The 55,723-nt window shown below is 65.3% G+C and carries 56 protein-coding genes, 1 tRNA gene, 1 pseudogene and 1 riboswitch (2 of these 59 only partly in view); of the genes and pseudogenes, 34 read left to right on the plus strand and 24 right to left on the minus strand.

The features are described 5' to 3' along the window. Both OU994_RS03015 and mscL read right to left on the minus strand, forming a co-directional pair. Positions 1-367, minus strand: partial view of a Do family serine endopeptidase gene (locus OU994_RS03015; RefSeq protein ID WP_281609585.1) — the 5' end (the start) only. The gene continues 797 nt to the left of window position 1, outside the view; the window shows 367 of its 1,164 coding nt (coding positions 1-367); the start codon lies at positions 365-367; its stop codon lies beyond the left edge, outside the window. Between the two features lie 36 nt (positions 368-403). Next, a complete protein-coding gene (mscL, locus tag OU994_RS03020) occupies positions 404-829 on the minus strand; it encodes a large conductance mechanosensitive channel protein MscL (protein WP_131148213.1) in 426 nt (141 codons plus the stop codon). A gap of 228 nt (positions 830-1,057) precedes the next feature. Between mscL and petA the strand changes: the two genes are divergently transcribed. The 9 genes from petA to OU994_RS03065 all read left to right on the plus strand — a co-directional run bounded on the left by petA (position 1,058) and on the right by OU994_RS03065 (position 10,748). Beyond that, positions 1,058-1,666, plus strand: a complete 609-nt coding sequence (petA, locus tag OU994_RS03025; protein ID WP_281609586.1) for a ubiquinol-cytochrome c reductase iron-sulfur subunit — start codon at positions 1,058-1,060, stop codon at positions 1,664-1,666. A gap of 1 nt (position 1,667) precedes the next feature. Further along, positions 1,668-3,080, plus strand: coding sequence for a cytochrome bc complex cytochrome b subunit (locus OU994_RS03030; protein ID WP_281609587.1), 1,413 nt, complete (start codon positions 1,668-1,670; stop codon positions 3,078-3,080). Positions 3,081-3,107: 27 nt separating this feature from the next. Continuing rightward, positions 3,108-3,887, plus strand: a complete 780-nt coding sequence (locus OU994_RS03035) for a cytochrome c1 (RefSeq protein ID WP_281611568.1) — start codon at positions 3,108-3,110, stop codon at positions 3,885-3,887. A 129-nt stretch (positions 3,888-4,016) separates the two neighbouring features. Continuing rightward, a complete protein-coding gene (locus tag OU994_RS03040; RefSeq protein WP_090436157.1) occupies positions 4,017-4,628 on the plus strand; it encodes a glutathione S-transferase N-terminal domain-containing protein in 612 nt (203 codons plus the stop codon). A 106-nt stretch (positions 4,629-4,734) separates the two neighbouring features. Beyond that, positions 4,735-5,226 carry a ClpXP protease specificity-enhancing factor gene (locus OU994_RS03045; RefSeq protein WP_131148210.1) on the plus strand — a complete coding sequence of 164 codons (492 nt, stop codon included), beginning with the start codon at positions 4,735-4,737 and terminating at the stop codon, positions 5,224-5,226. Positions 5,227-5,254: 28 nt separating this feature from the next. Next, positions 5,255-5,330 (plus strand) — tRNA-Thr (locus tag OU994_RS03050). Positions 5,331-5,685: 355 nt separating this feature from the next. Then, a complete protein-coding gene (locus OU994_RS03055) occupies positions 5,686-8,760 on the plus strand; it encodes a ligand-binding sensor domain-containing diguanylate cyclase (RefSeq protein ID WP_281609588.1) in 3,075 nt (1,024 codons plus the stop codon). Between the two features lie 145 nt (positions 8,761-8,905). Further along, complete coding sequence (locus OU994_RS03060) at positions 8,906-10,333, plus strand: hypothetical protein (RefSeq protein WP_281609589.1); 1,428 nt, start codon at positions 8,906-8,908, stop codon at positions 10,331-10,333. A gap of 85 nt (positions 10,334-10,418) precedes the next feature. Then, a complete protein-coding gene (locus OU994_RS03065) occupies positions 10,419-10,748 on the plus strand; it encodes a hypothetical protein (RefSeq protein ID WP_281609590.1) in 330 nt (109 codons plus the stop codon). Between the two features lie 27 nt (positions 10,749-10,775). Here OU994_RS03065 and OU994_RS03070 read toward each other — a convergent pair whose 3' ends face one another. The 8 genes from OU994_RS03070 to OU994_RS03105 all read right to left on the minus strand — a co-directional run bounded on the left by OU994_RS03070 (position 10,776) and on the right by OU994_RS03105 (position 16,311). Then, positions 10,776-12,629 carry a hypothetical protein gene (locus tag OU994_RS03070; RefSeq protein ID WP_281609591.1) on the minus strand — a complete coding sequence of 618 codons (1,854 nt, stop codon included), beginning with the start codon at positions 12,627-12,629 and terminating at the stop codon, positions 10,776-10,778. Next, entirely contained in the window at positions 12,626-12,778 is a 153-nt protein-coding gene (locus OU994_RS03075) for a hypothetical protein (protein WP_165497801.1), read from the minus strand. The genes OU994_RS03070 and OU994_RS03075 overlap by 4 nt, the downstream gene beginning before the upstream one ends. Continuing rightward, positions 12,775-13,023 (minus strand): hypothetical protein, encoded by a 249-nt coding sequence (locus OU994_RS03080; RefSeq protein WP_281609592.1) that lies wholly within the window; start codon positions 13,021-13,023, stop codon positions 12,775-12,777. The genes OU994_RS03075 and OU994_RS03080 overlap by 4 nt, the downstream gene beginning before the upstream one ends. 246 nt (positions 13,024-13,269) lie before the next feature. After that, positions 13,270-14,325, minus strand: a complete 1,056-nt coding sequence (locus tag OU994_RS03085) for an NAD(P)H-dependent glycerol-3-phosphate dehydrogenase (protein ID WP_281609593.1) — start codon at positions 14,323-14,325, stop codon at positions 13,270-13,272. Between the two features lie 122 nt (positions 14,326-14,447). Beyond that, positions 14,448-14,888, minus strand: coding sequence for an SH3 domain-containing protein (locus OU994_RS03090; protein WP_281609594.1), 441 nt, complete (start codon positions 14,886-14,888; stop codon positions 14,448-14,450). Between the two features lie 111 nt (positions 14,889-14,999). Next, positions 15,000-15,476: a protein-export chaperone SecB gene (secB, locus tag OU994_RS03095; RefSeq protein WP_131148189.1), complete on the minus strand. Its 477-nt coding sequence runs from the start codon at positions 15,474-15,476 to the stop codon at positions 15,000-15,002. Between the two features lie 156 nt (positions 15,477-15,632). Next, positions 15,633-15,893, minus strand: a complete 261-nt coding sequence (grxC, locus tag OU994_RS03100; RefSeq protein ID WP_131148188.1) for a glutaredoxin 3 — start codon at positions 15,891-15,893, stop codon at positions 15,633-15,635. Positions 15,894-15,909: 16 nt separating this feature from the next. Further along, positions 15,910-16,311: a rhodanese-like domain-containing protein gene (locus tag OU994_RS03105; RefSeq protein ID WP_281609595.1), complete on the minus strand. Its 402-nt coding sequence runs from the start codon at positions 16,309-16,311 to the stop codon at positions 15,910-15,912. A 103-nt stretch (positions 16,312-16,414) separates the two neighbouring features. Between OU994_RS03105 and gpmA the strand changes: the two genes are divergently transcribed. The 16 genes and pseudogenes from gpmA (at position 16,415) to OU994_RS03185 (ending at position 32,478) form a co-directional block, all read left to right on the plus strand. Next, the gene (gpmA, locus tag OU994_RS03110) at positions 16,415-17,161 is read left to right on the plus strand and encodes a 2,3-diphosphoglycerate-dependent phosphoglycerate mutase (RefSeq protein ID WP_131148186.1); all 747 of its coding nucleotides are present in this window, start codon (positions 16,415-16,417) and stop codon (positions 17,159-17,161) included. A 6-nt stretch (positions 17,162-17,167) separates the two neighbouring features. Further along, complete coding sequence (locus tag OU994_RS03115) at positions 17,168-18,745, plus strand: peptidoglycan DD-metalloendopeptidase family protein (protein ID WP_281609596.1); 1,578 nt, start codon at positions 17,168-17,170, stop codon at positions 18,743-18,745. A gap of 118 nt (positions 18,746-18,863) precedes the next feature. Further along, positions 18,864-20,411: a S41 family peptidase gene (locus OU994_RS03120; protein WP_281609597.1), complete on the plus strand. Its 1,548-nt coding sequence runs from the start codon at positions 18,864-18,866 to the stop codon at positions 20,409-20,411. 6 nt (positions 20,412-20,417) lie between these two features. Beyond that, positions 20,418-21,163, plus strand: a pseudogene (locus tag OU994_RS03125) (ThiF family adenylyltransferase). Between the two features lie 300 nt (positions 21,164-21,463). Beyond that, positions 21,464-21,907, plus strand: a complete 444-nt coding sequence (gene gspG, locus OU994_RS03130; RefSeq protein ID WP_131148182.1) for a type II secretion system major pseudopilin GspG — start codon at positions 21,464-21,466, stop codon at positions 21,905-21,907. A 15-nt stretch (positions 21,908-21,922) separates the two neighbouring features. Continuing rightward, on the plus strand, positions 21,923-22,381 hold the full coding sequence (gspH, locus tag OU994_RS03135; RefSeq protein WP_281609598.1) for a type II secretion system minor pseudopilin GspH: 459 nt from the start codon (positions 21,923-21,925) through the stop codon (positions 22,379-22,381). After that, complete coding sequence (gspI, locus tag OU994_RS03140; RefSeq protein WP_373922536.1) at positions 22,353-22,766, plus strand: type II secretion system minor pseudopilin GspI; 414 nt, start codon at positions 22,353-22,355, stop codon at positions 22,764-22,766. Before gspH ends, gspI begins: the two co-directional genes overlap by 29 nt. Next, positions 22,763-23,407, plus strand: a complete 645-nt coding sequence (locus tag OU994_RS03145) for a type II secretion system protein J (protein ID WP_281609600.1) — start codon at positions 22,763-22,765, stop codon at positions 23,405-23,407. The genes gspI and OU994_RS03145 overlap by 4 nt, the downstream gene beginning before the upstream one ends. After that, complete coding sequence (gene gspK, locus OU994_RS03150) at positions 23,404-24,327, plus strand: type II secretion system minor pseudopilin GspK (protein ID WP_281609601.1); 924 nt, start codon at positions 23,404-23,406, stop codon at positions 24,325-24,327. Before OU994_RS03145 ends, gspK begins: the two co-directional genes overlap by 4 nt. A gap of 15 nt (positions 24,328-24,342) precedes the next feature. Continuing rightward, positions 24,343-25,572 carry a type II secretion system protein GspL gene (gene gspL, locus OU994_RS03155; RefSeq protein WP_281609602.1) on the plus strand — a complete coding sequence of 410 codons (1,230 nt, stop codon included), beginning with the start codon at positions 24,343-24,345 and terminating at the stop codon, positions 25,570-25,572. Positions 25,573-25,703: 131 nt separating this feature from the next. Further along, the gene (gspM, locus tag OU994_RS03160) at positions 25,704-26,204 is read left to right on the plus strand and encodes a type II secretion system protein GspM (RefSeq protein WP_281609603.1); all 501 of its coding nucleotides are present in this window, start codon (positions 25,704-25,706) and stop codon (positions 26,202-26,204) included. Next, entirely contained in the window at positions 26,201-26,974 is a 774-nt protein-coding gene (gene gspN / locus OU994_RS03165) for a type II secretion system protein N (RefSeq protein ID WP_281609604.1), read from the plus strand. Before gspM ends, gspN begins: the two co-directional genes overlap by 4 nt. Continuing rightward, positions 26,974-29,154, plus strand: a complete 2,181-nt coding sequence (gspD, locus tag OU994_RS03170; RefSeq protein ID WP_281609605.1) for a type II secretion system secretin GspD — start codon at positions 26,974-26,976, stop codon at positions 29,152-29,154. The genes gspN and gspD overlap by 1 nt, the downstream gene beginning before the upstream one ends. A gap of 27 nt (positions 29,155-29,181) precedes the next feature. Next, positions 29,182-30,612, plus strand: coding sequence for a type II secretion system ATPase GspE (gene gspE, locus OU994_RS03175; RefSeq protein ID WP_281609606.1), 1,431 nt, complete (start codon positions 29,182-29,184; stop codon positions 30,610-30,612). A 17-nt stretch (positions 30,613-30,629) separates the two neighbouring features. Next, complete coding sequence (gspF, locus tag OU994_RS03180) at positions 30,630-31,850, plus strand: type II secretion system inner membrane protein GspF (RefSeq protein ID WP_281609607.1); 1,221 nt, start codon at positions 30,630-30,632, stop codon at positions 31,848-31,850. A gap of 31 nt (positions 31,851-31,881) precedes the next feature. Further along, complete coding sequence (locus tag OU994_RS03185) at positions 31,882-32,478, plus strand: type II secretion system protein N (protein WP_281609608.1); 597 nt, start codon at positions 31,882-31,884, stop codon at positions 32,476-32,478. Positions 32,479-32,662: 184 nt separating this feature from the next. On the opposite strand, the gene OU994_RS03190 is transcribed toward OU994_RS03185, so the two are convergent. The 9 genes from OU994_RS03190 to OU994_RS03230 all read right to left on the minus strand — a co-directional run bounded on the left by OU994_RS03190 (position 32,663) and on the right by OU994_RS03230 (position 40,838). Beyond that, complete coding sequence (locus OU994_RS03190; RefSeq protein WP_131148171.1) at positions 32,663-32,866, minus strand: hypothetical protein; 204 nt, start codon at positions 32,864-32,866, stop codon at positions 32,663-32,665. A gap of 17 nt (positions 32,867-32,883) precedes the next feature. Beyond that, a complete protein-coding gene (gene hslU, locus OU994_RS03195) occupies positions 32,884-34,227 on the minus strand; it encodes an ATP-dependent protease ATPase subunit HslU (protein ID WP_131148170.1) in 1,344 nt (447 codons plus the stop codon). A gap of 53 nt (positions 34,228-34,280) precedes the next feature. Then, complete coding sequence (gene hslV / locus OU994_RS03200; RefSeq protein ID WP_131148169.1) at positions 34,281-34,817, minus strand: ATP-dependent protease subunit HslV; 537 nt, start codon at positions 34,815-34,817, stop codon at positions 34,281-34,283. Between the two features lie 74 nt (positions 34,818-34,891). Further along, a complete protein-coding gene (locus tag OU994_RS03205; RefSeq protein WP_281609609.1) occupies positions 34,892-36,202 on the minus strand; it encodes an STAS domain-containing protein in 1,311 nt (436 codons plus the stop codon). Between the two features lie 93 nt (positions 36,203-36,295). Continuing rightward, on the minus strand, positions 36,296-36,736 hold the full coding sequence (dksA, locus tag OU994_RS03210) for an RNA polymerase-binding protein DksA (protein ID WP_131148167.1): 441 nt from the start codon (positions 36,734-36,736) through the stop codon (positions 36,296-36,298). Positions 36,737-36,831: 95 nt separating this feature from the next. Then, positions 36,832-37,890 carry a GTP-binding protein gene (locus tag OU994_RS03215; RefSeq protein WP_281609610.1) on the minus strand — a complete coding sequence of 353 codons (1,059 nt, stop codon included), beginning with the start codon at positions 37,888-37,890 and terminating at the stop codon, positions 36,832-36,834. Positions 37,891-37,979: 89 nt separating this feature from the next. Then, on the minus strand, positions 37,980-38,939 hold the full coding sequence (locus OU994_RS03220; protein WP_281609611.1) for a tyrosine recombinase XerC: 960 nt from the start codon (positions 38,937-38,939) through the stop codon (positions 37,980-37,982). Between the two features lie 2 nt (positions 38,940-38,941). Continuing rightward, positions 38,942-39,613: a DUF484 family protein gene (locus OU994_RS03225; RefSeq protein ID WP_281609612.1), complete on the minus strand. Its 672-nt coding sequence runs from the start codon at positions 39,611-39,613 to the stop codon at positions 38,942-38,944. 169 nt (positions 39,614-39,782) lie between these two features. Continuing rightward, positions 39,783-40,838, minus strand: a complete 1,056-nt coding sequence (locus OU994_RS03230; protein ID WP_281609613.1) for a porin — start codon at positions 40,836-40,838, stop codon at positions 39,783-39,785. Between the two features lie 432 nt (positions 40,839-41,270). Here OU994_RS03230 and OU994_RS03235 point away from each other — a divergent pair, with 432 nt between their 5' ends. After that, a complete protein-coding gene (locus OU994_RS03235) occupies positions 41,271-42,743 on the plus strand; it encodes a hypothetical protein (protein WP_281609614.1) in 1,473 nt (490 codons plus the stop codon). Positions 42,744-42,770: 27 nt separating this feature from the next. Here the strand turns inward: OU994_RS03235 and dapF are convergent, their stop codons facing one another. The 3 genes from dapF to OU994_RS03250 are packed head-to-tail and all read right to left on the minus strand — an operon-like array spanning position 42,771 to position 45,378. Further along, a complete protein-coding gene (gene dapF / locus OU994_RS03240) occupies positions 42,771-43,634 on the minus strand; it encodes a diaminopimelate epimerase (protein WP_281609615.1) in 864 nt (287 codons plus the stop codon). After that, complete coding sequence (locus OU994_RS03245; protein ID WP_281609616.1) at positions 43,631-44,527, minus strand: lipid A biosynthesis acyltransferase; 897 nt, start codon at positions 44,525-44,527, stop codon at positions 43,631-43,633. The genes dapF and OU994_RS03245 overlap by 4 nt, the downstream gene beginning before the upstream one ends. Continuing rightward, positions 44,524-45,378, minus strand: a complete 855-nt coding sequence (locus OU994_RS03250; RefSeq protein ID WP_281609617.1) for a lysophospholipid acyltransferase family protein — start codon at positions 45,376-45,378, stop codon at positions 44,524-44,526. The genes OU994_RS03245 and OU994_RS03250 overlap by 4 nt, the downstream gene beginning before the upstream one ends. A gap of 192 nt (positions 45,379-45,570) precedes the next feature. On the opposite strand from OU994_RS03250, the gene metK reads away from it, so the two are divergent. From metK to metF, 4 genes are all read left to right on the plus strand, one after another. Beyond that, entirely contained in the window at positions 45,571-46,740 is a 1,170-nt protein-coding gene (metK, locus tag OU994_RS03255; protein WP_281609618.1) for a methionine adenosyltransferase, read from the plus strand. Positions 46,741-46,941: 201 nt separating this feature from the next. After that, positions 46,942-47,015: riboswitch (S-adenosyl-L-homocysteine riboswitch) on the plus strand. Positions 47,016-47,041: 26 nt separating this feature from the next. Beyond that, the gene (gene ahcY, locus OU994_RS03260) at positions 47,042-48,457 is read left to right on the plus strand and encodes an adenosylhomocysteinase (RefSeq protein WP_131148157.1); all 1,416 of its coding nucleotides are present in this window, start codon (positions 47,042-47,044) and stop codon (positions 48,455-48,457) included. 153 nt (positions 48,458-48,610) lie between these two features. Next, positions 48,611-48,961, plus strand: a complete 351-nt coding sequence (locus OU994_RS03265; RefSeq protein WP_131148156.1) for a phage holin family protein — start codon at positions 48,611-48,613, stop codon at positions 48,959-48,961. Further along, positions 48,954-49,784: a methylenetetrahydrofolate reductase [NAD(P)H] gene (metF, locus tag OU994_RS03270; RefSeq protein ID WP_281609619.1), complete on the plus strand. Its 831-nt coding sequence runs from the start codon at positions 48,954-48,956 to the stop codon at positions 49,782-49,784. The genes OU994_RS03265 and metF overlap by 8 nt, the downstream gene beginning before the upstream one ends. Before the next feature lie 179 nt (positions 49,785-49,963). Here metF and OU994_RS03275 read toward each other — a convergent pair whose 3' ends face one another. Further along, entirely contained in the window at positions 49,964-50,485 is a 522-nt protein-coding gene (locus OU994_RS03275) for a 5-formyltetrahydrofolate cyclo-ligase (protein ID WP_281609620.1), read from the minus strand. A gap of 106 nt (positions 50,486-50,591) precedes the next feature. On the opposite strand from OU994_RS03275, the gene OU994_RS03280 reads away from it, so the two are divergent. Genes OU994_RS03280 through OU994_RS03295 form a run of 4 tightly spaced genes read left to right on the plus strand, consistent with a single transcriptional unit; the run spans position 50,592 to position 55,339 of the window. After that, entirely contained in the window at positions 50,592-52,595 is a 2,004-nt protein-coding gene (locus tag OU994_RS03280) for a lytic transglycosylase domain-containing protein (protein WP_281609621.1), read from the plus strand. A gap of 52 nt (positions 52,596-52,647) precedes the next feature. Further along, a complete protein-coding gene (locus OU994_RS03285) occupies positions 52,648-53,361 on the plus strand; it encodes a glutathione S-transferase family protein (RefSeq protein WP_281609622.1) in 714 nt (237 codons plus the stop codon). Further along, complete coding sequence (locus OU994_RS03290) at positions 53,358-54,659, plus strand: multifunctional CCA addition/repair protein (RefSeq protein ID WP_281609623.1); 1,302 nt, start codon at positions 53,358-53,360, stop codon at positions 54,657-54,659. Before OU994_RS03285 ends, OU994_RS03290 begins: the two co-directional genes overlap by 4 nt. Continuing rightward, positions 54,659-55,339 (plus strand): GNAT family N-acetyltransferase, encoded by a 681-nt coding sequence (locus OU994_RS03295; RefSeq protein WP_281609624.1) that lies wholly within the window; start codon positions 54,659-54,661, stop codon positions 55,337-55,339. The genes OU994_RS03290 and OU994_RS03295 overlap by 1 nt, the downstream gene beginning before the upstream one ends. An 18-nt stretch (positions 55,340-55,357) precedes the next feature. On the opposite strand, the gene OU994_RS03300 is transcribed toward OU994_RS03295, so the two are convergent. Then, on the minus strand, positions 55,358-55,723 hold the end of the coding sequence (locus OU994_RS03300; RefSeq protein ID WP_281609625.1) for a CehA/McbA family metallohydrolase. The gene runs 1,062 nt beyond the window's last position; only the last 366 of its 1,428 coding nucleotides appear in the window; its start codon lies beyond the right edge, outside the window; the stop codon is at positions 55,358-55,360.

Genomic DNA, 55,723 nt, shown 5'->3' on the forward strand with positions numbered 1-55,723 from the left:
CCGGGCTGACGATCACGCCGGAGCCCAGGCTGTTCGGATCATCCTCTTCTTCCTCGTTGTCGTTGCCGCGGTCGCCGAAGAAGCGCTTGAAGTACGGGTCGCGCAGCAGCGGGTGCTTGTCCGGCATCGCCTTCGAGGTGAGGATGTTGACGACGGCCGGCATGGCGCGGCCGGCGGCGGTGCGGAAGGAGTTCGGCGTGGGGGCCGGCGCGGCGATGGTGGCCGAAGCCGGCTGGGCCGCTGTGCCCAGCTGTTGCACCGTGCCCGAACGCGCGATGGGCCAGTCCGGCCGCATCGCGGAATAAACGAAATACAGTGCCAGCACGATGGTCACCGCTTGCGCAAACAATAACCACAGTCGTTGCATGGCGTTCCTACAGGATGGCGGCTCGCAGCCGCTCGGTTATTTTTTCAGGGCGTCGCGGATTTCCCGCAGCAGCAGCACATCTTCCGCCGGTGGTGCCGGCTCGGACGGCTTGCTGGGTTCCTCCAGCCGCTGGCGGGCCTTATGCACCAGCCGCACCATCTGGAAGATCACGAACGCCAGGATGAGGAAGTTTAACAGGATGGTGAGGAAATTCCCGTAGGCGAGGACCGCGCCCAGCTTCTTGGCCTCGGCCAGCGGCAGGCTCGGGTCCTGGTTGTTCAGCGCGACATAGTAATTGGCGAAATCCAGCCCGCCGATCAGCTTGCCGATGGGCGGCATGATGATGTCCTGCACGAGGGAATCGACGATCTTGCTGAACGCGGCGCCGATGATCACGCCCACCGCCAGGTCGATCACGTTACCCCGCATCGCAAACTGTTTGAATTCCTGCATCATGCCCATGGCGATCCTCCTCTGGTGGTAGTCGTTTATCCCTGGATCATACTGTCTTTTCAATACCCTGCCCAAGCATACTGGAGCGGCGTTTACGGTGCGCCGCAACATGGGCACCATTTTTACTATTGCAACCTTTTCGCTTTGATGAGTGTTTATGTTCACTTATAATTTTGTGTTGCTATAGGTCTGTTGTCGCTTTACAAATATTCGAATTTTCATAAGATTGGGGTTTGTATGAGCATTGAGAAGCAGGTCGATCCCAGCCGGCGAGGTCTGTTAGTGGCCACCTGTGCTGCGGGTGGCGTAATCGGCGTCGGCACCGCGGGCGCCTTGGTCAGCACGTTTCAACCTTCCGAGCGAGCCAAGGCCGCGGGCGCGCCGGTCGAAGTCGATATCTCTTCCCTGGCCCCCGGTGAAATGGTCACCGTCGAATGGCGCGGCAAGCCGGTATGGATCCTGCGGCGCACCCCTGAAATGCTCGCTTCGCTGAAGAAGACCGATGGCCAGGTCGCCGACCCCGGCTCGGAGCGCAATCCCGACGAATTCACTCCTTCCTATTGCATCAACGAGGCGCGCGCGCGCAAGGCCGAATACCTCGTTGCCATCGGCATCTGCACCCACCTGGGCTGCTCGCCGTCCACCAAGTTCACCCCTGGCCCGCAACCCTCGCTGCCCGACGACTGGGCGGGCGGCTTCATCTGCCCCTGCCACGGCTCCACCTTCGACCTGGCCGGCCGCGTGTTCAAGAACAAGCCGGCGCCGGACAACCTGGTGGTGCCGCGCCACATGTACCTGAGCGATACCCGCATCCTGATCGGCAAAGACGAGAAAGGCGAGGCATAACATGGGCGCGTTCAAGGAAACCAAGCTGCCGGCCGATGCGCCGGCGGCACAGAAGGCGCTGGGCTGGATCGACGACCGCTTCCCCCTGACCAAGCTGTGGAACGACCAGTGGGGCCGCTACTACGCGCCGAAGAGTTTCAACTACTGGTACATCTTCGGTTCCCTGGCGATGTTCGTGCTGGTACTGCAGATCGTGACGGGCATCTTCCTGACGATGCACTACAAGCCCGATGCGAACCTGGCATTCAACTCGGTCGAATACATCATGCGCGAGGTACCGTGGGGCTGGCTGGTGCGCTACATGCACTCCACCGGCGCCTCGGCATTCTTCATCGTCGTGTACCTGCACATGACGCGCGCCCTGCTGTACGGTTCGTACCGCAAGCCGCGCGAGCTGATCTGGCTGTTCGGCTTTGCGATCTTCCTGTGCCTGATGGCCGAGGCCTTCTTCGGCTACCTGCTGCCGTGGGGCCAGATGTCGTACTGGGGCGCGCAGGTGATCGTCAACCTGTTCGGCGCGATTCCGCTGATCGGCCCGGACCTGTCGCTGTGGATCCGCGGCGACTACGTGGTGTCCGACGCCACGCTGAACCGCTTCTTCGCCTTCCACGTGATCGCCATTCCGCTGGTGCTGCTGGGCCTGGTGGCGGCGCACCTGATCGCACTCCACGAAGTCGGCTCGTCGAACCCGGACGGCATCGAAGTGAAGGAAAACCTGGGGCCGGACGGCCACCCGGTCGATTCGATCCCTTCGCACCCGTACTACACCGTGCATGACCTGTTCGGCGTGTCGGTGTTCCTGCTGATCTTCTCGGCCGTGGTGTTCTTCGCGCCGGAAATGGGCGGCTACTTCCTCGAGTACAACAACTTCCTGCCGGGCGACCCGCTGAAGACGCCGCTGCACATCGCGCCGACCTGGTACTTCACGCCGTTCTATTCGGTGCTGCGTGCCACCACCGCCGACTTCATGTGGGTACTGATGGCAGCGGTGGCGGCCTATGTGTGCTTCCTGTGGCTCAAGTCGCGCCTGGCGTTCCGCACCAAGGTGGTCATCGCCGTGATCGCCATCGTGGCGATCATCGGCATGCTGCCGCAAGTGCTGGACGCGAAATTCTGGGGTGTCGTGTTCTTCGGCGGCTCCGTCATGATCCTGGCGTTCCTGCCGTGGCTGGACCACTCGCCGGTGAAGTCGATGCGCTACCGCCCGACCTGGCATAAATACCTGTTTGCGCTGCTGGCCGTCGCCTTCGTGGCGCTGGGTTACCTGGGCACGCAGGCACCGTCGGTCATCGGCACGATCGTGTCGCAGGTCGCCACGCTGTATTACTTCGCGTTCTTCCTGCTGATGCCATGGTGGAGCACGATGGGCACCTTCAAGAAGGTCCCCGATCGCGTCGTCTTCCATGCACATTGAACCGGCCATTGGCAAAGGACACGAATGATGAATTTCACCAAGAAGTTTCTCGCCTCGTCGTTATTCTCGCTGGCGACGCTGCTGCCGGCCCTGGCCATCGGGGCCGAGGGTGGCCATCCGCTGGACCGGGCGCCGGACCGATCGACGAACATGGCGGCACTGCAGAACGGCGCCAAGCTGTTCGTCAATTACTGCCTGAACTGCCACAACGCGTCGTCGATGCGGTACAACCGGCTGCGCGATATCGGCCTGTCGGAAGACCAGATCCGCAACAACCTGCTGTTTACCGGCGAAAAAGTGGGCGAATTGATGACCACCGCCATGCCTGCGAAGGATGCCAAGGCGTGGTTCGGCGTGGTGCCGCCCGATCTTTCCGTGATTTCGCGGGCGAAATCCGGCCCGGCAGGGTCCGGCGGCGACTACCTGTACACCTACCTGCGCACCTTCTACAAGGACGATACCCGGCCGACCGGTTTCAATAACCTGGTGATCCCGAACGTGGCGATGCCGCACGTGCTGTGGCAACTGCAGGGAGTCCAGGTCGCGAAATGGGTGGATGAAAAGGATCCGCACGATCCCGCCAAGACCATCCACAAGTTCGCCGGCTTCCAGCAACTCACGCCCGGCACCATGAGCCAGCTCGAGTTCGACACCGCCGTGGCCGACCTGGTCGGTTACATGGAATGGATGGCGGAACCGGCCGCGCAAACGCGCAAGCGGCTGGGCGTGGCCGTGCTGCTGTTCCTGTCGGTCTTTGCCTTCCTGGCCTGGCGGTTAAATGCCGCGTATTGGAAAGAAGTCAAATAAAAATTTGATTTCTGCTTGCCGATTTTGGTAAGGTCTCGTTTTTGCTCCGCGCGCCCACCATGCCGCGCGGCCAACTGGGGTGAACCGTTCGCGGTCTCGCCCCCTTTGTTTTCTTAAGGAACTACCAACATGATGGTTCTCTACTCGGGCACCACCTGCCCATTTTCCCAGCGCTGCCGCCTGGTCCTGTTTGAAAAAGGCATGGATTTCGAAGTGCGCGACGTCGACCTGTTCAACAAGCCGGAAGACATCTCGACGATGAACCCCTATGGCCAGGTACCGATCCTCGTCGAACGTGAGTTGATCCTGTATGAATCGAACATCATCAACGAGTATATCGACGAGCGCTTCCCGCACCCGCAGCTGATGCCGGCCGACCCGCTGATGCGCGCGCGTGCCCGCCTGATGCTGTTCAACTTCGAGAAGGAACTGTTCGTCCACGTGCACACGCTGGAAAGCGAGCGCAACAAGACGAACGACAAGAGCCACGACAAGGCCCGCGCTGAAATTCGCGACCGCCTGACCACGCTGGCACCGCTGTTCCTGAAGAACAAGTACATGCTGGGCGACGAGTTCTCGATGCTCGACGTGGCCGTGGCCCCGCTGCTGTGGCGCCTGGATCACTACGGCATCGAACTGTCGAAGACGGCCGCGCCGCTGATGAAGTATGCCGAACGCATCTTCTCGCGCCCGGCCTATATCGAAGCGCTGACGCCGTCCGAGAAAGTGATGCGCCGGTAACAGGCGGATTCGCGGCATCGTCGCGGCCAGGCCGCTGTCGGTCCCGCAAGCTCATGCAATACCGGTGCCGGCCAGTCGGCGCGGCACCGGCTTTCCAAGAATAGTCATGGCAGAAATCTCAACCAAGCCCTACATGCTGCGCGCCATCTATGAATGGTGCACGGACAGCGGCTACACGCCTTACCTGGCGGTGAAGGTCGATTCCGCGACCACGGTGCCGATGGAGTACGTGAAGAAGGGTGAAATCGTGCTGAACATCAGCTACGGCGCCACGTCGGGCCTGAAGATGGACAACGACAGCATCCGCTTCCACGCCCGCTTCGGCGGCGTGTCGCGCGAGATCTTCATCCCCGTAAATAATGTGATGGCGATCTACGCCAACGAGAACGGCCAGGGCATGGCGTTCGAGCCCGTGCTCGGCCAGTCCGCCACGGCGCCCGCACCCGCGGCCGAGCCGCCCGCACCGGCGCTGTCGTCGGTACCGTCGCCGTCTTCCGCGCCCACGCCGGTGCCGGCGAAGCCCGACGACAATGGCCCGGATGACGGTGGCGACGGACCCAAGAAGGGCGGCCGCCCCACCCTGACGCGTATCAAATAGCGTATAATTTCGCTGTTGTTCAGATCACGCCGGCTTAGCTCATTTGGTAGAGCAGTTGATTTGTAATCATCAGGTGGCCAGTTCGAAACCGGCAGCCGGCACCAGGCATCAGGCTTGACATCGAGGGGCACATGCAAACTTGCATGTGCCCCTTTTTGTTTTCACGGCCTCCCGGACAGGTTGCTGGAAGCATCCGAGTCTGGCCGCGGCGGCATACCTTGAAGCCCGACAGGAGATCGACAAGAACCTTTGCCTCCGGTGATGCCGGTTCGCCCCGCCTGCCATGCCGCAGCCTCGCACCGAACTGCGCTATGCTCAGGTTTCATGTCGGAACCGGCAACACTTTGCGAAGTGGCAGACCAGCATTGCCGCCACAGACTGTGGCATTCGCACCCTCGGCACGCGCGATCGGCACGAATACGGTATATGATGATTCCAAGTGGAAACAAAAATGTTCAAATGCCCTATCTGAGCCGAATTTTCAGCTGCCTGACCCTGCTTGCCCTGCTGGCACTGCCCTGGCTTCCACGGACCGTTCACGCGGCCGCGCCCGCGCCGTGGTCCACGCTGGCCCATACGTCGTTTCTCCACCACAAGGCCCCATCGCTGGGCGTGGGCACCTCCCTGGCCCAGGATCGGCAGGGGTTCATCTGGCTCGGTACGCAGACCGGCCTGATGCGCTGGGACGGTTTCCAGTTCCGCCGCTATCAGGCGGCCCCCGGGAAATCCGGCTCGCTGCCGGACAGCTATATTCTCAACCTCCGCATCGACAGCACCGGCCGCCTGTGGATCGGCACCAATAGCGGCGGTATTGCACGGTACGACGCCGCGCAGGACAACTTCGTCACCGTAGGGGTGGGGAAGGGCGGCCTGAGCCATGTGCAGGTGACCTCGATGGCCGAGGATGGCAAAGGTGGCATGTGGGTTGGCACCGGCGCCGGGCTGGAACGCATCGATGCCGCGGGTGTGGTGCACGGTGCGCAAAGCGGTGCTCCCCAGGTCGACAGCATGGCGTTGGTCAAGAGTGGCATCGAATCGCTGCTGCGCGATCGCAGTGGGACGCTGTGGATCGGTACGAAGAAAGGTTTGTGGCGGCGTAACGCGGATAACCAGCCGCTCGTGCAGGTGCGCCTGCCGGTCGAAGGTGCCGGCCAGCCAACCATCAGCACGCTTTACCAGGATAGCGCCGGCAGGATCTGGATCGGCACGCGTGCCAATGGCGCTTTCATGCAAGGTGATCCCCGCCAGGGCCCGGTCGCAGTGGGCGAGTCGCCGGGCCCGTCGACCCTGCAGAACGAGCGGATTTATTCCATCGTGGAGAAGACGGCCAGCGTGATATGGCTGGGAACGGAGGGCGGTGGAATCGTCGAGGTCGACGTCGAGCACGGCCGCACGCGCCGTATCCGGCACCATGCGGAAATCGCGGACAGCCTGATCGAAGATGATGTCAGTGCAATGTTGCGCGACCACAGCGGGCAGGTATTCGTCGCCACGATGGATGGCCTCAGCCAGCACGACCCCCGTACCAACGGCATCATTACCATCCGCTCGCTGGGCAGCCCGGGGAAGCTCGACGTACCGAGCCTGCTGGCACGGCCGGATGGCAGCGTATGGTTCGGCGTCATGGCGGGAAGGATCGAGATCGTCGACCCGACCCGGGGCGCAATGGGGGAATTCGCGCCGGCAACCGGCACGCGAACCAGGGGACTGCCGAAGAGCCGTGTCCTGGCGATGGCCAATGGACCCGGGGACACCGTATTCATCGCTACCCAGCACGGTGTGTTTCGCAGTACCGCGGATGGCCGCGACATCCGGCGCATCGATATAGCCGGGCGGCCCGGCGCAAGTCCGGCCTGGAGCCTGGCCTGGCACGACGGCGTGCTGTGGTTGGGCGGGCTGGACGGTATCTGGGGCCTGAAGATGGCGCCGGACGGATCGGTGCAAGTCATCCGTCATGAAGACCGTGCGCTGGGCGATTCCCGTGTCACGGCAATCCGGGCACTGGACGATGGCAGTGTCTGGGTCGGTACCATGGCGGGCCTGGCCCGGCTCGATACCAGGACCAACGTGGTGGAGCGGGTGTCGCTCGATCCCGCCGCCCAGCCGAACACGCCGGGGCACTATGTGTCGTCGATCATCCAGGATGCCAGGGGGCGCGTGTGGATTTCCACTTTCTCGGCCGGCATCGCCGTGCTGGAACGCACCGATGCCCAGGGACGGCACAGGTTCCGCCGCTTCGGCACCGCTGAAGGTCTTCCCGACAACGGCGTGAATGCCCTGGTGGAGGACACCGCCGGCCGGATCTGGATCAGTACCGACAATGGCGTGGCGGGAATCGATGCCGATACGTTCGTCATACGAAGACTCGGCATTGCCGACGGCCTGCAGATTTCGGCCTACTGGACCGGTGCAGGCGTGCGGACACCAGCCGGGGATATCGTGTTCGGCGGCGTTTCCGGCGTGACCGTCCTTCGGCCGGCACACCTGAAGCGGCCCGGCTACCGCCCTTCCATGGCCATCACGCAGGTATCGCTGGGGGGCAGGAGCATGACATCGGTGCCGTCGAACGGGGGCACCGGCATGCCGCTGCGGATCGCGCCCGAAGAACGGGAGCGCGGCATCGCTCTGGAATTCTCCGCGCTCGATTTTGCGCCGCCCGGCTACCGCCAGTATGCCTACAGGCTCGATGGCTTCGACCGGGACTGGATCGAAACCAGCGCCGTACCACCCCGGGCGGGCTACACCAACCTGCCGCCGGGGAAATACACGCTCGAACTGCGTGGCACGGCAAGCGACGGAGCGGACGCCATCCTGCGCGTGCCAGTCGTCGCGCTGCCCGCCTGGCACCAGAAAGACTGGGTGCGCGCCCTGGGTGGCCTGTGCGTGCTGCTCCTGCTCGTGCTGCTGATGCAGGCGCGTACCTCGCTGCTGCGCCGGAAAAAGCGCGAGCTGGAAGCGATCATCGCCGGCCGCACAGCCGAGTTGCGGGCCACCCAGGCGCGGCTCGAGGAGCTGGCCTATGGCGATACGCTGACGGGCCTGCCGAACCGGCGCCTGTTCAACGATACGCTGCGCCGGATGACCGCGCAGGCGGCGCGTGGCGGCCAGCCGTTCGCCCTGCTGCTGGTCGACCTCGACCATTTCAAGTCGGTCAACGACACGCTGGGGCACGATGCCGGCGATGCGCTGCTCGTCACTGCCGCGGAGCGCCTCCGGTCGGTCGTGCGGGAAGGCGACCTCGTCGCGCGCCTGGGCGGCGACGAGTTCGCGATCCTGCTGGCGCCGGGCTACGAACCCGCGGTCGTGCAGGATATCTGCGAGCGGATCGTGGCCGCCATCGCCACGCCGGTCATCCATGGCGAGCACACGATGCGCATCAGCGCAAGCGTCGGCGTGGCAGGCTATGCCAAAGAGCAGGACAGCGCCGAGCGGCTCTACAAGTGCGCCGATATCGCGCTCTACAAATCCAAGGAAGCCGGGCGCAATACCTGGACTGCCTACGACGCCAGCAGTTCGCCGCTGACCACTGGCTGATCCCGGCCGCAGGCGCGCAGTCCCGCCATCGCGGGCTCGTGCAGCGATCGCTGGACAGCCACGCCTGCTAATATCCGTGCTTTTCAAGGCCTGGAAAAGTCATCGTGGAAGTCGACAGCACGGGCCGAACGTTCCGGAGCACTACATGACCTCTTCCGCCGCAAACGATTTTGCCCGTCCCTCGAACTGGCAGGATTTCGAGCGTTTGTCCATCGCCCTGTTATCCGAGATCTACGCGACCCGCCTGCGCCGCTGGGGCAGCGCGGGCCAGCGCAAGAATGGCGTGGATGCGTGGGCGAAGCTGGCCGATGGCCGGGTGGTGGCATTGCGGATCGAGGGGCGCACCGAGCGTTATGGCCAGCCGCTGACCCCGGCCGATGTCGACATGGCGCTGGCGGAGGCGGCGGACTTCCCCCATCCGGCCGATGAGTTCATCCTGTTGTCGGCAGGGCCCGGCGATGCTGGATTGCAGGCGCATGCGGCCGGGTTGACCGCCAGCCGTCAGGCCGCCGGCCAGTCCTCGGTGGCGGTCTGGGGCTGGCCAACGATTGCTGCCCACATCGGCCAGCAGCCGAAAGTGCGCGGCGTGTTCTATGGCCATGAAGCCAGGGCTTCCGGCAAATTCAAGCTGGTCCTGCTTGCCGCCGCCGTCCTGGTCGTGGCCGGCGGTGCCGGCTCGCTCTTCCTCGGCAAGAACGCCATCGACGCGTCGCAGGCCAGGCCGCCGAATGCGGCGGCGAATGTCGGCAACATCGCCGCCAACCTCGAAGAGCTGACCGCCACTTACCAGCAATGCCAGGAGCTGTTGGGCAGGAATGCGTTCACCTTTACCGGCGAGCTGATAGAAACCTGCCGGGATCCCGCGGCAAGCCAGCTTGCCGCGCTGTCGAAGAAGGTCGACAGGCAGCGTTCCGGCTTCGACGCGCAAGTGCAGGCCGAACTGGCGCGGCTGCTGGTGATCTTCCACGAAGATGTGCGCGAAGCCGTTGCGGTCACATCGGTGGCCCATGCGTTCGACAACGAAGTGGTGCAATCGATGAAGGATGGCTGTGCGGCGGGGCAGGCGAACGATCGCAATGCGCAGGCCGTGAAACAAGCCGCCATCGCGCAGGCCGGCCCAAAGCAGGCAACAGTGAGGCAGGCAGCAGTGAAACAGGCCGGCATGGCGGCAGTGGCGGCCCAGGTGAGGTACTACTACCTGCTCAAGGATTTCATCGTTCCGGAGATGGCGGTGGCCAGGGAAATCCTCCAGCTGCATGCCAGCGGCGCGCCCGCGGCGGAGCCGATGAAGGCGGCCGCCGGGCGCATGGAGCAATTGCTGACGGCGCGGATGGCGTATGCGCCGAAGGAAACCCGCTGGCCCCTCACGCTGTCGTCGCTCAAGCACACGGCCGCGCGAGACGCCGTTCCCGGCGCGGGGCAGGCCAGCGGCGCGGCGGAAGAAGCGCGCTGGCGCGACGTGCTGGCGCAGTCGGCCACCCGGTCGCTGCGCGGCCGGGCCAAGGATATCGACGCGCTGATCGCGTGCGGCGTCCTCAAGGAAGATGCCCGGGCGCTGGCACCGGCGAACTGACCCAACTGACCGGCCAGTTCAATGCAGCGCGGCATCCCCTGCCGGTTTGATAAGATGAGCACAACGTTCAATCACGGGAGTGCTCATGGCTCTGCAACACGCTTCTTCCGGCCAGGTCATCGCATTGCAGCGCAGCGGTGAAGACGGCTCGCAGTTTTCTTCGATCGCACTGGCCAAGACCGACGATATCGAACTGATCCGCCTGGTGCTGCCCACCGGGAAAACCATGCCCGAACACTGGGTCAAGGGAGAAATCACGCTGCAATGCCTGTCCGGCGAAGTCGCCGTGGAGGCGCATGGCCGCACGGCGACGCTGCATGGCGGCGAAATGCTGTTTCTCGCCGGGGCAACGCCGCATGCGCTGAAGGCGGTCGCCGATTCGGTGGCCTTGCTGACGATCGTGCTGAAGAGCTGACCCGCCCGTTTCCCGGTCCGTGCCGCGTCACGGGCACAGGTAGCGCACCGCATACAGCGTGCGCGGGCTGCCGAGCGGCATGCCGTTGACGGGATTGCGGTCCAGCTGCGCGACGTTGTCCAGCTGCAGGCAAGCGCCGGCTGTCACGCTGGTTCCCGTCACGAACACATGTGTCACGCCGGCTGCGCGCAATGGCGCGGCCGCCAGCGTAAGCCCGCGGGGCGCGCTCAGGCTCGGTGGCAATCCCATCATGCGCCGTGCTTCCGGCATGCTGACGACACGGTTCGACAGCGCCGCGCCGAACAGCGGATAGTGCCAGCTGCGGTCGGCGGTATTCAGGATCGTCGACCCGGCCGGCAACGCATCGAGCAGCGGCGGGTATTCGTAGAACGCCGGCCGCGCCGTCTGCCGCGACAGCACGATACGGTCGCCGAACTGCAGCGCCTGGCGCGACAGGAACACGCCCAGCATCGCCACGATGCACACGGCAAGGGTGATATCGAACACCCGGCGCCACTGCCCGGTGGCTTGCGTGACGACCCATGCCAGCAGTGGCAGTGCCAGCGGCAATGCCCCCAGCACATAGCGCGGCTGCCGGTCGCCCAGCAGGAACCATGCGGCCACGATGAACAGGACCGCGAACAGCAGCGACAGGCGCACCCGATGCAGGCGCGGGCCATCGCGCACCGTCGCGGCGGCCAGCGCTACCGCCGTGCCGGGAATCGCCGTGGCGAGGAAGGCCCCCAAGCCCGAGCTGTGCTTGAAGTTCTGGCCGTAGTGCTGCGTTTCCATCCATGGATAGACCAGCCACTGCCAGGTATTGCTGACCCATTCGAGTTGCGTCACCTGGCGCAGCGACAGGTCGAAATCCGGCGCCGGCAGCCAGCCCATCCATTTACCGATCAGCGGTACGCCGACCGGATGCAGCGGATTGCCGAGCACGATCGCGTTGCGCAGCAACCAGAAGCCGCCCGCCAGCGCTGCCACCGTGCCGAACACGGCCGCGTTGCGCAGTGCGCCGGCCAGGGTGCGGCCGCGTGCGCAGGCCACCAGCCCGACGGCCATGGCGCTCAGCAGGTGCAGGCTCTTGAAGCCGATCGCCAGTCCCATGCACAGGCCGGCCAGGGCCATGGCCAGCGGCGGGCGCAGCGATGACAGCACAAAACACATCGCCAGCGCCGCGAAGGCCATGCCGCCGATATCGGCGCCCAGCTCGACCGATGAAAACGCGACCATCGGCACGCCGAGCAGGCCGCAGCAGGCATACAGCGACGCCTTGCGATCGGCGTCGGCCTGCCGGCACAGCGTGTACGTGGCCATCACCAGTGGCACCAGCAGCAACAGGTCGGCGCTTGACACGAGCCGTTCGGGCAGCCAGTCGAGCAAGACCGCCCACAGCACGCTGGCATTGGCAGGGAAGGTATGGGGAAAGTTGCGGTCCCATCCCATCAGCGAGCGGGTTTGCAGCAAGTCGACGGACAGGGGCAGGTGATAGGCCATCACCTCGTAGCCCTGGGGCCGCCCGAAGGCCAGCATCACACCGGCCAGCAGGAAAACAGCCAGGGTCAAAGCAGGCAGGGTCAAAGCAGCCAGGGTCAGCCATGGCAGGAATTCGCGCTGCCCGCGTGGCCAGGAGAAACCGGCCGGCATGGCAGGGACGAGGCGCAGCGCCAGCACTGCCAGCAGCAGCAGCAGTGCCGCGTGGCCGACGGAAGCGCCGGGCCAGCCGGTCATCAACTCCAGCAACCCCAGGGCATGGAAGGGCAGCAGCAAGGCAGCGAAGAACACGGTGACCGCCACCAGGCCCCGTTCGGCGGCAAAGCGGCGTGCAACGGCAGCCGCGGTCCAGGCACACAGCAGCAGGTAAAGAAACGCGCTCACCGCAGGTGCTCCGCGACAGTGCGCACCGCCTGCCACAGCGTCGCCAGGTAATTGTGGAAGCCTTCGCTGAACGCGAAGTAAACGATGGCGGAGCATGCCGATGCCGCAGCGGGCACTTTCGACACCAGCGCAGCGGGAAGCCGGCTCATGGCTTGTCCTTTCTGAAGCTGTTGCCGCACACGACCTCGACGTGGAAACGGGGCCGTTTCTCCGTCGATTCACAGACCTTGGCCAGGTATTCGCCGATGATGCCCAGGCTGAGCAGCTGCACGCCGCCCAGCTCCAGCTCGTGGAAGCACGGCAGCACGAGGCTGACGACTGACGCCGACCGCAATTCCAGTGCCGGTTCCGGTGGCGTCGAGAAGTCCAGGTGCCATGGACGCAGGGTTTCCATACGATTTCTCCAGTCGTGGTCAGCAGTTGGGCAGGAAAAGCCGGCCGTTGGCAGGCGTACCGGTGCAAGGCGTTCGCGGCGCCTGGACGCCCGTAAAAGCAATGCCGGCGCACCGCGAGACAAGCACGCTGTGCGCCGGCAGATTGGCACGGAAAGTGGGGAATCGCGCAGGCATGATGACAAACGTGCAAGCTAATTCGTCAAGTCTATCATGCCTTTTGGTAAGTTAATTGGACTGAATCAGAGTTACTTTGAAGCGGGCGCAAGTGTCTCATCGCGGGGATCGCGGGCCAGCATCCGGGCCACCAGTGCTTCCGGCTTGACGCCATCGAACAGCATCGATGCCACGCCATTGGTGAGCGGCATGTCGACGCCCAGCCGGGCGGCCAGTTCGCGCACGGCCTTGGCGCATGGCACGCCTTCGGCCACGTGCCCCAGCTCGGCCACGATGGTATCGAGCGCCTTGCCTTGCGCCAGGCCCAGGCCCACGCGCCGGTTGCGCGACAGGTCGCCCGTGCACGTGAGGATCAGGTCGCCCATGCCTGTCAGGCCCATGAACGTTTCGATATTGCCGCCCAGCGTGGTACCCAGCCGGGTCACTTCGGCCAGGCCGCGGGTGATCAGCGCGGCGCGGGCATTCAGGCCCAGGCCCATGCCGTCCGCGCAGCCGGTGGCGATGGCCATCACGTTCTTCACGGCACCGCCGACTTCCACGCCGATCAGGTCGTCGCTTGAATAGACGCGCATCGTACCGCCGTGCACCACGGCCACCACGCAGTCGCGCAATGCCGCCGAGGTCGAAGCGATGGTCAGCGCGCAGGGCAGGCCGCGCGCGACCTCCTGCGCGAAGGATGGACCCGACAGCGCGCCGCCGGCGATCTCGTCGCCCAGCACGTCCCGGAAGATCTGGTGCGGCAGCAAGCCTGTTACGTACTCGAACCCCTTGCACAGCCAGACCAGGTTCGGGATCGGCCGCCCCTTCAGGCTGTGCAGCAAGGGCCGCAGGCCGGCGACGGGCGTGGCCGCGATCAGCAGGCCCTCCTCGCCATCGGCAGCGCCGTCGCGCTGCACGTGGGCAACGGCCTCGTCGAAATCGGCTGTCACGCGCAATGCCGGCGGAAAGGGAAAACCGGGCAGGTAATGGGTGTTGTCGCGTGCGGCGGCCATGTCGGCCATCGCATCGGCGTTGCGGCCCCACAGGAGCACGTCATGGCGCGCGGCCACGGCGATGGCGACGGCCGTGCCCCAGGCACCGGCGCCCAGTACGGTAATACGGCGCCGGTTCGCTTGATTCTCTTGCATGTCGAATACCCCGGATACCGCAGCGGCGGTACCAAAAAACCTCGATACCGCCGTTGCGGTATCCAAAAACGTCCTATATCGCCGTCTCGGTATCCAATATGCGCGATACCGTCACGGCGGTATCAAAGACCCCAGACGTCGCTGCTGCGCACGAAGCCGTTCGAGCCATCGCGATGCCGCACCTTGACCCAGCCGTTCGCGCCGGGCTCGCCCAGCTCCAGCAGAACCCCCTTGTCGGCCGTAAATACGACGGCGGACGTGTCATCCTCGGCCGCGCGCACCTTCACGTTCGGTACGCGCACGATGACGTTGCGGCGGGAGGAGAGGCCGCGCGCGGGTGTCCAGGCCAGGTCGCCGGACATGTCGCGCACCTTGACCCAGTCGCCATAGGTCAGCACGACTTCCAGCGGCGCGCCGCGCGGCACGATGAACAGCTTGACGCCCTTGGTGGACGGGGCGTCGTACAGCACGGCGGGCGCCGCGCCAACCGTCTTGTAATCGGCAGCCCAGCTGGTGGTGCTCAGCAGCAGAGCGGCTCCTATTATCAAGCGGGTAATACTCATTGCTAAAAACTTTCGTCCAAAATGATCAAAGGCCACAATGGGCCTTTGAATGGGAGAAGCGGCTGCGGGAATTCAATCCGGGGATGCCCCCGGCCGCTCCCGGTTCAGCGATTACTGAACGGTGTTGGTGCCTTCGGCGGTCTTGGCTTGCTGTTCGGCGATAGCCTGCAGGCGCTGCTGGTAGAACACTTCGAAGTTGATCTCGGCCAGGTGGACTGGCGGGAAACCGGCACGGGTGATCAGGTCGGCGATGTTGGCGCGCAGGTACGGGTACACGATGTTCGGGCAACCGATACCCAGCAGCGGATCCAGCTGTTCGGCCGGGATGTTGCGTGCTTCGAAGATGCCTGCCTGCTTGCCTTCCACCAGGAACGCCACCTTGTCGGCTACCTTGGCGGTCACGGTGATCGTCACGGTGGATTCGAAGATGCCTTCCTGCAGGGGCACGGCGCCCACGTCCAGGGCTACTTCGATCGACGGAGCTTGCTGTTCCAGGAAGATTGCCGGGGAATTCGGCTGTTCCAGCGACATGTCTTTCAGGTAGACGCGTTGGATTTGGAATACGGGTTGCAGGTTTTCGTCAGACATGGAACGCTTTCAATGAATTGGACAGATGATTATCGTCGTCCGCCCCGAGCCGGTTGTGCTGGCCTGGATCAAACGCGTGGGCAATTGTAGCAAAACAAATATGCGGAACAGCCTTTTTTTGCCCCGCGTTGCATTTTTATTAATCGACGTAAATCGTCAGCCATTCAGCAGCGGATCGAGGCGGCCGGCCTGGTCCAGCGCATACAGGTCGTCGAAGCCGCCGACGTGGGTTTCGCCCACGTAAATCTGCGGCACCGTGCGGCGCCCCGTCTTCTGCATCATCACCTGGCGCTGCGCCGGATCGAGATCGACGCGGATCTTGTCGATATTCTTGATGCCCTTGCTTTCCAGCAGCCGCTCGGCGCGGATGCAGTACGGGCAGATGGCGGTGGTGTACATGGTTACTTGAGCGGTCATGGCGGTAATCCTTTCTTTACTTGGTGATCGGCAACCCTTGGGTTTTCCACGCTTCGATGCCGCCGTCGAGAACGACCACATCGGCGAATCCCGCCTTTTCCAGAATCTTTGCGGCGCCAAAGGCGCGCGTCCCTTTTTGGCAGACGACCACGGCCGTCCTGTTCTTGAATTTGTCCAGCTCGCCGCTGCGCTTGGCCAGTTCCCCCAGCGGGATATTGCGTGCATCGGGCAGGTGGCCTTCACCGAAGGCGGCGGCGTCGCGTACGTCCACAATGGTGGCTTTGGCGCGGTTTATCAACAGTGTAACCTGCTGCGGCGTCGCCCTTTTGCCCCGTTGCGTGAGCGCTGGCCACAGCAGCGCGCCGCCCGACAACACGGCAATGCCAACGAGAAAGATATGGTCGAGGATGAATTTCACTTAGCTTCCATTGGTTGAAGTCAATCCGCGCATTATAAAATAGAAGACGAACAACGGCCCCGGCCGACGATTTCCTATCCTACCCTCCTGAGAAGATTGCTCTATGTACAAAATTGTTTTCATGCGTCATGGCGAGTCCACGTGGAATCTCGAGAACCGTTTCACCGGCTGGACCGACGTGGACTTGACCGAGAAAGGCGTGAAGGAAGCGAAATCCGCCGGGGAAGTGCTCAAGCGCGAAGGCTACACGTTCGACCTGTGCTACACCTCGGTGCTCAAGCGCGCCATCCGCACCCTGTGGCTGACGCTCGATGAAATGGACCTGATGTACCTGCCGGTGAAGAACGACTGGCGCCTGAACGAGCGCCACTATGGCGCCCTGCAGGGCCTGGACAAGGGCGAGACCGCCGCCAAGTTCGGCGACAAGCAGGTGCTGGTCTGGCGCCGCAGCTACGATATTCCGCCGCCATCGCTGGAAGAGGGCGACGACCGCGCCTCGTTCAACGACCCGCGCTATGCCGGCCTGCCGAAAGAGCAGATCCCGCTGACCGAATGCCTGAAGGATACGGTGGCCCGCGTGCTGCCGGCGTGGAACGAGGAAATCGCCCCGCAGATCAAGGCCGGCAAGAAGATCCTGATCTCGGCCCACGGCAATAGCCTGCGCGCCCTGATCAAGATGCTGGACAATATCAGCGACGAGGAAATCGTTGGCCTGAACATTCCGAACGGCCAGCCGCTGGTGTACGAACTGGACGCCGACCTGAAGCCCATCCGCCATTACTACCTGGGCGATGCGGATGCGATCGCCGCCGCGCAAGCCGCGGTGGCCAACCAGGGCAAGGCCAAGTAACGCTCGATGCCAGTTCACCGTTCGCGGCGCGCCAGCGCCTGGTTTGCCGCGCTCGGCGTGGCTGCGGCCGTGGCCATCGCTCCACTTGCGCCGGGATTCGGCGGGGGCGAGGCCCTCGCCGCCGCGCCATCCAAGCAGCCAGCCAAGCAGCCAACCAAGCAGCCGACCAACCGCAGCAAGCAGAAAGCCGCCGCCGAGGCGGAGCGCGCCGCGCTGCAGCAAAAACTCAATGCCCTGAAGCGCGACATCGGCCAGACCGAAAGCGCGCGCGAGGACGCGGCCGACACGCTGGCCGAGTCCGAGCAGGCGATCTCGAACGCCAATCGCCAGTTGCGCGAACTGGCCGACGAAACGGCCGCCACGACGGCGAAGATCACCGAACTGTCGACCGAACGCGAGCGGCTGGCCGGCACAATCGCCAGCCAGAAAGGGCAACTGGCCCGGCTGCTGCGCGAGCAGTATGTGGCCGGCAACGAAGACCGGATCAAGCTGCTGCTGTCCGGCGACAACCCGAACCGCATCAACCGCGACCTGCAACTGATGTCCTACGTGTCGCAGGCGCAGGCGCAGCTGATCGAATCGCTGCGCACCAACCTGGCGGCCGTGGAAACCAACCAGGCCGAGGCGCAGAACGCGCGCGACGAGCTGGTAGAAATCGCCGAGGAAGAAAGCCAGCAGAAAACGCTGCTGGAACAACAGAAGGCCCGGCACGCCGCACTGGTGGCGAGCCTGTCGCAAAAGCTCGACACGCAGCGCAAGGAGGTCGGGCGCATCGAGCGCGACGAACAGCGCATGGGCGCGCTGGTCAACCGCCTCAACAAATTAATCGAAGAACAGGCCCGCGCCGCCGCGGCGGAAAAGGCCCGCCAGGAACGGCTCGCTGCGCAACGCGCGGCCAGGGCGAAAGCCGAAGCGGAAGCGCGGGCCCTGGCGGCGGCCAAGGCCAGGGCCGAACGCGAGCGGCTGGCGCGCGAACGCAGGGAACAGAAATCGGCGCAGAAGCCGGAGCCGAGGATCGCCCAGAAGCCCGAGTCCAGGCCCGATATCAAGCCGGACTCCAGGCCGGACACCGCGCCCGAGCCGAAACCGGAACCGAAGATCGCCCAGCGCGAACCGGTGAAACCGGAGCCGCGCGACGAGGGCGCGGCCCGCCCGGCGGACGTAGCGCTGGCGCCCGCCGCGCCGGCCGGCGCGTTCGCCAGCCTGAAGGGGCAGATGCGCGCGCCCGTGTCCGGCCGCGTGGCTGCCCGCTTCGGCAGCAAGCGCGGCGACGGCCCGAGCTGGAAGGGCGTCTTCATCCTCGCCGGCGAGGGCACCGAGATCCGCAGCGTGGCCCAGGGCCGTGTCGTGTTCGCCGACTGGCTGCGCGGCTTCGGCAACCTGATCATCGTCGACCATGGCGGCCAGTACATGAGCATCTATGGCAACAACCAGTCGCTGCTCAAGCGGGCCGGCGACGTGGTCAAGGGCGGCGACGTCATCGCCGCGGCCGGCAACAGCGGTGGCAACGAGGAATCGGGTTTATACTTCGAGCTGCGCCACCAGGGCCGGGCGTTCGATCCCGCCGGGTGGGTGAAGTTCTGACAAGCGTTGATTGCAGGCGTGCCGTATGCGCAGCTCGACCCCAGTGCTTGCAGTTGGGGTGAGCGCATGCAATATCGATTCGCTGGCCGACCCTCCGTAGTACCTCAGTGGAACATCAATGGGTAACAAACTCAAGAGTATCGGCCTGATCGGCCTGGGCATGGTGGCCGGCGTGGCCGCCTCCATGAACTTTTCCGCGCTCGCGCAGCGGATCGACGCCCCGTTGCCGCTGGAAGAATTGCGCCAGCTGTCGGATGTGTTCGGCCTGATCAAGAGCGACTACGTTGAAAACGTGGACGACAAGAAGCTGCTGCAGGAAGCGATCGCCGGCATGGTGTCGTCGCTCGATCCGCATTCGGTGTACCTGGACGAAAAGGCGTTTCGCGAAATGCGCGAATCGGTGCAGGGCAAGTTCGTCGGCATCGGCATCGAAGTCTCCACCGAGGATGGCTACGTAAAGGTGGTTTCGCCCATCGAGGATACGCCGGCGTTCAAGGCGGGCATCCGCTCCGGCGACCTGATCACCCGCATCGACAACGTGCCGCTGAAGGGCCTGTCGCTGGACGAGTCGATCAAGAAGATGCGCGGCGAGCCGCGCACCAAGGTCGTGCTGACGATTTCCCGCAAGGGCGAGGACAAGCCCCTGATCGTGCCGATCGTGCGCGAGGAAATCCGCGTGCAGAGCGTGAAGGCGAAGCTGGTCGAGCCCGGCTACGTGTGGCTGCGCATCTCGCAGTTCCAGGAGCCCACCGTCGAGGAGATGGTGAAGAAACTGGCGGCGCTGTACGAGAAGACGCCGGACATCAAGGGCATCGTGCTGGACCTGCGCAACGATCCGGGCGGCGTCGTGCCGGGCGCGATCGGCGTGTCGGCGGCGTTCCTGCCGAAGGATTCGGTGGTCGTTTCCACCAATGGCCAGCTGGCCGATTCGAAACAGACCTTCTATGCACGGCCCGAATACTATGCCGGCCGCCACCCGGGCGACCCGCTGGCCAGGTTGCCCGCGGCGGTGAAGACCGTGCCGCTGGTGGTGCTGGTGAATGCCGGTTCCGCGTCGGCTTCCGAGATCGTCGCCGGCGCGCTGCAGGATTACAAGCGCGCCACCGTGATGGGCAGCACCACGTTCGGCAAGGGCTCGGTGCAGACGCTGCGCCAGCTGACCGCCGACACGGCCGTCAAGCTGACGACCGCGCGCTACTACACGCCGAAGGGCCGGGCCATCCAGGCCAAGGGCATCGAGCCGGACGTGCACGTCGATGAAACGGCCGAAGGCGATGGCCTGAACAGCCTGCGCCTGCGCGAGGCGGACTTGCAGAAGCACCTGTCCGGCGACGACAAGGAAACCCGCCCCGTGCGCCACGACGAACTGGAAGAGGAACAGCGCCTGCTGGCGCTGGCGAAGAAGCAGAAGCCGGTCGAATACGGTACCAGGGAAGACTTCCAGCTGGCCCAGGCGCTGAACCACTTCAAGGGCTTGCCGGTGAAGCTGGCCAAGGCCGACACGCCGGCGGAAAAGGGTGCTGCCGAGATCCTCGTCAAGCCGGATACGAAGACCGACACCGTCAAGCCGGAAGACAAGAAGGCGCCGCCCTCGCACGTGGCGCCGCCAAAGGCGACGCCGCCCAAAACCGCGCCGCTGGAAGCGCCGTCCTTGCAAACAAAATAATCGCGCATGAACGACGAACAGCTGCTGCGCTATTCGCGGCATATCCTCCTCGACGAGATCGGCATCGAGGGCCAGCAGAAGCTCCTCGGCGCGCGGGTGCTGGTGATCGGCGCCGGCGGCCTCGGTTCGCCCGCCGCGCTGTACCTGGCGACGGCCGGCATCGGCCACCTGACGATCGTCGACGACGACGAGGTCGACCTGACCAACCTGCAGCGCCAGATCGCCCACACCACGGCGCGCATCGGCCAGCCCAAGGCGCTGTCGGCAAAGGAAGCGATCGCGGCCATCAATCCGGACGTGCGGGTGACCGCGCTGATCGAGCGCGTGGACGATGCGCGCCTGGCCGAACTGGCCGCCGCCAGCGACGTCGTCCTCGATTGCACCGACAACTTCAAGACACGCCATGCGGTCAACCGCGCCTGCGTGGCGGCACGCGTGCCGCTGGTCTCCGGTGCCGTGATCCGCTTCGACGGCCAGGTCAGCGTGTTCGACCCGCGCAGCGCCGAGGCGCCGTGCTACTCGTGCCTGTTCCCGCAAGACCAGGCGTTCGAAGACGTCGCGTGCTCGACGATGGGCGTGTTCGCCCCGTGGTGGGCGTGGTCGGCGCCACCCAGGCGGCCGAGGCCCTGAAGATCGTGATGGGCATCGGCACCTCGCTGGCCGGCCGGCTGCTGCTGCTCGACGGCTTGCGCATGGAGTGGACCAGCATCGGCGTGGGGCGCGCGGGCGGCTGCCCGGTTTGCGCCACGTGAAACCGGTGACAGGCACAGATGCCGCTCAGATAAGCCAACCCCAACCGCAAAATCTGCGGTCAGACCCGTCGGGTCTGACCCCGGCAGTTGCCGTTGGGGTAGATGGAGGCGCTAGTGGCATGCAGAGCGGCTCGAGCAAGCGTCATGAGTAACAGGCCCGTTTTCCTCGAAACATTTCCCGGAAAATGGTGCCTGTCACCGTTTTTCCGGTAACTTCTCTTTACCTCCTTTTTCACCGTCGTGTAGCATTTCGGGCTTATACTTCAGCACTTTCGCTTTTTCACCGTGTCCTGAAGCTTCATGAAAATAGGTCTCCCTGTCATGCGCCGCGCGCGTGGTTTTACCCTCATTGAAATCATGGTCGTCGTCGTCATCATGGGCGTGCTGGCCGCGCTCGTGGTGCCCAAGCTGCTGGCCCGCACCGGCGAATCGAAGGTCGCCGCCGCGAAGGTCGACATCGCCACCATCATGCAATCCTTGAAACTGTACAAGCTCGACAACACTCGCTATCCGACCACCGAGCAGGGCCTGCAGGCGCTGCTGGTCAAGCCCACGTCCGGCCCGGCCGCCAACGGCTGGAAGGAAGGCGGCTACCTGGAAAAGATGCCGAAGGATCCGTGGGGCTTCCAGTACCAGTACCTGTCGCCCGGCATCAAGGGCGAGGTGGACGTGTTCTCGACCGGCGCCGACGGCCAGCCGGGCGGTACCGGCGAGGACGCCGACATCGGCTCCTGGGAAAACTAAGCGGCGGATCGCAGCATGCGCCAGCGCGGCTTCACCCTGATCGAGCTGCTGGTGGTGCTGGTCATCATCGGCTTCACGCTGGGGCTGGTGATGGCGAACATGGCGCCGAGCGGGCGCCAGGCGATGCAGCAGGAAGCGCAGCGCGTGGCCCTGCTGCTGCAGCTGGCGCGCGACGAAGCCATCGTGCGCAACCGCCCGATCGCGTTCGAGGCCGGCGCGCAGGGCTACCGCTTCCTGGTGCGCGAAGGGCGCGAATGGAAGACCCTGCCGCAAGACGACATGCTGCGCGAACGCGCCTTCAAGCGCACCCCGATGACCCTGCTGCTCGATCCCCCCACCAATCTCCCCGGCGCGCCGCTGCGCATCGTGTTCGGCCGCGAACCGGTCGACAAGCCATTCGTGCTGACGCTGGCGTACGACGACGTGCGCACCGCGGTGCGGGCCGATGGCATCGGCCATTTCACGGTGGAGTAAGGTGAACGGCGCGACGACGCGGCCCGGCGAACGGGGTTTCACGCTGCTGGAAGTGCTGGTGGCGCTGTTCATCGTCGGCACGGCGCTGGTCGCCGCGCTGCAGGCGATCGGCAGCCTGACCCGCAACAGCGAAGGCTTGCGCACGACCATGATGGCCACCTGGTCGGCCGAGAACCGGCTGGTGCAGATTCGCCTGGCCAGGGTGTTCCCCACGGTGGGCAAGACCTCGTTCGCCTGCCCGCAGGGCGACCTGCAACTGCAGTGCGAGGAAGAAGTGATCATCTCGCCGAACCCGCTGCTGCGCCGCGTGGAAGTGTCCGTGTACGACACCGCCAATCCGCAACGCCGCATCATCAAGCTGGTGCAACTGGTGCTCAAACCATGAGGCAGCGCGGCTTCACCCTGATCGAGCTGCTGGTGGCGATCTCCGTGCTGGCGATCGTGGCCGTGCTGGGCTGGCGCGGGCTGGACAGCATCCTGCGCTCGCGCGTGGCGCTGACACAGGAGATGGAACAGACGCGCGGCATCCAGCTGGCCTTCGCGCAGTTGCAGAACGACCTGGAACAGCTGGCCCAGAGCGACGTGATCGGCGCCCAGCGGCAAAACCTGGTGGCGGACAACCTGCGCCTGATTTTCGTGCGCACGCATGCGCCGGATCTCGGCCCCACGCAGCTGGTGGTGGTCAGCTACCGCCTGCGCGACGGTGTGCTGACACGGCGCGAATCGGCCGCCACGCGCGACCTCGTGCAGCTGGACGCGCTGTGGCAGGTCGCCCTGTCCGATGGCGACCCGGTGCCGGGTGTCGGCCTGCATGCCGGCGTGGCGGGGATGGGCGTGCGCCTGTGGACCAACGGCGGATGGACGCAGCCGCAGAATGGCGGCACCAGTGCAGGAACAAGCAGCTCCGGGGCCCCGGCCCCTGGTGGCACAAGCGGCACCACCGGGCCGGCCGGCCTGGAAATGTCGCTGCAACTGATCAACGAACCGAACCCGCTGGTGAAGGTCTTGCTGCTGGGGGCGACATGAGGCGGACCTTGCAGCGCCAGCGCGGCGTCGCCGTCGTGACCGCGCTGCTGCTGACGACGCTGGCGGTGACGATCGTGGCCAGCCTGTTCTGGCAGCAGCAGGTGCAGGTGCGCTCGGTGGAAAACCAGCGGCTGCACCTGCAGACGCGCTGGATCCTGCGCGGCGCGCTGGACTGGGCTCGCCTGATCCTGCGGCAGGACGGGCTGGACAACCCGACGGTCACCCGCGCCGATGGGGTGTGGGCCACGCCGCTGGCCGAGACGCGGCTGGACCAGTACGTGGAGCGCGAACGGATCGAGGGCGAGGATTACGACGCCACGCTGAAGGGCCAGATCTATGACGCGCAGTCGCGTTACAATCTGGCAAATCTGGCCTCGGACACCGGCATCAACGCGGATGAAACGCGGGCATTCGGGCAGTTGCTGAGCCTGTTGCAGCTGGACGCCGGCCTGGCCCAGCCGGCGGCGCAACTGGTGCTGCGCGCCGCGCAGGCGGCGCAGCAGCAGGGCGCTGGCAGCGCGCCGATGCCCTTGCAACGTGTCGACGATCTGCTCGTGGCGGGCTTTCCGCAGGCAGCCGTCGAAAGGCTGCGCGACTTCGTCGTCGTGCTGCCGCGGGGGCAGCAGGTGAACGTGAACACGGCGCCGGCGGAAGTACTGGCCGCGGCCGTCGAAGGCATGTCGCTGTCGGAAGCGCAGGCACTGGTTGCGGCGCGCCAGCGCACATCATTCGCGAACGTCGGCGATTTCAATACGCGCGTACAGGGCCGGAAATCGCTGGCACAGGTCGTGGTGCGCAGCGACTACTTCCTCGTGCTGAGCCAGGTGCGGCTGGACCGCGCGGCGCTGGAATCGTGGGCGCTGATCAGGCGCGGGAAGCCAGGCCAGCCGATCACCCTCGAGTGGATACGGGAAATCTAAGGAAAGCAAATCGTTTTGACGACTCTCTACATAAGTTATCCCGCCCGCGCGTCCGCGGCCGACATCGGCGCGGCGTGCGCCTATGCGCAGGTGGGCGACGGCGGCAACCTGATGCAGCAGGGCGCCGGTGCGCTGGGCAAGCTGGGCGACCTGGTGGCGGCGAGCCGCAAGGTGGTGCTGCTGCTCGCCGCCGCCGACGTGACACTGCTGCGCGTGGCCGTGCCGCCGCTTTCCGGCAGCCGGCTGAAGGCGGCCATCCCCAACCTCGTCGAGGAACAGTTGCTGGGCGATCCGGACGACTGCGTGTTCGCCCTGGGGCCGGCGCAGCCTGGCGGCAGCGAGCGCACCGTGGCCGTGGTGCAGCGCGCCTGGCTGGACGTACTGGTAAAGGCGCTGGTGCAGCAGGGCGCGCGCGCCGTGGCCGCGCTGCCGGCGCAACTGTGCCTGCCGCTGGCGCCCGGCGGCGTGTCGGCATCGCTCGCCAGCGACGAGGGCGGCCTGGAACTTGCGCTGCGCACCGGCCAGTACGAAGGCATGGGCCTGGCATTGCCGGCGCAGCCGGATGGCGCGCTGCAGGTATTGCGCGCGCTGGCCGGCGAGGCACCCGTCACGCTGTATGTGCCGCCCGCGCAGCACGCGCAGTACGAAGCGCTGCTGCCCTCCGTGGTAGGCATCACGCTGGAAGAAGATCACTGGGCGCACCGGATCGCGGCCAGCAAGGCCGTGCAGCTGGACCTGGCGGCCGGTCTCGCCGCGGCGAGTGGCGCCCGTGCACAGGCCTGGAAGCAGTGGCGCTGGCCGCTGCGGCTGGCGCTGCTGGCGGTGCTGGTCAACCTCGTCGGCCTGAACGTGGAATGGCTGCGCATGAAACGCGAGGCCGAGGCATTTCGCCAGTCGATGGTGCAGATTTTCCGCGCGGCCTACCCGAACGAGAAGGTGGTGCTCGACCCGGCCGCGCAGCTGCGCGCCAACATCGCCCGCGCGAAGGCGGGCGGCGGCGCGTCGGCAAAGGATGACTTCACGGCGCTGGCCGCCGCGTTCGGCGAGGCGCTGGGAGCGCTGCCACGGCGCGATGTCGTGGCCGGCCTCGAGTACCGCGAGCGCGCGCTGGTCGTGCGCCTCAAGCCCAACAGCGTCGATGGCGGCGCCCTGGCGCAGGTGCAGGCGCAACTGGCGCCGCGCGGGTTGACGCTGACGGAAACGGGGGCGGGAACATGGGAATTGCGCGCGGGAGGCAAATCGTGAGTGAAGCAAGGAACGGCACGGCAGCCAGCGGGCTTGCCGGCAGTGAGCCCGCCAACAAGGGACCTGCAAACAATGGGCTTGCAAACAATGGGCTTGCAAACAAGGGGCTTGCAAACAAGGGGCTGGCCGGCATGCGCGCCGCGGCGGAGGCCTTCTGGAGTGCGCGCACCGAACAGGAGCGCCGCTTCCTGGCGGTGGGCGGCATCGTGGTCGGCCTGGCGCTGGTGTATGCGGTGCTGGTCGATCCGGCGCTGACGGGCCGCGAACAGCTGCGCAAGGCATTGCCGCAACTGCGCCAGGAAACGGCGGAAATGCAGGCGCTGGCGGCGCAGGCCGCGCAAGTGGGTGCGCAAGCCCCGGTGCAGGTGCAGCCGCTGTCGCGCGAAAGGTTGACCGCGGCATTGGCGGCGCGCGGGCTGGACGCGCAAAACCTCGCCGTCACGGGCGATTACGTGAAGGTGGACTTCAAGGGCGTGCAGTTCGCCGGTCTCGTGACGTGGCTCGATGCCGTGCGCCGCGACGAGCGGCTGGCGGTGCAGGAAGCGAAGATCGGCACGCAGGGCGGCAAGGAAGACAGCGCCGGCCTGGTCGACGCCACGCTGACCCTGCGCCAGGAAGCGGGCAGCCGATGAAGCGTTTCATCCTCTGGCTGCTGGCGATCGCCGTCACGGCCGTGCTGACGCTGCTGGTGTTCTTCCCCGCCACGTGGGTGGCCGCGCTGGTGGAAAAACAGACCGGCGGGCGCCTGGCGCTGGGCGACGCGCAGGGCACGCTGTGGCGCGGCTCCGCCTTTGTCGGCGGTGCGGCCAGCGGCAACGGCGCGGTCACCCCACTGCTGCCGGGGCGTTTCGCCTGGAAGCTGTCGCCGCTGTCGCTGCTGGGCAGCGTGCGCATGGAACTGGAGAACCCGGAAGCGCTGACGCAGCCGGTCATCTTCACGGGCAGCTGGCGCGCCTGGCAATTGAGCCCGGCGGCGCTGAAGCTGCCGGCCGATGGCCTGGCCGGCCTGGGCGCGCCGCTCAATACGCTGGCGCTGTCCGGCCGGCTGCAACTGGCATGGACTTCGCTCGCGCTCGCACTGGAGAACAAGAATATCCTGGCGAACGGCGTGACCACGCTGCAGATGCAGGATGTTTCGTCGCGCCTGGCGCCGATCCGGCCGCTGGGCAGCTACCAGCTGGCGCTGGACTGGGCCGGCCAGCAGGCTGCCGTGGCGCTGACGTCCACCAAAGGGCCGCTGCTGCTGTCCGGCAGCGGCCAGTTGCGCAACGGCCGGCTGCAATTCTCCGGCCAGGCCGAGGCGGCCGCCGGCTATGAAGATTCCCTTGGCAACCTGCTCAACCTGCTGGGCCAGCGCCGCACTATCGGCGGTAAAAACATCATCGCACTCGAGTTCAGATAATGAAAACTGCAAGCAAACGTCAACTTCCCGCGCTGCGGCGCCTGTCCGCCGGTGCGCTGCTGTGCTGCGTGCTGTCCTCTTCCGTGGGCCCCGCATGGGCCGCGCCGCAGGATGAAGCCGCGCTGAACTTCGTCGGTGCCGATATCGAATCCGTCATCAAGGCGGTGGGCCACTACACCAACATCACGTTCCTGATCGATCCGCGCGTGAAAGGCACGATCACGCTGGTCTCGGAAAAATCCATCAGCAAGTCGCAGGCCTTCTCACTGCTCACCTCCGCCTTGCGGCTGCAGGGCTATGCGATCGTCAGCGGCGACGGCTATGCCAAGGTGGTGCCGGAGGCGGAAGCCAAGCTGCAGGCCACCCCGACCATCGTGACAGGGCAGGCCGCGCCGAAAGGCGACCAGGTGGCCACCCAGGTATTCCAGCTCAATCACGAGTCGGCGGCGAACCTGGTGGGCGTGCTGCGCCCGCTGATTTCCACCAACAACACGATCAACGCGAATCCCGGCAACAACACGCTGGTGATCACCGACTATGCGGACAACCTGAAGCGCCTGTCGAAGATCATCGCGGCCATGGATACGCCGGCGTCGGCGGACATGGACGTGATCCCGGTACGCCACGCGATCGCCAGCGACATCGCCTCGATGATCAACAAGCTGATGGAGCCGGGCAAGGGCGGCGATGGCGGCGGGCAAGTCTCGGCGCTGGCCGACCCGCGCACCAACTCGCTGGTGCTGCGCGCACCCTCGGTGGCGCGTGCCAACCTGGCCCGCTCGCTGATCGCCAAGCTGGACATGCCCACCTCGCAATCGGGCAACGTGCACGTGGTGTACCTGAAGAACGCCGATGCCACGCAGCTGGCGGAAACGCTGCGCGCCGTGATGTCCGGCGAAACGCCGGTCAATACCGGCGCGTCCGGCAATGCGCTGAACAATGGCGCCATGATGCAGACCGGCGCCAACAACACCATCGGCCAGAGCGGCATGTCGTCGCAGAACTCGGGCCCGACCAATCCGCTGCTGTCGGGGAACCGCACGGGCACCCAGCAGGGCACCACGGGCGGCACGGCCGGCTTCATCCAGGCCGATGCCTCGACCAACACGCTGATCATCACCGCGCCGGAAACGGTCTACCGCAACCTGCGCGCCGTGATCGACCAGCTCGACGTGCGCCGTGCCCAGGTCTACATCGAAGCGCTGATCGTCGAGGTCTCGGTCGACAAGGCCTCCGAATTCGGCGTGCAGTGGGTGGGCGCTTCCGGCAACAGCAACAGCGATTACCGGATCGGCGGCCTGCAGTCGTTCTCCAGCGGCGGCAACAACCTGGTCAACGTCTACAACGGCGACGCGGCGCCCAGCAATGGCCTGACGATCGGCATCTTCAAGCAGCTGGCAGGCGGCAAGCTGGGCCTGGGCGCCGTGGCGCACACGCTGGAAACGACCGGCAACGGCAATATCCTGTCCACGCCGAACATGATCACGCTCGATAACGAGGTGGCCACCATCCGCGTGGGCCAGAACGTGCCGATCCTGACCGGCCAGTTCACCACCACGTCCGGCACCAACACCAACCCGTTCCAGACCATCGACCGCAAGGACGTCGGCCTGACCCTGAAGGTGAAGCCGCAGATTTCCGAAGGCGGCACGATCAAGATGGCGATCTACAACGAATCGTCGTCGGTGGACCAGTCGTCGCTGACCACCTCGTCGTCCGGCATCATCCTGAACACGCGCGTCATCGAGAACAACGTGATCGCCGACGATGGCCAGATCATCGTGCTGGGCGGCCTGATCGAGGATACCGCGTCGGATGGCGTGGAGAAGGTGCGCGGCCTGGGCGACATTCCCGTGCTGGGCAACCTGTTCAAGTACAACACGCGGGCGCGCAAGAAAACCAACCTGATGGTGTTCCTGCGCCCGGTGGTCATCCGCAACAAGGAGCAGAGCATGAGCCTTGCCGCCGACCGCTACGACTACATGCGCGCCTCGGGCGCCGATTTCACGCCGAGCGACACGATCCTGCTGCGCCAGCTGGGCCAGCCGCAACTGCCGGCGCTGAACAATGGCGTGCCGGTCGGCTCGCCGACGGTGGCCGCGCCGGTGCCGCCGGCACCGGTACCGGCCGGGGCGCCGGGAGCGGCCCAGCCGGTTCCGCAAACCACGCGGCAGCAGTGATGCTGGCTCATCCGAACAGGCGGCATCATGGATAATCTTCTTCCCTACGCGTTCGCCCGCGATTTCCTCGTGCTGGCCAGGGGCGGCGAGCGCGATGGCACGGTCGAGGTGCTGGTGTCGAACGCCACCGCGCCTTCGGCGATCGCCGAGGTGTCGCGCCGCTTCGGCCGCATCCGGCTGCAACCCGTGCCGCGCGCGCAGCTGGAGGAAGCCATCGCGGCGGCGTATGCCGGCACCGGTGGCGACGTCTCGCAGGTGGCCGACGAATTCGACGCCGACCTGGACCTCACCCGGCTGCTGCAGGATGTGCCGGCCATCGAAGACCTGCTCGAATCGTCGGACGACGCGCCGGTGATCCGCATGATCAATGCACTGCTGACGCAGGCGCTGCGCGAGGGCGCGTCGGACATCCACGTGGAACCGTTCGAGCAGATTTCCGTGGTGCGGTTCCGCATCGACGGCGCTCTGCGCGACATCGTCAAGCCGAGAAAGGCGATCCACGGCTCGCTGATCTCGCGCATCAAGATCATGGCGCAGCTGGACATCGCCGAGAAGCGCCTGCCGCAGGATGGCCGCATCACGCTGCGCGTGGGCGGCAAGCCGGTCGACGTGCGCGTATCCACGCTGCCCACCGGGCACGGCGAACGGGCCGTGCTGCGGTTGCTGGACAAGGAAGCCGGCCGCCTGGACCTGCAGCACCTGGGCATGAGCGAGCCGATGCTGGCACGGTTCAACGGGCTGCTGGCGCAGCCGCACGGCATCGTGCTGGTGACGGGGCCGACCGGTTCCGGCAAGACCACCACGCTGTATGCCGCGCTGTCGCTGCTGAACTCGACGACGACCAATATCCTCACCGTCGAGGACCCGATCGAATACGACCTGGCCGGTGTCGGCCAGACGCAGGTGAATGCGCGCATCGACATGACGTTCGCGAAGGCGCTGAGGGCGATCCTGCGCCAGGATCCGGACGTGATCATGATCGGCGAGATCCGCGACCTGGAAACGGCGCAGATCGCCGTGCAGGCATCGCTGACGGGCCACCTGGTGCTGGCCACGCTGCACACCAACGATTCGGCATCGGCCGTGACACGCCTGCTGGACATGGGCATCGAACCGTTCCTGCTGTCGTCGTCGCTGCTGGGCGTGCTGGCGCAGCGGCTGGTGCGCAAGCTGTGCGGCGAGTGCAAGCGCAGCGAGGTCACGCCGGGCGGGCACGTGTGGCACGCGGTCGGTTGCGACGCGTGCGGCCAGACGGGCTACCAGGGCCGGGTCGGCATCTACGAACTGCTGCAGACGACGGACCGGATCCGCGGCCAGATCCACGACCGCGCCTCCGAAGCCGCGATCAAGGACACGGCGCTGGCCGATGGCATGACGACGATGCGCGAGGACGGCGAGCGCTGGCTCGCCAACGGCACCACGACGCTGGCCGAGCTGCTGCGCGTCGCCAAGGATTGAGATTGGGGATGAACTGAATGCCGGCATTCCGTTATGAAGCCGTCGATGCGGGCGGGGCCACGAAGAAAGGCGTCGTCAACGCGGACAGCCCGCGCGCGGCGCGCGCCGACCTGCGCGCCAGGGGACTGGTACCGATCAAGGTCGATACCATCGCGGCGCAGGTCGATGCCAGTGGCGCATCGACGCGCCGCGGGCTGGGCGAAAAGCTGTCGACGACGGAACTGGCGCTGTTTACGCGCCAGATGGCCAGCCTGCTGGAAGCGGGGCTGCCGCTGGAGCAGGCCTTCACCGCACTGCTGGAACAGGCCGAGCGGCCATATGTGCGCGACCTGATCGCCTCGATCCGTTCCGAGGTGATCGGCGGCGCGGCGCTGTCCGACGTGCTGAAACGCCACCCGCGCGACTTCGCCGAGATCTACCGGGCGCTGGTGGCGTCGGGCGAGCAGATCGGCCAGCTGTCGCGCGTGCTGTCCCGGCTGGCCGACTATATCGAACGGCGCAACGCACTGGTGCAGAAGGTGCGGCTGGCATTTACCTATCCCGCCATCGTCACGGTGGTGGCGTTCGCGATCGTGATCTTCCTGCTGACCTACGTGGTGCCGCAGATCGTGTCGGTGTTCGCCAATACCAAGCAGAAGCTGCCGCTGCTCACGGTGATCATGCTGGCCGTCTCGGATTTCGTGCGCAACTACGGGCTGGTCGTGCTGGTCTTGCTGATCGGCGGCTGGATCGCGTGGCGCCGCGCGCTGCAGAACATCGCGCTGAAGACGCGCTGGCACACGTGGCTGCTGACGGCGCCGCTGTACGGCAAGTTCGAGCGCAGCCTGAACACGTCGCGCTTCGCCAGCACGCTGGCGATCACTACCGGTTCCGGCGTGCCGATCCTGCGCGCGCTGGAAACCAGCCGGGATACGCTGTCGAACGTGGCCATGCGCCAGCTGGTGGAAGAGGCCAGCGACGCGGTGCGCGAGGGCGTGAGCCTGGCGCGAGCGCTGTCGGCCCAGAAGCATTTCCCGCCGATGCTGATCCACATGATCCGCGCCGGCGAAATCACCGGCGAGCTGCCGGCGATGCTGGAGCGCGCCGCCGCCGCCCAGGAAGCGGACCTGGAGCGCCGCACGCTGACGATCGCCGGGCTGCTGGAGCCGGCGCTGATCCTGGCGATGGGCGTCGTCGTGCTGCTGATCGTGCTGGCCGTGCTGATGCCGATCATCGAGATCAACCAGCTGGTGCGCTGATGGGCGCCGCGAGATTTTTACCGGAGTTCGAATGAACCGTTTGCCGCATCACCTTCCCGCCATTGCCACCCTGGCCGCCGTGGTGGCGCTGACCGCGTCCACGGCCTACTGGAGCCTGCAATTGTTCAAGCCGCAGCAGCGCCAGATCGCCGTGGTGCCGGTGCAGGAAACACCGCCGCCGCCGGTCGACGCGGCACTGGGACTGTTCGGCGGGCAGGCCACGGTCGCTACCGCCAGCACCTACGAATTGCGCGGAGTGGTGGCTGCCCGCGACGGCCGCGGCAGCGTGGCGATCATCGCCACCAGCGGCGACACACCGAAGGCTTACCCGGTCGGCAAGGAAGTGGCGCCGGGCGTCACCGTGGAGGATGTGCAGGCGCGCCATGTGACGCTGCTCGACGGCGGCGTGCGCAAACGCCTCGATCTGCTGCCGGACGCCGGCATGTCATCGACCACCGCCGCGCCGCTGCCGCCCGTGAACCGGGCCGCGCCACCGCCTGTCGCCATGCCGGCGCCACAGCCTTCCGCCACGCCGCTGGTCACGCCGCCCGCCGGCACGCCGACCGGCCCCGCCGGCCAGCCCGCACCTGTACAGATGGGGCCAGCCCAGCGGCCCAGCCTCCAATAAACAGGCTCGGCTCCTGCTGCCGTTACGATAAGTCCACCCCAAATGCAAAATCCGGGGTCAGACCCGGCGGGTCTGACCCCAGCCTTTGCCGTGGGGTGTAGGCATGCAATAGCCAGGCTTCGTCGCTCAGTTCCGCAATAAAAAATGATGTCAGACACCGGCGTACATCGACGTGCGGTGCAGCTTAATCGTCCGGATCCGGCTTCAGCTTGGCTTTCGCAATGGCGGCCTTGGCGGCCTGGCGCTCGGCGGACTTGCTGCGCTCGTGCGGCCCGGCCGCGCGCGCCTTGGCCAGCGCGGCGAAAGGGTTGCGCGGCTTGGTGAACGATTGCGACGGCTCGATGCGCAGGCGCATCTTTTGCCGGGTCGCCAGGGCCTTGTTTGCCATGATCCAGACCGTGTGGATTACAGGACGTAGCGGGACAGATCCTCGTTGACGGACAGCGCTTCCAGTCGCTGGTTTACATAGTCTGCATCGATGACGATATGCTTGTCGCCCGGGTCGCTCGCCGCGGTGGCCGAGAACGATATTTCCTCCAGCAGCTTTTCCATCACCGTGTACAGCCGGCGTGCGCCGATGTTCTCGGTGCGTTCGTTGACCTGGAACGAGATCTCGGCCAGGCGCGTGATGCCGCCCGGGGCGAATTCCAGCGTCACGCCTTCGGTGGCCAGCAGCGCCGCGTACTGCAGTGTCAGGCAGGCATCGGTGCTGGTCAGGATGCGCTCGAAGTCGGCGATCGACAGCGATTCCAGTTCCACGCGGATCGGGAAGCGGCCCTGCAGCTCCGGGATCAGGTCCGACGGTTTCGCCAGGTGGAAGGCGCCGGAAGCGATGAACAGGATATGGTCCGTCTTGATCATGCCGTACTTGGTGTTCACGGTGGTGCCTTCGACCAGCGGCAGCAGGTCGCGCTGCACGCCGGCGCGCGACACGTCGGCATTGCCCATCTCCGAACGGGAAGCGATCTTGTCGATCTCGTCCAGGAACACGATGCCGTTCTGTTCCACGTTCTGGATCGCCTTCTGCTTCATCTCGTCTTCATTGACGAGCTTGGCCGCTTCCTCGTCCAGCAGCACCTTCATCGCATCGCGGATCTTGATCTTGCGGGCTTTCTTGCGGTTGCCGCCCACGCCGGCGAACATCGACTTGATCTGCTCGGTCATTTCTTCCATGCCGGGCGGTGCCATGATCTCCATCTGCGGCGCCTGGTCGGCCAGCTCGATCTCGATTTCCTTGTCGTCCAGTTCGCCCTGGCGCAGCCGCTTGCGGAAGGTCTGGCGCGTGGTGTCCTTCTCGGCCGGCGCATCGTTGCTGGCCGAGAAGCCGAAGTCGCGCGGCGGCGGCAGCAGGATGTCGAGCACGCGGTCTTCGGCCGCATCCTCGGCGCGGGCGCGCACCTTGGCCATCTCGGCCTGGCGCGTCTGCTTGATGCCGATGTCGATCAGGTCGCGGATGATGGTGTCCACGTCGCGGCCCACGTAGCCGACCTCGGTGAACTTGGTGGCTTCGACCTTGATGAACGGCGCGTCGGCCAGCTTGGCCAGGCGGCGCGCGATCTCGGTCTTGCCGACACCGGTCGGGCCGATCATCAGGATGTTCTTCGGCGTGATTTCATGGCGCAGCGGTTCCTCGACCTGCTGCCGGCGCCAGCGGTTGCGCAACGCGATCGCCACGGCCTTCTTCGCCTTGCCCTGGCCGACGACGTGCTTGTCCAGTTCGCCGACGATTTCCTGCGGGGTCATGTTCATATGGTGTTATTCCTGCTGTTGTCCGTGGTTGTCGATGGTGGCCCGTTGGGCCATCAATCCAGCGTTTCGATAATGTGCGACAAATTCGTGTAGATGCACAGTTCGCCGGCGATCGTCAGCGATTTCTTCACGATCTCGGCAGGCGTGAGCTCGGTGTTCTCGAACAGCGCCTTGGCCGCCGACTGCGCGTACACGCCGCCCGAACCGATCGCGCCGATACCGTCTTCCGGCTCCAGCACATCGCCATTGCCGGTGATGATCAGGGTCGATTGCGCATCGGCGACGAGCAGCATGGCTTCCAGCCGGCGCAGCACGCGATCGGTGCGCCAGTCCTTGGCCATTTCGACGGAAGCGCGCAGCAGGTTGCCCTGGTGTTTCTCCAGCTTGGCTTCAAAGCGGTCCAGCAGCGTGAACGCATCGGCGGTACCGCCGGCAAAGCCGCACAGGACCTTGCCCTGGTACAGCTTGCGCACCTTGCGGGCCGAGCCCTTCATGACGATATTACCCAGCGTTACCTGTCCATCGCCGCCCAATGCCACCTGGTCGCCGCGCCGGACGGAAAGGATGGTCGTGCCGTGAAATTGTTCCATAGTTGCCTCAAGTGATGACGCCAGCCGCGAAAATGGGGACCGATCAAAAAATTGCAAGGCGGATAAAGAACCTGTCAGTATCGGTGTGGCAACAGCCTGGCGACACTGCCATACCCCAGCAGGCGCGCCAGCGCCGCGACCATGTGGTTCAGTTCGCGAAATTCGATGCGCCGTTCCGGCCCGGCCAGTTGTTGCAGCAGCGCCAGCAGGTGCCCGGCCGCCGTGTAATCGATCCGCGCCAGCCGGGAACAGTCGAAGACCAGCGCGGGCCCCCGTTCGGCATGGTCGCGGATGGCGGACCAGACTTCGGTGGCGTTACCCTCGATCAGGCGTGGCAGCAGGTATCGGTCGCCGGCCGGCGCGGCAAGCTGCCGAGGCGTGCTGGCCACCTTGCCCGGCGGCGTGAACGGTGGCGGCGACACTTCGAACGTTACGCAATAATCCATGGCGGCTTCCTCGAACTCCTTTTCGCGGTTCAGCAGGCGCAGCAGTTCGAGCAGCAGCAGCCACGGCGCAGCCCCATCGTCGCGCCGGCCGACGTCGACCATGGCGCGCACCAGCCGCAACAGTTCTTCCGCGCCCCCCAGGATCAGTTCGCGCCCTTGCTGCACCTCGCGCAGGGTATCGTGCAGCAGGGCGCAGCCGTCCGGTTCGACCGCGGTGACGCGGGAAAAATCCAGCCGCAGCACGGCAGCGCCTTCGGCCGCCCTGCGCAGGTGGGCGATCTGCGCGCTGGTGGCGGCATCGAGCACGCCGGCCAGCGTGGCGGTCGGGGTGACGCCGCTGTAGGTGGCGGTGTCATCGGCCAGCGCGGGGTTCCACGGTGGCGGCGACGTTTCAAACGTACTGGCGTAGTCGATCGACAGGCTGTCGAACGCTTCCTGCCGTCCAAGCACGGCGTACAGGTCGAACAGCATCCACCAGGCGGTGCGGTCGCTGGCCGGTCCGCCATGGACGGCGGCGGCCAGCAGGCGGCATGCTTCATCGGCTTCGCCGTTGGCGTACAGGATCGCCGCTTCCTCGACCACGGGCGCGCTTTCGGCGGCGGCCGCTTCGACCGGGATGTCGTCGTCTTCCAGCAGTTCGGTGACCGCCTCGTCGGGCGGGCTGCCCTCGGCAGGGGGCGCAGCGCGCCGGGGAGGGCGCCGGAAGGCCGGTTCATCGAACATGTCGGCCGCCATCGCGGCTTCGATCGCATCGATCTTGAGCACGGTGGCGCGGGCGATATCGCGTTGCAGGTCCAGTTGCCGCTGCATCTGCAGGCTCGACTGCGAGTCATCTTCCCGGCGCTGCAGTTCGCTGTTGGCGGCCAGGCGTGCATAAGCCTCGTCCTCGTCCTCCTCGACGGCCGGCTTGTCTTTGCGGAAAAGGGAAAAGAGACCCATCGCGCTAGTGTAGCCCAGAGGCAAACATGAGCTTGGCACGGCAGGAATAAAAAAAGCATGCCGAGGCATGCTTTTTCATGGGAGCGTGGCGGGTCAGTCGCCGTACAGTTTCTGTTTCAGCTCGCGCCGCTGCTGCGCTTCCAGCGACAGCGTGGCGGTGGGGCGGGCGATCAGGCGCGGAATGCCGATCGGCTCGCCCGTTTCCTCGCACCAGCCATATTCGCCATTGTCGATGGCCACGATCGATTGCTGGACTTTCTTCAGCAGCTTGCGCTCGCGGTCGCGGGTGCGCAATTCCAGCGCATGCTCTTCCTCGATGGTGGCGCGGTCGGCCGGATCGGGTACCAGCACGGTTTCACGCAGGTGTTCGGTGGTTTCGCCGGCGTTTTTCAGCAGTTCCTTTTCCAGGGCCTGCAGCTTGGCCTTGAAGAACGCCTGTTGCGCCGGATTCATATAGTCCTTGTCGCTCATCGCGAGGATTTCTTCTTCGGTGAGGATAGGCGCTTCCGCGGGGGACTTATTTGTTTTGGTCATGACTTCGCTTACCTTCGATACGACAGAGTTTTCAAATTCCAGCCGGGAGGCCGCATGGCCTGGACCGGACGCGGCCCCACAAAAACCGGGTTAGTTTATACCAGACATTGTTCCAAACCGCGAATAAAGATGTCTTTTGGCAGATTCTTGCCGATAAACACCATCTTGCTGCCGCGCACGTCGTTTTCGCCCCATTTCGCCCCCAGGTCGCTGCCCATCAATTGGTGCACGCCCTGGAACACGACCTTGCGCTCAGCGCCCTGCATCCACAATACGCCTTTGTAGCGCAACATGCGAGGGCCGTAAACATTCACGAGCCCACCCAGGAATTCATCCAGCCTGGCTGAATCGAACGGGCGCTCGCTCTTGAATGCAAAGGCGGAAATATCGTCCGTATGGTGCGCGTGGTGGTGGCTCGGGTGCTCGCAATGTTCGCCATGTTCATGATCGTGCTCATGATCGTGCTCATGATCGTGATGTTCATGATCATGTTCCTCGGCAGCAAGGAAGTCCGGATCGATCTCCAGCTTTTCATTCAGGTTGAACCCTTTCAGGTCCAGCACTTCGGTGATCGGCGCATTGCCGAAATCGGAGCGGCCGATCGGCGCGCGCGGATTGATGCGCTTCAGGCGCGCCGTCAGTTCCTCGATCGCGGCGGCATCGACCAGGTCGGTCTTCGACAGCAGGATCTTGTCGGCGAAGCCCACCTGGCGCTGGGCTTCCTCGTTGGCGTCGAGCTGCTGCATCGCATGGCGCGCGTCGACCACGGTCACGATCGCATCGAGCAGGTAATGGCTGCCCACTTCCTCGTCGATGAAAAAGGTTTGCGCGACCGGGCCGGGATTGGCCAGGCCGGTGGTTTCGATGACCACGCGGTCGAAGGCGATTTCGCCGGCGGCGCGTTTTTTCGCCAGGTCCGACAGGCCGATGATCAGGTCGCCACGCACCGTGCAGCAGATGCAGCCATTGTTCATCTCGACGATCTGTTCGCGGCTTTCCTGCACCAGGATTTCATTGTCGATATTCTCCTGGCCGAATTCGTTCTCGATCACGGCGATGCGCATGCCGTGCTGTTCGCGCAGGATGCGGTTCAGCAGCGTGGTTTTGCCGGCGCCGAGAAAGCCGGTCAGGATAGTGGTCGGAATCAGTGCCATGTCAGTTGAAAGAATCGGTTGCCAAAATCAGAATCGGTCGATTATGCCGGAATTCCAATTATGCTGTCCAATCGCACAATTGACCTCGATCAGCCCGTGCCTTTGCCTGTTTTGGCTCGCGGATGGGTCTTGTCGTATACCTCGGCCAGGTGCTGGAAATCGAGTGCCGTATACACCTGGGTCGACGTGATGCTGGCATGCCCCAGCATTTCCTGCACGGCCCGCAAGTCGCCGGAAGACTGCAGCACATGCGAGGCGAACGAATGCCGCAGCATGTGCGGATGCACGTGCACCGGCGCGCCGGCGGCGATCGCATGGCGCTTCAGCCGCATCTGCACGACACGCGGCGACATCCTGCTGCCGCGTTCGCTTACGAACAGCGCGGCACTGCCGTCGGCCGGGGCGGGGCGCACCAGCAGCCAGGCGTCGATCGCGGCCAGCGCGGCCTTGCCGACCGGTACGCGGCGCATCTTGTTGCCCTTGCCGGTCACGACGACTTCGGCATTTTCCCGTTCCAGCCAGCCTGCCGACGCGCCGGCCGTTGCGTCGGCCTTGCGAAAGTGCGTATCGAGCCCGCACAGTTCGGATACCCGCAAGCCGCTGGAATACAGCAGTTCGAACATCGCGCTGTTGCACGATTCGGCCGGGGTCGGGGTGGCTGCCTGGCGTGCCGGCGTTGCGACCAGCTGCACGGCATGGTCGACCGACAGGGCTTTCGGCAGCAGTTTCGGCCGCCTCGGTGCGCGTACCCCGTCGACCGGGTTGGCCGCCAGGGCCGTGTGGTCGGCCAGCCAGCCGAAAAAGCTGCGCCAGCCGGACAGCTTGCGGGCAATCGAGCGGGCTTGCTGGCCGCCGGCGTGCAATTTCGCCGTGTAGCGGCGGATATCCGCGTGGGTGATGGCGGTCCAGTCCTGCCCGCCGTGCAGTCCGGCCAGTTCGGCCAGGTCGCGGCCATAGGCGTCGACGGTGCGCGGCGACAGCTTGCGCTGCGTGGCCAGGTGCCGCAGCCACTCCGCGCTCCAGTCGGCCGTGCCGCGCGGATCGCCCATGCTCAGGCCAGCAGCGGGGCCAGCGCGACGCTGGCCGTTTCGCCGATATGCACCAGGAAATCGGTGGCCATCAGCGACGTGAAGCGTTCCGGATCGGGCGAGCCCATGATCAGCAGGCCGAAGGCCGCGCCGCCGGCGCCGGGCTGGCGCAGCGCCACGATGACGGCAGACTTGATCGAGCCGGCATCCTCGAGCCAGCGTACCGCTTCGAAATCGTTGTTGCTGCCGCAGTAGGGCGTAAGCAAGCCGTTGGCGAACAGCCGGGCATCGTCGGACACGCCGGCCGCGAACCATTCCTGCGCATGGGCCGGCGCGACACCGAACAGGCGCAGCGTGGCCGCCGGCACATTGAACGCGGTCTTCAATCCTTCGGTGACGGCACGCGGCATCGCGGCCACGTCGCGCTCGCGCAGCAGCGACTGGTTCCAGGCGTGGAAGCGGTTGGCGATGGCCTGGTTCTCCTGCGCATTGCGGTTCAGCTCGGCCAGGCGCAGTTCCAGCGCCTTGTAGCGCTCGCGCATGACTTCCATCTGGCGCTCCTGCAGCGATACGGCGCGGCCGGTCAGCGGGCTGGACAGCCGGACATCGCCCAGCAGGCTCGCGTGTTCTTCAAAAAAATGGGGATGGTCTGCCAGGTATTGCGCGACAGCCGAGGAATCCAGGGTAGCGGTCATTGTTGTCACTTTAAGAAAAGCAAGCAACATTCTACCCGACGGACCGGCAAAAAAAGAACGCTCCGGCAAACTGCCCCCGGAGCGCTTCTCCCTCGCACTGTGAAGACTGGACTAGAAAAGCAGACGGACTAGAAAAGCGGACAGACTAGAAAGCGGACTGAAAAACGGATCAGAAATTGTGGTGCACACCCAGCGCATAGTGCTTGCGGGTGTCGTCATTCGTGGCGGCCACCGTGAACGGCGCCTTCTTGACCGACAGGTCGACATACAGATAGGTCCGCGGCGACAGGCTGTACTCATAGCCGACCGACGCCTGCTTGGTCTTGATCACGCCATCCGGATCCTTCTGGCCATAGCCGAGCAGGAACTTGTTCGCGCCAACGGTGTAGTTGGCGCCCACCACCCAGGCGCTGATATTCTCGTTGGTCCACATCGTGTGGCCCAGGTCCTGGCGCTGGTAGGAAGCCATCAGCTTCAGGTCGGGAATCGGCTTGTACGAGGCCGCCACCGACCACAGCTCCGTTTCGATGGCATTGCGCTCGGCGCCCACCATGGCCGCGAACGGACCGTTGGTGTACGTGGCGCTGACCGAATACGGATTCGCCGATGCCGTCGAGTTGGCCGCGTATTGCGGTGCCGAGGCGGTGCCCTTGCCGATGATGGCCGGGCCATTGTTGGCTTCCTTGGTAGCCACCGACACATTGACCTGGAAGCCGGCCCACACCGGGGTGTTGTAGAACACCGCGTTGGAGAAGCGGTTGATCGAATTGCCGGCAACGCTCAGCGGGTCGCTCGAGTAGCCGGCCACGTGCATGTCGGTCTGGTAGCCGGCTACCGCGGGCAGGCCCGACCATGGTTCGAACTGGGTCGAGGTTTCCTGGTAGGCAGTCAGGCCACGGCCGATGCGCACGGTACCGAAGGCGCCCTGCAGGCCGACGCGGCTCTGGCCCTGGAACAGCGGACGCACATTGTTCTCGAGCGCGCCGGTATCGGGATCGTAGCGGATTTCCAGCTGGAACAATGCCTTCAGGCCATTGCCGAGATCTTCGACACCGCGGAAGCCAAGCTTGTTGTTATCGCGGCGGGTGACCTGCGTGGCGTCGTTGGCGGTGTGGGTGGTGCGCTGAATGCCGGCGTCGATCGTGCCGTAGATGGTCACGGAAGACTGGGCGGCGGCACCGCCGAAGGCGGCCGTCAGGGCCAGGGCAACCAAGGATTTCTTCATTTGTCGTTCCCTCTGTTCTGAATTGATTGGTTCAAGAAGCCAGCGGTGAATGCTTGTGAAACTGGACAGGTGCACCTTAGATGAGGTTGCTGTCGAGCGCCGTGGATTGGTCGATTGACGGCACGTGTCTTGGTTGAAAACGCTAAAACTTCCGAATCTTGTTGTATTTATAAAACGGTAGTTTTACGGTGCCAACTGGTTTATTCACGTCATGTAATCCTTTCATTGGTAAGGTAATCACGGACAGCGTAGCCGGACCACTGGTTGACCTCGTTTGCGCGAGATCAAGCGAAGTCAACCTTGTATTAGACGTGCAACAATTCGCTACATAAACTGTTCAGTTACGCCGTAATCTCACAACGACAAGAAAACGCAGCGGGCGGCACCCGGCCTGGCCGGCAGCCGCGATCAAGCAGCGTTCAGGAGACCGACATGGCCAATCGTGAAGAGCTGGCAGTGATCCGGGGTGCGCGAGCGGGAGACCCCGAATGCCAGTTGAAACTGGGTAAGCTCTACCTTGCCGGCGGTGCCGGCCTGCCGTGCAGCCCACCTACCGCGCTGCATTGGCTGTCACGCGCGGCAGCCGCCGGCCTCGACGAGGCATGGCTGCTGATCGGCCGCCACATTCCCTGGCAATATGCCAGCCACCACCGCGCCACGCTGTTGGAGTGGTATGCCCGCGCCAGCGATGCCGGCATCGTCCAGGCCGCGATCACGCTGGGCCAGCTCCTGCTGCAGGAGCCGGCCGTCACGCAGCCCGGCTTCTACCAGCGTGCCCGGCGCGCGCTGGACACGGCGCAGCGTGCCGGGGCCGGCGAGGCGGGCGCCTTGCTGGCGCGGCTTCGCCTCGCCGGCCACGAAGCGGCACCGGTGCCGATGGCGCTGGCGGGGCGCGGCACCGGCGAAGCACAGCCGGGTGAGCCGGCCCTTGCCCTCGACACCGCGCTGCCGCTGGCACGTGCGCTGCTTGCACAGGCACCGGCCGATTGCGCCGCGTGGTCGGGATCGGCCGCGGATGCCCGCCTGCTGGCGCGCTGCGCGGAAGCACTGATGCAGGAAAGCGGCACTGCGTCTGGCGCGGAAGGCGAGGAGGCGCAGCGCATGCGCGAGCTGGCGGCCACGGCGGGCGATCGCCACGCGCAACTGGCGCTGGGCTTGCAACTGGCGCGCATCGACGCGGGAGGCATGCGGCTGGCGCAAGGCCCGGCCAGCTTCAAGCGGGCGGTACGCTGGCTCACGCGCGCCGGCGAGCAGGGCCTGGCCGAAGCGTGGTTCGCGCTGTCGCGCATCTATGTGAAACCGGAGTTCTCGCAGCGCTGCGTGGGTGAGGCGCAAGCGTGCCTGGAGCGGGCGGCGGCACTGGGGCATGGTGGCGCGCAGCTCGAATGCGGCCTGCAGGCATGGCGCATGCGGCGCAGCAGCGACTGCAACGACGTGAAGGCGGCGTACTGGCTGCAAAAAGCGGCGGCGCAGCACTGCCCCCAGGCCGCCGAAGCGCTGGCCCGGATCGCGCCGGCTCCAGATGCCAGCGGGTGGGCGGTGCCACTGCTGCCGTTGCTGACGCGGGAGCTGACCAGCAGCCAGCCGCTGCTGGCGGCGCGCATCGAACTGGCGGCGCTGTTCGGGCTGACCCGGGCGGAAGCGTTGTTGCTGGAAGTGAAGGCGGCCGACCAGGGCCATTGCCTCGTCGTCGACATCCGCGCCAGCTATGGCCGCGGGCGGCGCCGGCTGGTACTGGTGGAAACCGCCCGGCAGCGCCAGGCACTGGAGCGCATCGCGCGCCAGTTCGAGCAGGTCGATGGCAAGCTGGAAGGCAATTACCGGCAGCGGCTGTACCGTTTCAAGACATGGCTGCAGTCGGTCGAAGGGGCTGGCGAAGGCGGCCGTGCGCAGCTGGCCGCCTAGGTTCGCTGGCGGCTTCTTGCAACCGGGTCAGACGGTGATCTCGCCTTCGAACACGGTGACGGCGGGGCCGGTCAGGTAGACCGGTTCGCCATCGCCGGCCCAGGCAATCGACAGTTCGCCGCCGCGTGCATCCACGCGCACCGGCGAATCGAGCAGGCCGCGGCGAATGCCCGCCACCACGGCCGCGCAGGCACCGGTGCCGCACGCCAGCGTTTCGCCGGCACCGCGCTCGAACACGCGCAGCTTGATGTGCTGGCGGTTTACCAGCTGCATGAAGCCGGCGTTGACCCGTTTCGGGAAATGGGCATGGTGCTCGATCAGCGGGCCGGTCAGTTCGACCGGCGCCGTGTCCACGTCGGGCACCACCTGCACCGCATGCGGATTGCCCATCGACAGCACCGACACCGGCACGGTTTCCTTTTCCCCCGCCAGTTCCAGCACCAGCGGCCACAGCGTATCGTCGCCTTCCGGCTGTCCGGCCAGGCCTTCCGTATCGAACGGCACCAGGGCGGTGTCGAAGATGGGGGCGCCCATGTCCACCGTGACGCTGCCATCTTCTTCCAGCCGCGGCGCGATGATGCCGGACATCGTTTCGACAGCGATGCTGCGCCGCTCCGTCAAGCCCTTCTCGGCCACGAACTTGGCGAACGCACGCGCCCCGTTGCCGCACTGTTCCACTTCGCCGCCATCGTTGTTGAAGATGCGGTAGCGGAAATCGCAGCTGGGGTTCGTCGACTTTTCCACGACCAGCAACTGGTCGGCGCCGACGCCGAAGCGCCGGTCCGCCAGCGCCTTCCACTGCGCGGTCGTGAAGTCGATCTGCTGGTTGATGGCATCGATCACGACGAAGTCGTTGCCGGCGCCATGCATCTTGGTGAATTTGAGTTTCATCGCTTGTTCGAGTAGAAGGACGCTTCGCCGTTGGGGCGGGTCTTGTAGCGCTTGTGAGTCCAGAAATATTCCGCCGGCGCCTCGCGCACGCGCTCCTCGATGAATTCGTTCATGCGGCGCGTGGCGGCAACCATGTCGGTACCGGGATAATTGTCCCACACCGGATAGAACTTGACGCGCCAGCCTTGATAATTCGGCAGGAAAGTGGCGATCACGGGCATGACCTGCGCGCCGGTGGTGGCAGCGATGCGGGCGGTGGCGGTCAGGGTCGCGGCCGGCACGCCGAAGAATGGCACGAACTCGGCATCCTTCTCGCCGAAATCCATGTCCGGCAGCATGAAGTAGGGCAGCCGGTCGCGCAGCGCGCGCAGGATCGGCTTGATGCCATCCTGCCGCGTGAACAGCTTGACCGGCTTGAAGCGAGCCCGGCCGGCGCGCAGTACCGCGTCGAACGTGGCGTTCTTTTGCGTGACGTACATCGACGAGGCCGAAGCTTCCATGGCGATCGATGCGCCGCCCACATCCAGGCACACGAAATGCGGGCACAGCAGGATGGTCGGCTTTTCCGTCATCGCCGCCACCGGGACCTGGCCCGGCGGCATGCCGTCGCTGGTCTCGATGCGGATCAGCCGGCGCAGCCGGGCTTCGGATGCCCACCACAGCACCGCCCGTTCGAACACGCTGCGCGAATACGCCTGGAAATGGCGGCGTGCCAGGTCGCGACGCTGCGCTTCCGACAATTCCGGCATCGCCAGGCGCAGGTTGACCAGCGCGATCTCGCGGCGCGGGCCCATCACGATAAACAGCAGGCTGCCCACCGCTGTGCCGAAGCGGCCCAGCACGGGCAGCGGCAGCCAGTGCATCAGCCACATGAAACCCACCAGGATCTTCATGCGGCCTCCGCCGTAGTAGGGGCTGCCACGCCGGGCGGTACCTTGTAGCGGTTATAGCTCCAGTAGTACTGGGCCGGACAGCCGGCGATCAGCTGCTCCATCGCCGCATTGATTGCCCGTGCCTGCTGCGCGTTGTCGCCTTCCAGCGAGCCGGGGAACGGCACGAAGTGGACCAGGAAACCGCGGCCGCGCGGCAGCCTCTCGGCATAGGTCAGCACCACCGGCGCGTCGCCGCCCAGCCTGGCCATCTTGGCCGGCAGCGTCATCGTGTAGGCGGGCCGTCCGAAGAAGTCGGCCCACACGCCTTCGCCTTCCTGCGGCACCTGGTCCGGCAGGATACCGATGGGCTTGCCGGACTTGAGGAACTTGGCCAGCATCCGCACGCCGGCCAGGTTGGCCGGCGCCAGCAGCATCTGGCCGCGGGCACGCGCCACTTCCACCAGCGGCTTCATCGCCGCCTGCTTCGGCGGGCGGTACATCACCATGATCGGGCTGTCGTGCGACACGCGTTGCGCGGTCATTTCAAAACAGCCAAGGTGTGGCGTGAGGAACACAATGCCACGCCCCGCGCGCAGGTGTTCTTCGACCAGTTCATAGTTTTTCAGGAACACCCGGCGTGCGATCCGCTGGTCCGATGCCAGCCAGACGAATGGCAATTCGGCCACGGCCTTGCCGGCCTCCGCGACGGCCTGGCGCAGGTGGCTGCCATAGCCGGCGCGTGCCATGTTCTCGCGCATCCGGCGGCGATAGGAAGGTGATAAAAGGTATACGGCCCATCCCAGGACACTTCCCATTGCATGCAGCAAGGGCAAGGAGAATATTGAGAAGAAACGGAAAATTCGTAACAGCATGAACTCGAAAAAAAGAAGTGTGCCTGCGCAAAAATTTTTGAAGAAGCGTAAAATACCACGCAGCAGTGACCGCCGAGTTAACAGACAACTTGCGAGGCGGGATAAAAATATCGCTAAAGCGTCGCAAGCCGTATGGGTTGTTGCGACAGATTTTTTCAACTCGAGTCACAGACACTTATACAGGAGCTTGCGATGTCTTCCATCGATTACCTCTTCACGTCCGAATCCGTTTCCGAAGGCCACCCCGACAAGGTCGCGGACCAGATCTCCGACGCCATCCTCGACGCCATCCTGGCCCAGGATCCTACTGCCCGCGTGGCCGCCGAAACGCTGTGCAATACCGGCCTCGTCGTGCTGGCCGGTGAAATCACCACCCACGCGAACGTGGATTATATTCAGGTCGCCCGGGAAACCATCAAAAGCATCGGCTACGACAACACCGACTACGGCATCGACTACCGCGGCTGTGCCGTGCTGGTGGCCTACGACAAGCAGTCGCCGGACATCGCCCAGGGTGTCGACGAAGGCGCCGGCATCGACCTCGACCAGGGTGCCGGCGACCAGGGCCTGATGTTCGGCTACGCCTGCGATGAAACGCCGGAACTGATGCCGGCCGCGATCTACTACTCGCACCGCCTGGTCGAACGCCAGTCGCAACTGCGCAAGGATGGCCGCCTGCCGTGGCTGCGCCCGGATGCCAAGTCGCAGGTCACGCTGCGCTACGTGAACGGCCGCCCGGTGGCCGTGGACACGGTCGTGCTGTCGACCCAGCACGCGCCGGAAATGCAGCACAAGCAGATCGAGGAAGCGGTGATCGAAGAGATCATCCGCCCGGTGCTGCCGAAGGAGTGGCTGAAAGACACGAAATACCTGGTCAACCCGACCGGCCGTTTCGTCATCGGCGGCCCGCAGGGCGACTGCGGCCTGACCGGCCGCAAGATCATCGTCGACACCTACGGCGGTGCCGCGCCGCACGGCGGCGGCGCCTTCTCCGGCAAGGATCCGTCGAAGGTGGACCGCTCGGCCGCCTACGCGGCCCGCTACGTGGCCAAGAACGTCGTCGCCGCCGGCCTGGCGCGGCAGTGCCAGGTGCAGGTGTCGTATGCGATCGGCATCGCCCGTCCCATCAATATCACGGTCTATACCGAAGGCACCGGCGTGATTTCGGACGAGAAGATCGCCGAACTGGTGCACGAGCACTTCGACCTGCGCCCGAAAGGCATCGTGCAGATGCTGGACCTGCTGCGTCCGATCTACCGCAAGACCGCCGCGTATGGCCACTTCGGCCGCGAAGAGCCGGAATTCAGCTGGGAGCGCACCGACAAGGCCGCCGCCCTGCGCGCCGCCGCCGGCCTGTCCTGAAAAATTGCTCGAAAAATGGGGACGTACCCCATTTGTTGAGCAATAGTGCCAGGAAAACGGGGGCCGGGGTGTTGCGGCACACATGCCGCGCCTGCCTAGTGGGGCAGGGGCAGGGTCAGGGCATGCATGCCATGACCCTGCCCGGACCATCCATGCAAGAAAACCGGATCGCGTATCCGGTTTTTTGTTATAGAATGCCTGTTCTCCGAGGAGCGTTGCGACGGATCATTCGAATCCGCCAGGCTCGGACACTTCTGCAACCGCGCTCACGTCAACTTTTTTCAACATGAAAGGAGGCGTGATGAACGCCGTACTCAAAGATTCCCAGGATTACATCATTGCCGACATCGGCCTGGCCGCGTGGGGCGAGAAGGAAATCAAGATCGCCGAAACGGAAATGCCTGGCCTGATGGCGATCCAGGAAGAGTTCGCTGCTGCCCAGCCCCTGAAGGGCGCGCGCATCACCGGCTCGCTGCACATGACGATCCAGACCGCCGTGCTGATCCGCACGCTGGAAGCGCTGGGCGCGCAAGTGCGCTGGGCTTCGTGCAACATCTACTCGACCCAGGACCACGCCGCCGCCGCCATCGCCGCGGCCGGCACGCCGGTCTTCGCCGTCAAGGGCGAAACGCTGGACGAATACTGGGACTATACCCACCGCATCTTCGAATGGCCGGGCGAAGGCGTGTACTCGAACATGATCCTGGACGATGGCGGCGACGCCACGCTGTTGCTGCACCTGGGCGCACGCGCCGAGAAGGATGCCTCGGTGCTGGACAACCCGGGTTCGGAAGAAGAAATCTGCCTGTTCAACTCGATCAAGGCCCGCCTGGCGAAAGATGCCACGTGGTACTCCAAGCGCCTGCCGCAGATCCTGGGCGTGACGGAAGAAACCACCACCGGCGTGCATCGCCTGTACCAGATGCACAAGGAAGGCAAGCTGGCCTTCCCGGCCATCAACGTCAACGATTCAGTGACCAAGTCGAAGTTCGACAACCTGTACGGCTGCCGTGAATCGCTGGTGGACGGCATCAAGCGCGCCACCGACGTGATGATCGCCGGCAAGATCGCCGTCATCGCCGGCTATGGCGACGTGGGCAAGGGTTCGGCGCAGGCCATGCGCGCCCTGTCGGCCCAGGTGTGGGTCACCGAGATCGATCCGATCTGCGCGCTGCAGGCCGCGATGGAAGGCTACCGCGTCGTGACGATGGACTACGCGGCCGAACACGGCGACATCTTCGTCACCTGCACCGGCAATTACCACATCCTCACCGAACAGCACATGCTGAAGATGAAGGACCAGGCGATCGTCTGCAACATTGGTCACTTCGACAACGAGATCGACGTTGCCGCGCTGAAGAAGTATCAGTGGGAAAACATCAAGCCGCAGGTGGACCACGTGATCTTCCCTGATGGCAAGCGCATCATCCTGCTGGCCGAAGGCCGCCTGGTCAACCTGGGTTGCGGCACGGGCCACCCGTCGTACGTGATGAGCTCGTCGTTCGCGAACCAGACCATCGCCCAGATCGAATTGTTCCTGCACAAGGACAAGTACCCGGTCGGCGTCTACACGCTGCCGAAGCACCTGGACGAGAAGGTCGCGCGCCTGCAGCTGAAGAAGCTGAATGCGCAGCTGACCGAGCTGACGGCAGAGCAGGCCGCCTACATCAACGTCAAGGTCGAAGGTCCGTACAAGCCGGAACACTACCGCTATTGATCGGTACGAAGGCCGGCGCGAGCCGGCCTTTTTTTGCCGATTTTTTGCCGATTCTTAGCCGCTTTTTAGCCGCTGTTCAGCGCTGGTTCCACCGTATTTCGCTGTTTCGCTGTTTCGCTATTTCGTTATTTCCGCTTGAGGCTTGTATTCCCTATGCGTCTGGTCTTGACCTGGTTCATCAATGCCGCGGCCCTGTTCGCAGTGCCTTACCTGATGCATTCCGTCGACGTCACGAGCGTCGGCGCAGCCCTGATCGCGGCGCTCATCCTCGGGCTGGTGAACACGCTGATCCGTCCATTGCTGCTCCTGCTGACCTTGCCCGTAACGGTGCTGTCGCTGGGCCTGTTCATCTTCATCGTCAACGGCTTCACATTCTGGCTGGTGGCGCAATTCGTGAACGGCTTCACCGTGACGAGCTTCTGGGCGGCGGTCGGCGGCGCATTGCTGTACAGCGTGATTTCCTGGGCCCTCTCCACACTGTTGTTGAAAGACGCCGATGGCTGACCACAATTTTAGTATCGAATTTTTCCCGCCCAAGACGGCGGAAGGCGCGGAAAAGCTGCGCGCCACGCGCGCCAAGCTCTCCGAATTGCACCCGAAGTATTTTTCCGTCACGTTCGGCGCCGGCGGCACCACCCAGCGCGGCACGCTGGAAACCGTGCTCGACATCATGGGCGCCGGCGAGCAGGCCGCGCCGCACCTGTCCTGCGTGGGCGGCACGCGCGAATCGATCCGCGCCATCCTGAACGAATACAAGTCGCATGGCATCAAGCGCGTCGTCGCGCTGCGCGGCGACCTGCCCAGCGGCTACGGCGCAGCCGGCGAATTCCGCTATGCCAACGAGCTGGTGGAATTCATCCGCGCCGAGACGGGTGACTGGTTCCACATCGAAGTGGCGGCCTACCCGGAAGTGCATCCGCAGGCGAAATCGCCGCAATCGGATCTCGATGCCTTCGTGCGCAAGGTGGACGCGGGCGCCGATGCCGCGATCACCCAGTATTTCTACAACGCCGACGCCTACTTCCAGTTCGTCGACGCCGCGCACAAGGCCGGGGCCACCGTGCCGATCGTGGCTGGCATCATGCCGATTACCAACTACACGCAGCTGATGCGCTTCTCCGACATGTGCGGCGCGGAGATCCCCCGCTGGGTGCGCCTGAAACTGGCCAGCTTCGGCGACGATACCGCGTCGATCAAGGCCTTCGGCCTGGACGTGGTGACGGCCCTGTGCGAGCGCCTGCTCGCCGGCGGCGCCCCCGGCCTGCACTTCTACAGCATGAACCAGGCCGCCGCCACGACGGCCCTGTGGCAGCGGCTGGTCAAGTAATATAGGGGCGGGCCCTAGTGCTGTTAAGTTAAGCGTTACCCGACACATTGGAAGCGCATGCATTCACCCAACAGCGAAGGGCTCGGGTCAGACCCGCCGGGTCTGACCCCGGAATTTGCACTGGGGGTGGGCTTATCGAAGCGGTATTAGGTGTACGTCCCCCATTCTTGAAGCAACATTCATCCCGCTTCGGTGATGATACGGTCCAGTGCGATGTCGTGCCCGTCGCTGCCGAACTCGGCGGCGAGGCAGGAATAAGCGATGCCCACCGTCGCCGGCCGCGGCACCTTCTCCAGCGTGCGATCGTAGAAGCCGCCGCCATAGCCCAGCCGGTAGCCTTGCGCGTTGAAGCCCAGGCAAGGGACCAGCAGGGCCGGGGGGCAGGGCGCGATCCGCAAGTCGGCCGGCACCGCGATGCCCATCGCATCCTTCACCAGCGGCTCGCCGATTTGCCAGGCCGCGAAGTCCAGCGGCGCATCGCGCTTCAGCACGACCGGCAACAGCAGGCGCACGCCCAGCCGCGCCAGTTCGGCATAGGCGGGGTGCAGGTCGGGTTCGTCGCGCAGCGGCCAGTAGACGCCCAGCGTGTCCACTCTTGCCTCATGCCACCACTGCACGATGTGCCGGCAGAGGTCGGCATCCCACTGCGCGCGGGTATCGGCCGGCAAGTTGCGCCGTTCAGCCAGCAATTGCTTGCGCAACGTAGCCTTTTCCGCCGCGGCCGTCTGTACGCTGGCGGGTGGTAGCCCTTCAGTCAGGCGTGTTATTCTAGGGTCGCTGGTCATGTCACTTTTTGAGAGTCGTATCTTGATTTTCCCGTCGAAATGGATAGCCGGCGCACTGCTCGCGATTTCCTGCGCCATCACGCCCCTCGCCATCCCGCAAGACCTGGGCGACAGCCGCAAGGAGGACGATGCGTTCCTGCTGCTGCGCGACTCGGTGCGCCGCAACGACGCCACCAAGGCCGAGTTCTACGCGGCACGGCTGAGCGACTATGCCATTCCGTCCTACGTTGATTATTATCGGCTGAAATCCCATTTCACGGCCGCCAGCTCGGCCGAGATCCTGGCTTTCCTGCAGCGCTACGAAGGCACGGCGATTGCCGACCGCCTGCGCAACGACTGGCTGCTGGAACTGGGCCGCAAGCGCGAATGGGCCCTGTTCGACCAGCAGTATCCGCTGTTCGTGCTGAAGGACGATACCCAGGTCAAGTGCTATGCCTTGCTGTCGCGCCTGTCGAAAGGCGAGAACGTGGCCACGGACGCCCGCACGCTGCTGATCTATCCGCCGTATTACGGCGAGGGCTGCAGCGCGCTGATCGCGTCGCTCGCGCAGACCGGCCAGTTCAGCCAGGAAGACCTGTGGGCGCAGGTGCGCCTTGCCGGTGAAACGAAAGCCGCCGGCCCGGCACGCCGCACGATCATGCTGCTCAATGGCTCGGACAAGAAGATCGCCCAGGCGATCGACGTGCCTGCCGTGGTGCTGGCAAAAGGCGTCGGCGACACGAAGGCCGACCGTGAAGTGTTCCTGGTCGCGCTGGGCCGGGCCGCCCGCACCAGTGTCAAGCTTTCGGTGCTGGCGCTCGAGAAGGCATTGCCGAGGCTGACGCCGCAGGAGCAGGCGATCGGCTGGGCCAATATCGCGCTGCCGGCGTCCTATGCGGTCGACCCGGAAACGTCCGGCTACTGGCGCCGCGCCAATGGCGCGCCGCTATCGATCGACCAGCACCAGTGGCGCACCCGCTATGCGCTGCGCGACGGTAACTGGCAACTGGTGCGCGACTACCTCGCGGCCATGCCGGCACAACTGCGCCAGGATCCCACCTGGGTGTACTGGCAGGCGCGCACGTTCGTGGCGCTGGCCGGCGGCCGCATGACGCCCGAGGCGCAGTTCCTGTACCAGAGCATTGCCGGCCGCGAGGATTACTACGGCCTGCTGGCTGCCGAGGAACTGGGCCGCACGGTCACCATCCCGGCGCCCGGCGCGCCGGTGACGGCGCAGGAAATCGCCGCGATCGCCACCAACCCGGGCATCCGCCGCGCCCTGAAATTCTTCGACATGCGCCTGCGTTTCGAAGGCCTGCGCGAGTGGAACTGGGAAGTGCGGCACCTGTCCGACCGCGAGCTGATCGCCGCTGCCGAGTATGCGCGCCAGCACCATATCCTCGACCGCATGGTGTACACGTCCGAGCGCACCCGCGCGCTGGCCGACTACACGCACCGCTACCCGGCACCGCACGATGAAATCATGCGCCCCACCACGAATACCCTGGGCCTCGACCGCGCCTGGGTCTATGGCCTGATCCGGCAGGAGTCGCGTTTCGTGATGAACGCGCAGTCGAGCGCGGGCGCGTCGGGCCTGATGCAGGTGATGCCTTCCACCGGGCGCTGGGTGGCCAACAAGATCGGCCTGACGAATTTCGTGCAGGACATGCTGACGGACGTGCGCACCAACATCCTGCTGGGCGCCAACTACATGAACATGGTCCTGGGCAGCATGGACGGTTCGCAGGTACTGGCCACCGCCGCGTACAACGCGGGTCCCGGCCGGCTGCGCTCATGGCGCTCGAAGCTGGACAAGCCGATGGATGCCACCGTCTTCATCGAATCGATTCCATACTCCGAAACGCGCGGCTATGTGAAGAACGTGATGACCAATGCCACCTATTACGCGGCGCTGTTCGAAGGGCGGCCGCAATCGATGAAGGCGCGGCTGGGTGTCGTCACGCCGAAGGGCTACAGCGAGAAGGACATGCGCGAGCCGGACCCGCGTGGCCAGGAACCGCAGCAGACCAGTTTATCGAGCCGCTGATTCCGGCGCGCTCGCCTACTTTCCCGCATCCTCCACCGCATTTTCCACCTTCATGCAAACGATCGAACTCGACCCTACACTGAGCAACACCCTCGCCGCCGCGCGCCAGCCCGGCCTCACGCTCGTCATCGGCAACAAGAACCTGTCTTCGTGGTCGATGCGGCCGTGGGTGGCGATGACCGCCTTCAACATCCCGTTCACCGAGGTGCGCGTGAAGCTGGACCGCCCGGAAACCTCCGGCACCATCGCCCGCTACACGCACAGCGGCCGCGTGCCCGTGCTGCTGGCCGGCGACATCACGATCTGGGACAGCCTGGCGATCTGCGAGTACCTGGCCGAGCAATTCCCCGACAAGCATCTGTGGCCGCAGGACGTGGCGGCGCGCGCCACCGCGCGCTCGATCTGCGCCGAAATGCACTCGAGCTTCGCGGGCCTGCGCAGCAACATGCCGATGAATATCAGCGCCAGCCTGCGCGGCCAGGGCCGCACGCCGGAAACGCAGGCCGACATCGGCCGCGTCAGCGAAATCTGGGAAGAATGCCTGTGCCGCTTCGGCCACAACGAATTCCTGTTCGGCGATTTTTCTTTGGCCGATGCGTTCTTCGCCCCGGTCGTCACCCGCTTCAACACCTATGACGTGGCATTGCCGCCGGCGCTGTCGGCCTACTGCGAACGGATCACCCGGCACCCGGCCGTGGCGCGCTGGATCGAGGAGGCGCATGCCGAAGCGGGCGAAGGCGCGGCAGGGAGCATGGAGCAGGAATGAAGACCTACGTGGTTGGCGGTGCTGTCCGCGATGAACTGCTGGGACTGCCCGTCAAGGACCATGACCATGTTGTCGTCGGCGCCACGCCGGAACAGATGGTGCGGCAGGGTTTCCGCGCCGTCGGCAAGGATTTCCCCGTCTTCCTGCACCCGGAAACCCACGAGGAATATGCGCTGGCCCGCACCGAGCGCAAGACCGCGCCCGGCTACAAGGGCTTCGTCTTCCACACCGCGCCGGACGTGACGCTGGAGCAGGACCTGGTGCGCCGCGACCTGACGATCAACGCGATCGCCCGCGCCGCCGATGGCACGCTGACCGATCCGTTCGATGGCCGCGGCGACATCGCCCGCCGCCTGTTCCGCCATGTGTCGGACGCGTTTGCCGAAGACCCGGTGCGCATCCTGCGCGTTGCCCGCTTTGCCGCCCGCTTCACCGATTTCACGGTGGCGCCGGAAACCAATGCCCTGATGCGCCGCATGGTCGACGAAGGCGAAGTCGATGCGCTGGTGCCCGAGCGCGTGTGGCAGGAACTGTCGCGCGGCCTGATGGAGCAGCGGCCGTCGCGCATGCTGCAGGTCTTGCGCGACTGCGGCGCGCTGGCGCGCATCGTGCCGGAACTGGACCGCCTGTGGGGCGTGCCCCAGCCCGAGAAATGGCATCCGGAAGTCGATACCGGCATTCACCTGGAACAGGTGGTCGATTACGCGGCGCGGCAGCGCTGCGACCTGCCGGTGCGTTTCGCGGCCCTGCTGCACGACCTGGGCAAGGGCGCCACGCCGGCGGAGCAATGGCCGGCCCACCATGGCCATGAAGGCCTCGGCGCCGCGCTGGTGAAGGATGTGTGTGCGCGGCTGAAGGTGCCGACCGAGTGCCGCGACCTGGCGGTGCTGGGCGCGCGCGAGCACGGCAACGTGGCACGCGCGCTGGAACTGCGCTGCAACACCATCGTGAAGCTGTTCGAACGCAGCGACGCGTTCCGCAAGCCGGCCCGCTTCCTGCAGTTGCTGCAAGTGTCCGAATGCGATGCGCGTGGCCGGGAAGGCCCCAGCGGCTCGTTCCGCGACGCGCCATTCCCGCAGCGCGACTACCTGGAGCGGGCATTGGCCGCCGCGCGTGGCGTCAACGCCGGCGAAATCGCCCAGGCCTGCACGGAACAGCCGGAGCGTATTCCCGAGCTGGTGCGGGAAGCCCGGGTGCGCGCGGTGCGCGAAGCGCTGGCCCGGCCCGACGAGCGGGATGAGGTGGACGAGAAGGACGAGCCGGCAGCGCACACGCCAGGCGGCGCGGGAGCACGCTGATGGCGCGCCTGAACCTGTTCCGCAATCCGCTGCACAAATGGCTGGGCCGCCCCGAACCGCGGCCGACCATTCCCGTCAAGGAATTGCGCGAACGGGACCGGCGCCGCATGCTCAAGCATTTCCTGCAGATCGAAGGGCGCGACCGCCTGCTGCGCTTCGGTTCGCCCATCACCGACGAGCAGGTGGCGAAGTATGTCGAGGGCATCGACTTCGACCGCGACATCGTGTTCGGGGTCTACAACCGCGTGTTCCGTCTCGTCGCGGTGGGACACCTGGGATTCGCGGAACGGCAGCCGGAACAGGACGGCGCCACGGACAAGGACCGCGTGGCCGAATTCGGCGTGTCGGTATTGAAATCGGCGCGCGGGCTGGGCATCGGCTCGAAGCTGTTCGAGCGCGCCGCGATCGTCTGCCGCAACCACGACGTCGACACGCTGACCATGCATTGCCTGTCGTCGAACCAGATCATGATCCACATTGCGAAGAAGGCCGGCATGGAAATCCACCGCGACTATGGCGAGGCCGATGCCTACCTGAAGCTGGGCCCGGCCGATCCGGCCAGCGTGCTGCAGGAAGCGATGCAGGAACAGCTGGCCACCATCGACTATGCGCTGAAAGCCAATGTGCGGCGCGCCGCCAAGCTGTGGGACATGCTGCCGGGGCGCGGCAAGAAAGAATAGCGCGGCATCGATGCCGGCTTACCGGCGCGCATTCAGGTAAACCGGATTCCCCAGCAGCAGCAGGTGCCCCGCGGCAGCGATTACGTCGACGCGCACCCAGTGCGGCCTGCCGTCGCCGGCCAGCGTGAATACGCTATCCACGTCACGCACCGTGGGGTCCGCCAGCGGCGTGATTTCCCTGCCGTTGTCGACGATACGCAGCCGCGCTCCCGCCACCCCCGCCGTTCGCACGCGGAACCGTACCGCCGTGCCGGCTGGTGCATCGAGCGCATCGCCCATCATCGCCGTGCTGCCATTCGCCTCCGCACGCACGTCCAGCAGCCGGTCGGGCGAGCCTTCGATGTCGACAAAGACATGGCCCTTGCGGATACCGTCCAGGATCGC

Origin of the sequence: Pseudoduganella sp. SL102, assembly GCF_027856995.1 — a bacterium.
Classification (GTDB): domain Bacteria; phylum Pseudomonadota; class Gammaproteobacteria; order Burkholderiales; family Burkholderiaceae_D; genus Rugamonas; species Rugamonas albidiflava.

Coding starts and splice junctions, on each gene's coding strand:
- mscL (WP_131148213.1), bottom strand. CDS start 829: ATGGGCATGATGCAGGAATTCAAACAGTTTGCGATGCGGGGTAACGTG.
- petA (WP_281609586.1), top strand. CDS start 1,058: ATGAGCATTGAGAAGCAGGTCGATCCCAGCCGGCGAGGTCTGTTAGTG.
- OU994_RS03030 (WP_281609587.1), top strand. CDS start 1,668: ATGGGCGCGTTCAAGGAAACCAAGCTGCCGGCCGATGCGCCGGCGGCA.
- OU994_RS03035 (WP_281611568.1), top strand. CDS start 3,108: ATGAATTTCACCAAGAAGTTTCTCGCCTCGTCGTTATTCTCGCTGGCG.
- OU994_RS03040 (WP_090436157.1), top strand. CDS start 4,017: ATGATGGTTCTCTACTCGGGCACCACCTGCCCATTTTCCCAGCGCTGC.
- OU994_RS03045 (WP_131148210.1), top strand. CDS start 4,735: ATGGCAGAAATCTCAACCAAGCCCTACATGCTGCGCGCCATCTATGAA.
- OU994_RS03055 (WP_281609588.1), top strand. CDS start 5,686: ATGCCCTATCTGAGCCGAATTTTCAGCTGCCTGACCCTGCTTGCCCTG.
- OU994_RS03060 (WP_281609589.1), top strand. CDS start 8,906: ATGACCTCTTCCGCCGCAAACGATTTTGCCCGTCCCTCGAACTGGCAG.
- OU994_RS03065 (WP_281609590.1), top strand. CDS start 10,419: ATGGCTCTGCAACACGCTTCTTCCGGCCAGGTCATCGCATTGCAGCGC.
- OU994_RS03075 (WP_165497801.1), bottom strand. CDS start 12,778: ATGAGCCGGCTTCCCGCTGCGCTGGTGTCGAAAGTGCCCGCTGCGGCA.
- OU994_RS03080 (WP_281609592.1), bottom strand. CDS start 13,023: ATGGAAACCCTGCGTCCATGGCACCTGGACTTCTCGACGCCACCGGAA.
- OU994_RS03085 (WP_281609593.1), bottom strand. CDS start 14,325: ATGCAAGAGAATCAAGCGAACCGGCGCCGTATTACCGTACTGGGCGCC.
- OU994_RS03090 (WP_281609594.1), bottom strand. CDS start 14,888: ATGAGTATTACCCGCTTGATAATAGGAGCCGCTCTGCTGCTGAGCACC.
- secB (WP_131148189.1), bottom strand. CDS start 15,476: ATGTCTGACGAAAACCTGCAACCCGTATTCCAAATCCAACGCGTCTAC.
- grxC (WP_131148188.1), bottom strand. CDS start 15,893: ATGACCGCTCAAGTAACCATGTACACCACCGCCATCTGCCCGTACTGC.
- gpmA (WP_131148186.1), top strand. CDS start 16,415: ATGTACAAAATTGTTTTCATGCGTCATGGCGAGTCCACGTGGAATCTC.
- OU994_RS03115 (WP_281609596.1), top strand. CDS start 17,168: ATGCCAGTTCACCGTTCGCGGCGCGCCAGCGCCTGGTTTGCCGCGCTC.
- OU994_RS03120 (WP_281609597.1), top strand. CDS start 18,864: ATGGGTAACAAACTCAAGAGTATCGGCCTGATCGGCCTGGGCATGGTG.
- gspG (WP_131148182.1), top strand. CDS start 21,464: ATGAAAATAGGTCTCCCTGTCATGCGCCGCGCGCGTGGTTTTACCCTC.
- gspH (WP_281609598.1), top strand. CDS start 21,923: ATGCGCCAGCGCGGCTTCACCCTGATCGAGCTGCTGGTGGTGCTGGTC.
- gspI (WP_373922536.1), top strand. CDS start 22,353: ATGGCATCGGCCATTTCACGGTGGAGTAAGGTGAACGGCGCGACGACG.
- OU994_RS03145 (WP_281609600.1), top strand. CDS start 22,763: ATGAGGCAGCGCGGCTTCACCCTGATCGAGCTGCTGGTGGCGATCTCC.
- gspK (WP_281609601.1), top strand. CDS start 23,404: ATGAGGCGGACCTTGCAGCGCCAGCGCGGCGTCGCCGTCGTGACCGCG.
- gspM (WP_281609603.1), top strand. CDS start 25,704: ATGCGCGCCGCGGCGGAGGCCTTCTGGAGTGCGCGCACCGAACAGGAG.
- gspN (WP_281609604.1), top strand. CDS start 26,201: ATGAAGCGTTTCATCCTCTGGCTGCTGGCGATCGCCGTCACGGCCGTG.
- gspD (WP_281609605.1), top strand. CDS start 26,974: ATGAAAACTGCAAGCAAACGTCAACTTCCCGCGCTGCGGCGCCTGTCC.
- gspE (WP_281609606.1), top strand. CDS start 29,182: ATGGATAATCTTCTTCCCTACGCGTTCGCCCGCGATTTCCTCGTGCTG.
- gspF (WP_281609607.1), top strand. CDS start 30,630: ATGCCGGCATTCCGTTATGAAGCCGTCGATGCGGGCGGGGCCACGAAG.
- OU994_RS03185 (WP_281609608.1), top strand. CDS start 31,882: ATGAACCGTTTGCCGCATCACCTTCCCGCCATTGCCACCCTGGCCGCC.
- OU994_RS03190 (WP_131148171.1), bottom strand. CDS start 32,866: ATGGCAAACAAGGCCCTGGCGACCCGGCAAAAGATGCGCCTGCGCATC.
- hslU (WP_131148170.1), bottom strand. CDS start 34,227: ATGAACATGACCCCGCAGGAAATCGTCGGCGAACTGGACAAGCACGTC.
- hslV (WP_131148169.1), bottom strand. CDS start 34,817: ATGGAACAATTTCACGGCACGACCATCCTTTCCGTCCGGCGCGGCGAC.
- OU994_RS03205 (WP_281609609.1), bottom strand. CDS start 36,202: ATGGGTCTCTTTTCCCTTTTCCGCAAAGACAAGCCGGCCGTCGAGGAG.
- dksA (WP_131148167.1), bottom strand. CDS start 36,736: ATGACCAAAACAAATAAGTCCCCCGCGGAAGCGCCTATCCTCACCGAA.
- OU994_RS03215 (WP_281609610.1), bottom strand. CDS start 37,890: ATGGCACTGATTCCGACCACTATCCTGACCGGCTTTCTCGGCGCCGGC.
- OU994_RS03220 (WP_281609611.1), bottom strand. CDS start 38,939: ATGGGCGATCCGCGCGGCACGGCCGACTGGAGCGCGGAGTGGCTGCGG.
- OU994_RS03225 (WP_281609612.1), bottom strand. CDS start 39,613: ATGACCGCTACCCTGGATTCCTCGGCTGTCGCGCAATACCTGGCAGAC.
- OU994_RS03230 (WP_281609613.1), bottom strand. CDS start 40,838: ATGAAGAAATCCTTGGTTGCCCTGGCCCTGACGGCCGCCTTCGGCGGT.
- OU994_RS03235 (WP_281609614.1), top strand. CDS start 41,271: ATGGCCAATCGTGAAGAGCTGGCAGTGATCCGGGGTGCGCGAGCGGGA.
- dapF (WP_281609615.1), bottom strand. CDS start 43,634: ATGAAACTCAAATTCACCAAGATGCATGGCGCCGGCAACGACTTCGTC.
- OU994_RS03245 (WP_281609616.1), bottom strand. CDS start 44,527: ATGAAGATCCTGGTGGGTTTCATGTGGCTGATGCACTGGCTGCCGCTG.
- OU994_RS03250 (WP_281609617.1), bottom strand. CDS start 45,378: ATGCTGTTACGAATTTTCCGTTTCTTCTCAATATTCTCCTTGCCCTTG.
- metK (WP_281609618.1), top strand. CDS start 45,571: ATGTCTTCCATCGATTACCTCTTCACGTCCGAATCCGTTTCCGAAGGC.
- ahcY (WP_131148157.1), top strand. CDS start 47,042: ATGAACGCCGTACTCAAAGATTCCCAGGATTACATCATTGCCGACATC.
- OU994_RS03265 (WP_131148156.1), top strand. CDS start 48,611: ATGCGTCTGGTCTTGACCTGGTTCATCAATGCCGCGGCCCTGTTCGCA.
- metF (WP_281609619.1), top strand. CDS start 48,954: ATGGCTGACCACAATTTTAGTATCGAATTTTTCCCGCCCAAGACGGCG.
- OU994_RS03285 (WP_281609622.1), top strand. CDS start 52,648: ATGCAAACGATCGAACTCGACCCTACACTGAGCAACACCCTCGCCGCC.
- OU994_RS03290 (WP_281609623.1), top strand. CDS start 53,358: ATGAAGACCTACGTGGTTGGCGGTGCTGTCCGCGATGAACTGCTGGGA.
- OU994_RS03295 (WP_281609624.1), top strand. CDS start 54,659: ATGGCGCGCCTGAACCTGTTCCGCAATCCGCTGCACAAATGGCTGGGC.